General features: G+C 41.5%; 30 protein-coding genes. 9 read left to right on the top strand and 21 right to left on the bottom strand.

Annotated features, from left to right (window positions below; all coding sequences use genetic code 11):
* The first annotated feature begins 290 nt into the window (after positions 1 to 290).
* On the top strand, positions 291 to 3,476 hold the full coding sequence (locus VK664_RS29545) for a SusC/RagA family TonB-linked outer membrane protein (RefSeq protein ID WP_461402351.1): 3,186 nt from the start codon (positions 291 to 293) through the stop codon (positions 3,474 to 3,476).
* A gap of 19 nt (positions 3,477 to 3,495) precedes the next feature.
* Positions 3,496 to 5,139: a RagB/SusD family nutrient uptake outer membrane protein gene (locus tag VK664_RS29540; protein WP_461402349.1), complete on the top strand. Its 1,644-nt coding sequence runs from the start codon at positions 3,496 to 3,498 to the stop codon at positions 5,137 to 5,139.
* Between the two features lie 246 nt (positions 5,140 to 5,385).
* Here VK664_RS29540 and VK664_RS29535 read toward each other — a convergent pair whose 3' ends face one another.
* The 5 genes from VK664_RS29535 to VK664_RS29515 all read right to left on the bottom strand — a co-directional run bounded on the left by VK664_RS29535 (position 5,386) and on the right by VK664_RS29515 (position 8,964).
* Entirely contained in the window at positions 5,386 to 5,850 is a 465-nt protein-coding gene (locus tag VK664_RS29535) for an ORF6N domain-containing protein (RefSeq protein WP_461402348.1), read from the bottom strand.
* Complete coding sequence (locus VK664_RS29530) at positions 5,850 to 6,038, bottom strand: hypothetical protein (protein WP_461402347.1); 189 nt, start codon at positions 6,036 to 6,038, stop codon at positions 5,850 to 5,852. Before VK664_RS29530 ends, VK664_RS29535 begins: the two co-directional genes overlap by 1 nt.
* A gap of 148 nt (positions 6,039 to 6,186) precedes the next feature.
* On the bottom strand, positions 6,187 to 7,230 hold the full coding sequence (locus VK664_RS29525; protein WP_461402346.1) for an ABC transporter permease: 1,044 nt from the start codon (positions 7,228 to 7,230) through the stop codon (positions 6,187 to 6,189).
* Positions 7,227 to 8,354, bottom strand: a complete 1,128-nt coding sequence (locus VK664_RS29520) for a BT_3928 family protein (RefSeq protein WP_461402345.1) — start codon at positions 8,352 to 8,354, stop codon at positions 7,227 to 7,229. The genes VK664_RS29525 and VK664_RS29520 overlap by 4 nt, the downstream gene beginning before the upstream one ends.
* A 61-nt stretch (positions 8,355 to 8,415) precedes the next feature.
* Positions 8,416 to 8,964 (bottom strand): DUF1599 domain-containing protein, encoded by a 549-nt coding sequence (locus VK664_RS29515; protein WP_461402344.1) that lies wholly within the window; start codon positions 8,962 to 8,964, stop codon positions 8,416 to 8,418.
* A gap of 71 nt (positions 8,965 to 9,035) precedes the next feature.
* Here VK664_RS29515 and folP point away from each other — a divergent pair, with 71 nt between their 5' ends.
* Positions 9,036 to 9,875 carry a dihydropteroate synthase gene (gene folP, locus VK664_RS29510; RefSeq protein ID WP_461402343.1) on the top strand — a complete coding sequence of 280 codons (840 nt, stop codon included), beginning with the start codon at positions 9,036 to 9,038 and terminating at the stop codon, positions 9,873 to 9,875.
* A gap of 151 nt (positions 9,876 to 10,026) precedes the next feature.
* Here the strand turns inward: folP and VK664_RS29505 are convergent, their stop codons facing one another.
* Together VK664_RS29505 and VK664_RS29500 are read right to left on the bottom strand one after the other, a co-directional pair.
* Positions 10,027 to 10,986 (bottom strand): FKBP-type peptidyl-prolyl cis-trans isomerase, encoded by a 960-nt coding sequence (locus VK664_RS29505; protein WP_461402342.1) that lies wholly within the window; start codon positions 10,984 to 10,986, stop codon positions 10,027 to 10,029.
* Between the two features lie 6 nt (positions 10,987 to 10,992).
* Positions 10,993 to 12,081 (bottom strand): DHH family phosphoesterase, encoded by a 1,089-nt coding sequence (locus VK664_RS29500; protein WP_461402340.1) that lies wholly within the window; start codon positions 12,079 to 12,081, stop codon positions 10,993 to 10,995.
* Positions 12,082 to 12,175: 94 nt separating this feature from the next.
* On the opposite strand from VK664_RS29500, the gene VK664_RS29495 reads away from it, so the two are divergent.
* Entirely contained in the window at positions 12,176 to 12,592 is a 417-nt protein-coding gene (locus tag VK664_RS29495; protein WP_461402339.1) for a nucleoside-diphosphate kinase, read from the top strand.
* Between the two features lie 175 nt (positions 12,593 to 12,767).
* On the opposite strand, the gene VK664_RS29490 is transcribed toward VK664_RS29495, so the two are convergent.
* The gene (locus tag VK664_RS29490; RefSeq protein ID WP_461402338.1) at positions 12,768 to 13,691 is read right to left on the bottom strand and encodes a TraB/GumN family protein; all 924 of its coding nucleotides are present in this window, start codon (positions 13,689 to 13,691) and stop codon (positions 12,768 to 12,770) included.
* 136 nt (positions 13,692 to 13,827) lie between these two features.
* Here VK664_RS29490 and VK664_RS29485 point away from each other — a divergent pair, with 136 nt between their 5' ends.
* Genes VK664_RS29485 through VK664_RS29475 form a run of 3 tightly spaced genes read left to right on the top strand, consistent with a single transcriptional unit; the run spans position 13,828 to position 19,687 of the window.
* Complete coding sequence (locus tag VK664_RS29485; protein WP_461402337.1) at positions 13,828 to 15,777, top strand: DUF3857 domain-containing protein; 1,950 nt, start codon at positions 13,828 to 13,830, stop codon at positions 15,775 to 15,777.
* Positions 15,778 to 15,814: 37 nt separating this feature from the next.
* A complete protein-coding gene (locus tag VK664_RS29480; RefSeq protein ID WP_461402336.1) occupies positions 15,815 to 17,728 on the top strand; it encodes a DUF3857 domain-containing protein in 1,914 nt (637 codons plus the stop codon).
* A 9-nt stretch (positions 17,729 to 17,737) separates the two neighbouring features.
* The gene (locus VK664_RS29475; RefSeq protein ID WP_461402335.1) at positions 17,738 to 19,687 is read left to right on the top strand and encodes a DUF3857 domain-containing protein; all 1,950 of its coding nucleotides are present in this window, start codon (positions 17,738 to 17,740) and stop codon (positions 19,685 to 19,687) included.
* On the opposite strand, the gene VK664_RS29470 is transcribed toward VK664_RS29475, so the two are convergent.
* The 3 genes from VK664_RS29470 to VK664_RS29460 form a co-directional block, all read right to left on the bottom strand.
* Entirely contained in the window at positions 19,647 to 21,563 is a 1,917-nt protein-coding gene (locus tag VK664_RS29470; RefSeq protein WP_461402334.1) for a menaquinone biosynthesis decarboxylase, read from the bottom strand. The genes VK664_RS29475 and VK664_RS29470 overlap by 41 nt on opposite strands.
* 171 nt (positions 21,564 to 21,734) lie before the next feature.
* A complete protein-coding gene (locus VK664_RS29465) occupies positions 21,735 to 22,592 on the bottom strand; it encodes a DUF6089 family protein (protein WP_461402333.1) in 858 nt (285 codons plus the stop codon).
* A gap of 343 nt (positions 22,593 to 22,935) precedes the next feature.
* Entirely contained in the window at positions 22,936 to 24,525 is a 1,590-nt protein-coding gene (locus VK664_RS29460) for a glycoside hydrolase (RefSeq protein ID WP_461402332.1), read from the bottom strand.
* Between the two features lie 204 nt (positions 24,526 to 24,729).
* Between VK664_RS29460 and VK664_RS29455 the strand changes: the two genes are divergently transcribed.
* Positions 24,730 to 25,956, top strand: coding sequence for a multidrug effflux MFS transporter (locus tag VK664_RS29455; RefSeq protein WP_461402331.1), 1,227 nt, complete (start codon positions 24,730 to 24,732; stop codon positions 25,954 to 25,956).
* A gap of 97 nt (positions 25,957 to 26,053) precedes the next feature.
* Here the strand turns inward: VK664_RS29455 and VK664_RS29450 are convergent, their stop codons facing one another.
* The 5 genes from VK664_RS29450 to VK664_RS29430 all read right to left on the bottom strand — a co-directional run bounded on the left by VK664_RS29450 (position 26,054) and on the right by VK664_RS29430 (position 35,932).
* Positions 26,054 to 28,426, bottom strand: coding sequence for an ABC transporter permease (locus tag VK664_RS29450; RefSeq protein WP_461402330.1), 2,373 nt, complete (start codon positions 28,424 to 28,426; stop codon positions 26,054 to 26,056).
* A gap of 136 nt (positions 28,427 to 28,562) precedes the next feature.
* Positions 28,563 to 28,868 (bottom strand): polyhydroxyalkanoic acid system family protein, encoded by a 306-nt coding sequence (locus VK664_RS29445; RefSeq protein ID WP_461402329.1) that lies wholly within the window; start codon positions 28,866 to 28,868, stop codon positions 28,563 to 28,565.
* Positions 28,869 to 29,066: 198 nt separating this feature from the next.
* A complete protein-coding gene (locus VK664_RS29440) occupies positions 29,067 to 31,448 on the bottom strand; it encodes an ABC transporter permease (protein ID WP_461402327.1) in 2,382 nt (793 codons plus the stop codon).
* Positions 31,449 to 31,761: 313 nt separating this feature from the next.
* Positions 31,762 to 35,199, bottom strand: coding sequence for a hybrid sensor histidine kinase/response regulator (locus VK664_RS29435; RefSeq protein ID WP_461402326.1), 3,438 nt, complete (start codon positions 35,197 to 35,199; stop codon positions 31,762 to 31,764).
* Positions 35,129 to 35,932: a ligand-binding sensor domain-containing protein gene (locus tag VK664_RS29430; protein ID WP_461402325.1), complete on the bottom strand. Its 804-nt coding sequence runs from the start codon at positions 35,930 to 35,932 to the stop codon at positions 35,129 to 35,131. The genes VK664_RS29435 and VK664_RS29430 overlap by 71 nt, the downstream gene beginning before the upstream one ends.
* A gap of 210 nt (positions 35,933 to 36,142) precedes the next feature.
* Here VK664_RS29430 and VK664_RS29425 point away from each other — a divergent pair, with 210 nt between their 5' ends.
* Positions 36,143 to 37,222 carry a saccharopine dehydrogenase family protein gene (locus VK664_RS29425; protein WP_461402324.1) on the top strand — a complete coding sequence of 360 codons (1,080 nt, stop codon included), beginning with the start codon at positions 36,143 to 36,145 and terminating at the stop codon, positions 37,220 to 37,222.
* 72 nt (positions 37,223 to 37,294) lie between these two features.
* Here the strand turns inward: VK664_RS29425 and VK664_RS29420 are convergent, their stop codons facing one another.
* The 5 genes from VK664_RS29420 to nuoL all read right to left on the bottom strand — a co-directional run.
* Positions 37,295 to 37,477, bottom strand: coding sequence for a hypothetical protein (locus tag VK664_RS29420; RefSeq protein ID WP_461402323.1), 183 nt, complete (start codon positions 37,475 to 37,477; stop codon positions 37,295 to 37,297).
* Between the two features lie 118 nt (positions 37,478 to 37,595).
* Positions 37,596 to 38,036: a PAS domain-containing protein gene (locus VK664_RS29415; RefSeq protein ID WP_461402322.1), complete on the bottom strand. Its 441-nt coding sequence runs from the start codon at positions 38,034 to 38,036 to the stop codon at positions 37,596 to 37,598.
* Between the two features lie 339 nt (positions 38,037 to 38,375).
* Entirely contained in the window at positions 38,376 to 39,818 is a 1,443-nt protein-coding gene (locus tag VK664_RS29410) for an NADH-quinone oxidoreductase subunit N (RefSeq protein ID WP_461402321.1), read from the bottom strand.
* Between the two features lie 46 nt (positions 39,819 to 39,864).
* Positions 39,865 to 41,331 (bottom strand): complex I subunit 4 family protein, encoded by a 1,467-nt coding sequence (locus VK664_RS29405; RefSeq protein WP_461402320.1) that lies wholly within the window; start codon positions 41,329 to 41,331, stop codon positions 39,865 to 39,867.
* On the bottom strand, positions 41,328 to 43,143 hold a 1,816-nt coding region (gene nuoL, locus VK664_RS29400; RefSeq protein WP_461402319.1), incomplete at its 5' end, for an NADH-quinone oxidoreductase subunit L. The genes nuoL and VK664_RS29405, both read right to left, overlap by 4 nt.

Here is a 43,143-nt window from a genome sequence, read left to right as displayed (position 1 = left end):
ACCCTAACAAAGCTGATCAGGGCAAAAAAGCCGATCGGAGACAACAGCATAGAGCGGCATGAGCAAAGGTATTAACCACGGGACACAGCCGCAAAAAGGCACAATCCCGCTCCCAACGGTGCGAAGAAGCGACCAAAAACTCTTGCATAATCATCCCATCAAGAATAATCAGAATCAATTATCATATAACTAATGTAAATATGTGTATTATTTTCGTTGTAATCTTTAAAATATATCGTCGAACTTAGAAATAATTCACATATTTTTAAACTACAACTAAACTAACGCACATGAGAAAAGCATTCCTTCCCTTACTTCTATTTCTATGCCTATCCACGATCGCTCTTGCCCAGGCGGGCAAAATCAGCGGATCTGTAAAGGATTCCAAAACCGGCGTTCCCCTGGTTGGCGTAACAGTAAAAGTCTCAGGCGGAAAAGCCACCATGACCTCAACAGACGGTTCATTCAGCATCGACAGCAAAACTCCGGAGGTTACCATTGAGTTTTCTTCTATTGGCTACACTTCAAAAACCCAGAAAGCAAAAGTTGGCGAACCGGTCGCAGCAGATCTTGATTACGACTCCAAGTCGCTCAGCGAGGTAGTAGTTACCGGTGTAGGGGTAGCGACAAGCAAGAAAAAACTGGCCATTTCTGTAGAATCGGTCACCGCAGACAAATTGCCGGCCGCTCCAACAGCTTCTGTTGACCAGGCCCTGATCGGTAAAATTCCAGGCGCACAAATCAGTACTACAAATGGATCTCCGGGTGCAAAAACAAATATCCTGCTTAGAGGGATAAACACTATAAACCGCGGCACCTCCCCTATGATCATGCTCGACGGCCTCGAAGTCAGGGCCACAGATATCAATGGACTTGATCTGAATTCGGTCGAACGAATTGAGGTGGTTCAGGGTGCAGCTGCGGCCACCATTTATGGAGCCCAGGGCGCAAACGGAGTTATCCAGCTGTTCTCCAAAAAAGGAAAAATGGGCAAAATAAACATTGATGTTTCTTCCAGCGTTTCCAGCAATACCATTATAAACTCAGGAAATGTAAGCAAATCCAATCGTCATCCATTCACAACAAATGCAGCGGGAGAAGTAATCGGAAGTTCAGGCAACCTGATTACGCTTGATCCTGCTTTAAGTTTATACAGGGAAAATGTGCAGGTAAACCTGGTAGATGTCAATACTTTTTCAAACAAGCCTTATGACAAAAATCTGCAGTACTACGATCATTACGATTTGTTTCTTAAAGAAGCTTATACCACCAATAACGCCATTGCGATTTCAGGAGCACGCGAAAAAATCGATTTCAGCTTCTCCGTTTCAGACAACAGACAGACCAGCAATTTTGAAAATAATGGCAAGTATTCCCGCTCAAACCTGATGAACAATATCGGGATTGAGTTGGCAAAGGGACTAAAGTTCCGCAGCATCACTCAACTGGTATATACCAAGAATACATTGAATGATGCAACGGGAAGAAGTGTATTTTATGCGTTGAACAACTCCAGGCCATTTGCTGATTATAATTACAAGATGCCGGATGGCAGTTATGGATATTATTTTGGAGATGCCACAGGCGTTAACGGATATAACCCAAATTACCGGAACGCTTATTCCAGCAATCTTGATAACAAGATTGACATTGTTCAAAGCTTCAACCTGAATTACAAACCTGTTAAGTTTGTTGACCTTGATGTTAAATACGGCCTTAATTACCAGACCCAGGATATTACCTATGATGTGTTGCCACAGGATGTAAACGCTAACTCAGTATTTCAACGACGTTTCTGGTCAGGCAATTATTACAGCAGCACTAATCCCGGGCAGACAGGGTCGATTGATAATTACAGAAACCGCACCACCTTTCAAAACTTTCTTAGTACTGCAACCTTCGTTACAGATTTTGAAAATGATTTCAACATGAATATCCCGATCAAAACCACAACACAGGTTGCTTTTGATTATCGCGAAAATGTTTTCAAACAATACATCACTTATGGTGGAGATGCTCCACAGTATACTCCATATACCGCCAGCCAGATGGTGAACTACCGGATACAATCCGGCTATACCGAACCTTTTGTTACTTATGGCTATCTGCTTAATCAACGTTTTGAATACGGTGATATCGGTGGTATATCAGGAGGCTTCCGTAGTGACTACTCGTCTGCATTTGGTGGTGGGTCCAAACCTTTCACATTTCCAAGAGGAGATGCTTATCTCAGGCTTTCTTCCATCAATTTCTGGAAAGACGGAAAGCTTGGTAATGCAATCCCTGAATTCAAACTACGCGCTGCTTATGGTGAAGCAGGTATTCAACCAAAACCATTCGATAGATATGTTGTATTGAGTACCGCAAACTTTGGTAATGGTATTGCATTTTCTTATCCAACAAATAGTCCCAACCCCGACCTCGAGGTGGAAGTATCTAAAGAACTGGAAGTCGGAACAGATTTCAGTATAAAAGCTTTTAAAGGAAACTGGCTCAGCTCTATCAATATTTCGGCTACTTACTGGGATAGAAAAACAGCAAACGCAATCTACAATGTGGATGCCGCACCAAGCACCGGAACAGGCACGGTAAGAGATAACGCATTCGGTCTTGCTTCTTCAGGTTTCCAGGCTTCATTAAATGCTGTAATGTTTACAGGCAAAGATCTTAACTGGGGCTTTACAACAAACTTCAGCAAACAAAGTTCTAAGATCACTTCAGTGTTAGGAGGTACTCCGATCGTGGTGCTTTCAAATGCCGGAAGCAGCAACTACATTTTAAGGGCCGGCGAAAAAATCGGGCAATTATATGGTTATCTCCTGATTAACCAGGTTGATCAGCTTGATGTTAATGGAGAACCTTTTATACCTAAAACCCAGCAGGGAAATTATGTTGTAGCCAGCAATGGTTATGTCGTTGATAAAGCCACCAAGCAACCTTATGTTTCAACCGGCAAATATAGTTTCGGAGATCCAAACCCGAAGTTCAACATATCATTCATCAATGACCTTTCATTTAAAAGTTATCTGAGCTTTTCAATGCAATGGGATTGGGTATATGGATCTCATCTTTATAATCAAACAAAAGGATGGATGTATCGTGATGGCATTCACAGTGATTATGCAATTCCTGTTGAGATCGATGGTAAGACCGAAGCTTATACCGCATTCTACCGCGGGGTTTATGCTCAAAGAGAAGCAAACGGTACAAAAAATTATTTCTATGAGGACGCTTCTTTCATAAGATTAAGAAATATTTCAGTGGCTTTTGACTTCGCAAAATTCTTCAAAGTACCCGGTTTTCAAAGACTTCAATTGGTGCTATCCGGAAGAAACCTGGTCACTGTTACTGATTATACGGGCTTTGATCCTGAAATCAGTTCAGGTACAAGCAACTCTGCTTTTGATCGTGGTGTTGACCACAATACGATTCCAAACCTGAAGACCTACCAGGTGGGACTGAACATTGGATTATAAAATCAAAACTTGTAGCAAAATGAAAAAGATAAGACTAATCATATATTCAACTTTACTTCTTGGCAGCATGATGACTTCCTGCAAGAAGCAACTAGAAGTAAGAAACCCTAACCAGCCAACACCGGAAAGTGCAACTACTGAATTGGGTGTGATATCACTGGCGCAGGGAAGCATATACCGTAATGGCTTCGTTAGCCTCAAATATTCAGATGGTATTTATGGTTTCTTCTGGTCCGGTGCCATTGGTTTTCATGAAATGATGGGTGATGCAATTCAAGCGGAAGCAGCCAACGGTTTCATAAACCAGATCGGTGCTCCGGACAAGGTGACACTTGATAACGGATCTGTAATTCTAAACCCCAATGCACCAAATACCCAACTTGCATTATTAAGACTGATAAATACAAATGCAAACCAGGGAGCAAATACCTTGTTTTATGAATGGGCTTATATGTATGCATTGATAAACGGGGCAAACTCTGTTATGGATATTTCGGCGGAAGCGGAATTTCCTTCTGATGCTGAAACGAAAAAAGCGACCTTAAAAGCATGGTCGCTTTATTGGAAAGGTTTTGCTTATGCCCGTTTGGGATCGATATATTATGCAGGCCTGATAAACGATGTAGCAGGCGAAACCAATAACAAATATGTAACGAAGGAAGCACTAATAGCGGAATCAAACAAAAATCTTGATGCCGCCGCCGCAGTGCTGTCTACTTTGCCAAATGTTGCTGCCTACACTGACATGATGAGTAAAATCATCCCTTCATTCAACCAGGTTGGTAAAGGCGGAGTTCCTACTCCTGATATGTGGAAACGCAACATCAATACATTGAAGGCAAGGAATATTCTTGTAAATACCCCGGCTGCTGCTATGGCACCAGCGCAATGGGCAAGCATACTCGCACTTACAACAGATGGAATCAGGACCGCCGATAAAGTGTTTACCGGCCGTTCAAACGCAACGGGTGATTTTCTTTCTGCAGCAAGCGGTACTGTGGCTTCAAAAGTTCAGGCTACATCTGCGGGTGGTAATACTTATAAATTGAGTGAACGTTTTGTACAGGAATTCAAAACCGGTGATAAAAGATTTGCCAATAACATCAAGCTTACAACAACCTGGATCGGAAACTCTGATCGTGGTCATGTGTTCAATACAAGATATACCCTTGTAAATGGCGGTGCAGGTTTAGCGGGTGTGATCGTATACGCAAACACTGCCCCCGGTGGTGAAGAACTTTTCATGGCTGGTAACTATGAAGAAAACGAATTAATGAAAGCCGAGGCATTGATCAACACAAGCAAAATCAATGAAGGTCTTGCCATTATTGACGCAGTACGTACCTACCAGGGAGCTGGCCTGGCTGCTATAAGCGGTACAGGTTTATCATTGACCCAGGCAAAAGAAGAATTGCGTCGTGAAAGAAGAGTTGCCTTTCCATTCATCGGGCTATCATTTTATGATGCGAGAAGATTTGGAATCATCAATCCGATTGCACAAGGCGGTGGCAGAAAAGGTGCAGTAGTTATCTCAGGCTCTGGTGCCATTAACTCCAATGCAACCATTGAATACAATTATCTTGATTACTGGGATGTACCGGACAATGAGGTTGTTTATAACCCACCTGGTGAAGGAAGTGCCCCGATAAAAAATCCGAAATAATTAAATCTGATTAGAAGTAGATAATAGCCTATTGGGGCCCAACATCAAATAAACCGGGAATTTCATTATCATCATAGCAAGAGAAGATTCGGAAAACGAATTATTCTCTTGCTTTTTTTAAAAGAAGAAAACGGATGAATTCCCTAACAACAAAGTTATATTTGATTTACTTTCTAATTCTTACAAGACTTTATTTTGTGACTCACCGAATGTATCACCGGCTAAAAAGATGTTCACAAAAGCCAACTACGCATCTTCATCTTTCCTGCGGAACCCTATTCGTGTTCTATTTTGTTGCTCAGGTGAGGTAAGTAGTTGCTTAAGGTAATCAAAGATAATCCGGATATCACCCTTATGCTGTAATGTCTGTTGCTCCAGTTGTTCAAGCTTTAATAATACATCTTTGTAACTGAGCAAAGCTTCCCGCATCTGATTAAAAACCCGAATGATTTGTATGTTCACTTCTATTGCTTTGTCGCTATTTAATACACTGGCTAACATAACAGCCCCATGCTCGGTAAAAGCATAAGGCAGGTTAGGTGAGTATTTCAAAGTGCTTAGGTGGTCGCAAATTGCGACCACCTCATCTTTTTCATCTTGCGTTAACTGGAACATAAAATCCTTTGGAAAACGCTTATTATTACGTTTTACCTGTTCATTTAATCGCTTGGTAGTTACATTATATAAACCAGCGAGGTCCTTATCGATCATCACTTTCTTTCCCCTGATCCAGCCTTAAAACGATCACTGATCTCAATTTCGACAATATGACTAGACAGTAATTTGTCAACATTATCTTTTGATTCATTTAATGGAATCTGCAATAGAGTATTTTGAAGTTCTGTAAGAGATACCTTTTTCATTCCTTCTTGCCACCCTTGCATAATAATCTTTGCCATCTTTGTCAACTTTAATGGTTTAAGTAGCAGGAACTTTTCCTTACATCATCTCTGCTTCAAGCGTTCAATCTTAATTAATAAATATTTAGATATCGGGTTTCTGAATCACAAGAGAAAAACTTAAAACGAATGCGGATTAAGTATAAATTTATAACCGAATCCTTGGATCCGCCAGACCATAAAGGAAATCTGCGAGGATACCAATAAGGATAAAAAGAAACGAGGTGATCAGCACAGAACCCATCACTACCGGGAAATCAAGTTTCTCCAATGCATCTACGGTTATCTTTCCAATACCCTTCCAGCCGAAGATATACTCTACAAAAAAAGCACCGGCCAGCAATTCTGCAAACCATCCGGTAATTGCGGTAATGACAGGATTGAGTGCATTTCTCAAAGCATGCTTCCAGACAATAACGGTAGGGCTCAATCCCTTCGCATAGGCCGTTCTTATATAATCCTGGTTAAGCACATCAAGCATAGAACTTCTTGTAAGCTGTGTGATAATTGCCAGTGGACGGATGCCGAGTGTCAGCGCCGGGAGTATGAGGTTTCGGAGCTCAGGTGTACGGCCTGTAAATGGATCTGTTTCAAATAAACTGCCAGTCATACGCAGGCCAGTATAATCACTAAGCACAAATCCAAAAAGATAGGCGATTACTATACCCATAAAAAAAGATGGTGCAGAGATACCAAGTATACTGGTGAAGATGGCTGAAGTATCCAGCCCGGTATCTTTTTTTACAGCCGCTAGTACACCAAGCGGAATACCTATAATTATAGCAATGATAATAGCTGCCAGCGCCAGCAACATCGTTCCGGGCAATGCCTCCATCAATACATCCCAAACAGCCCGTTTAGATTGATAGGATCTTCCGAGGTACGGCACTTTAATAGCGAACGTATTTTCACCTCCAATAAAAACTCCTTTTAAATCTTTTGATGCGATGTCTTTCCTGGAGTGAATGCTTATTGGCGAAATATCACGCAGATAAAATCCAAACTGTTTCATCAGCGGCTGATCCAGGTACAACTCTTTACGGATATTCTGGATAGTTAATGAGTCTCCGCTTTGACCCATGGTCAGTCTTGCCGGGTCACCAAAACCCTGGAACAGAAGAAACACCAGCATGATCACGCCAAACATGACGAGTAATCCATAGAACAATTTCCTGGTAAGATAACTGATCAAGGTACCGGTAGTTGCTGTATTTGAAGTAGGGCCCTGTCGAGGTCTGCATAGCTCCACTTATCAATAATCACCCCTTTCTTTACAAGATAAAGAGTTGGATTTGCCCTTGCAGCTGTTTTAATTGCCGTAGCATCACATAATAAGGGTGTGAATACGGTGAATGCCTGTGGCGGATCGATGGTAAGGGTTTCTATAGCGATGTTTGTAACGAGGAAACCTTCTATTTTTTTCCTGGATGCTACTGCTGCAACAGATTCCAGTACACCAGTCCAGCTACCTTTCTTATAACCATTTTGTACAAATAATAACAGGCTATAACCGTCCTTGTCAAGGATAGCCTGGGTTGTATCATTACCATAAACAGTCTGAAGTGTGAAATCCTTTATTGCAGTTTCCGCATTTCCTTTTCGGATCAGCTTATCATAACGTTTTACAAATTTATAACGGGCCTCATCAAAGTCCTCAGGGAACTTATCTGCTGTAAACTCCATATCCTTACCATCTACCTTGTATACAAAAGTGATGACCGTACTGTCTGGAATAGCACCAGGAGGAACCTTCATCTTTTCTGTTATGTTGTTTCCTTTTTTATAAGGCAAACAATCAACAACCGGCAGATGCATAAGCACATACCACTGAAAAGCAAAAGAAAATATGCCGGCAAAAAATAAAACAACTACAGAATTGCGGCTATTCAATAACGGTACTACCCTGGCTCTGAATGCGAATATGAAACTGATTAAAAGCAATAGCAATAGATCTTTCAAAAATGATTGCATCGCAGACAAGGGTATACAATCGCCAAAACAACCACATTCTTTTATCTTGCCGGAGAACACGGCATAACCGGTCAAAAAAGTGAAAAAGACAATAAGCAAAAGCAGCATCCAGCTGAATAATTTCATTTTCCAGCCAAGTAAGACTGCTACCCCGGCTATGATTTCAAAAGCAATCATAATGATGGAGAAAGCGAGTGTCATCGAATTTAGTCCGTGCCATCTCCAGACCTCGAAAAACTCATCCATCTTATAGCTTAATCCAAGCGGATCATTTGCTTTTACAAGCCCGGAAAAAATAAAGAGCACACCTACTATAACTCTGAAAATATTTAAAAGGGTCTTCATTCGTTCATTTTTAATTTTATTTGGCCTGATACGATGCAAATTGCAACGCAAGGAAGCAAGATCATCTTGTGAATAAATCCGGCGCTGAAAGTATAAGCGCAAAAACAGCATAATTTATTATGTCGACAAAATTTGAGTCAATGCCTTCGCTGATGATGGTTTTTCCATCATTGGCCAGGATCTGGCGAACCCGCAACAATTTCATCAGGATGAGGTCAACAAAACTCTGGAGGCTCATGTTTCGCCAAGCCTCCCCATAGTCGTGATTTTTATCCTCCATTATTTTTCTTGCAATGGCCGCATGCTCATCATATAACTTTGTAGCAGTTGCCAACGGCAGATCTTCCACCTTATCGGGAAGTGAAAGTTGGATTAAACCAATTATGCCATAGTTTACCATGGCCATGAACTCACCATGGATATCTTCATTGATTTTTTGCACGCCTTTCTCCTGGATCGTTCTAATCCGCAGTGCTTTGATATAGAGTTGATCAGTGATCGAGATCTGGCGCAATACCCGCCAGGAGGTACCATAATCTTTGGTTTTTTTTATGAAAATATCGCGGCAGTGATCTATGACTTCGTCGTATTGTGAATTTGTGTTGCTCATTTATTTTATATCCGGGTAATCGAATTAAATTAGTCAATTTTAAGGGCCAAATGTAAAGATTCAAGCGCAATATGTTTACACTGAATTGTAAGGGGAAGTTATTCCGGTTCGACCGGCCTGTAATTATGGGAATTCTTAATACCACTCCTGATTCATTTTATGAGGGTAGCCGGTTTATCGGTGAAAATGGAATTCTGCAACAGGCCGAAAAAATGAAGACGGAAGGCGCTATTATTTTGGATATCGGTGGTCAGAGTACACGTCCCGGAAGTGAACGTATCGGGGCAGCCGAAGAAATAACCAGGGTAATCAGTGCAATAGAATCGATTCATTATAATTTTCCTGACCTGATCATATCCATTGATACTTATTATGCAAGTGTTGCAAAAGCTGCTGTCGAAGCTGGTGCTTCAGTAGTAAACGATATCAGTGGCGGCATGTTTGACAAAGAAATGGTAAGCACGGTTGCGACGTTAAAAGTGCCGTTTGTATGTACCCATGCACCGGGAGCAGCTGAATCCATGCATGAGAACCACGGTTACCTTAACGTTACATTAGACGTGCTCGACTTTCTTATCAGGCAGACCAATGTTTGCCGCCTGGCCGGGATCAATGATGTTATCATCGATCCTGGTATTGGCTTCGGGAAAAACACAGAACAAAATTTTGAGATTGTCCAAAACCTTGAAAAATTTGCCGTGATTAACAAGCCCCTGCTGCTTGGATTATCAAGGAAAGGTTCCATTTACCGAACTCTTGGTACAACGGCTGAACATGCGGTTAACGGTACGACAATATTAAATACTGTTGGCTTATTAAAAGGCGCAGCTATACTAAGAGTGCATGATGTAAAAGAAGCTTTTGAGGCAATTGTGCTTACTGAAAAACTAAAAGAACCGGCAAAAAATTGAGTATAATATAGAATGGAGTGTAATAAAACAAAGAACATCATTACCGGATAAAATGAAATTCAAAAGATCAGGCAAGGCTGTTAAAACAAAAGCCGGAACAACAATGTTCCGGCCTTTTGTATTTTAAGAATTTAGCTTTTAGAGAATACTATTAACGGCCCGGAGGTCTGCCATTTTCTGGTTGTTTAGGAAGATCCTTCACATCTAACACCTCGATATAAAATACGAGGTTATCATGTGGTTTGAGCGGTCCGCCCGGTCTTGGGTTAGCTCCATATCCAAGTGGAGAAGGTACATAAAGCATACCCTTGCCGCCTTTCCTGAATTTCTGAATTCCTTCAAGCATTCCGACTACAGCTCCCTGTGAACCTGAAAGAAATTCAAATGGATCCATTGGATGTGGCTGGAACTGTTTTGTACTGTCGATATTCGAATCAAAATAATCTCCGTTCAATACCTGGCCGGTATACTTAACACTTACAACTTTACCCGAATCAGCCATTGGACCATCGCCCTGAGACAGGATCTCCACATATGTTCCCTGCCCGGTTTTTACTGCGTTGATCTTTTTGTTTGCGAGATAGGCCTCGATCGTTGAAATGTCTTTTGCAAGCTGTACGACTTCTTTTTTCTTCAACACTTCCTGGTATGCCTGTTCTGAAGTTTCGCGGTCCTTATTGGTCGCTTCTTCGCTCATCACATCTATAACTTTGATACCAATAACAATCTTGTCTGATTTAGTCATGAAAGGTGGCAACTGGCCACCCTGGCGCAGCAGGCTATCACCTTCAAGTATGATTTGCGCACTGTCACCTTTTCTAAGCATCATAAACACTTCTGAAGGATTATAGCTTGGTGGCAAACTGTCTACAGGAAGATAAACCGGGATTGCATCATAAGATGTCGCAAGCAGGGAATCTTTTGTACCCTTACGAACGTTCTGAACAACATGTATTTTCAAAAACTGTCCTTTTTGAGCAGTAATACCTTTGCCGTCGGAAATGATCTTGTATAAGACTCCGCTTTTTGTTTTCTTAAACCCTCCGCCCGAACACGCTGCTAATAATAGCACTGCCAGACTGCATAAAATAATAGACGCTGTTTTTTTCATTATGTTTTATTGTAGTTGTGATGCATTTTCCTTCATTGCTTCTTTGAAGCGCAGAACTGTTTTTTCAAGGGTATCGCTGCTTCGGCCACCGGAGGCATTAAAATGCCCGCCTCCTTCGAAGTATTTACGGGCAAAGGTATTAACATCAAAATCACCTTTACTCCTAAAACTCCACTTTCGCTCTTCGTCGCGGTCAATAACCAATGCCGCCATTTTTATGCCCATTATACTCAATGGATAATTTACTAACCCTTCAGAATCGCCTGTTTTGATCTCATATCTTAACAGGTCCTTTTTCGGGATAGAAATTATGGCAGTATTGTATTCATAGAAAACTTCCATTCGGTTTAACAGTACATGCCCGATAAAACGAAGCCTGTTTTCATGGTAACTATCATAAATATTTTCATGAACCTTAGTGTGTTCGAGCCCTTTGTCTTTCAGATCAGCTACCATGCGGTGTACGGAAGCTGCGGCTGCCGGAAAGCGGAAAGAACCTGTATCGGCCATTACTCCGGCATATAGACATTCCGCCATATCCTGTGTAATCCGCTGCCCGTTTCCCGACTCAACAATAAAATCATAAACCATTTCACAGGTCGAGCTTTTGGCGGTACTACTGATCCCATAAGCAAATTTGTCTACCTCTGGTTGCTGGTGATGATCGATTAAAATACGGGTTCCTTGAAAATGTTCTATACGGGAGGCCAGGTTTTTTGTCCTGGAAAGAGTGTTGAAATCAAGACAGAAGAGCCAGTCTGCGTCAGCGATAATTTGTTCAGATCTTTCCTTATTCAACTCAAAATCAACGACTTTACTGCATTCGGGCATCCAGTTCAACCATTTCGCCCAGTTTGTGGGAGAAATGACGGTTACTTCGTGCCGGAAAGAAACCAGGAAATGATAAAGTCCCAAAGCTGAGCCCATTGCATCCGCATCTGGCTTCTGGTGCATGGTGATCACGATCTTTCGTGGTTCCGACAGTAACGGATATAATTCCCTGATTGGTTTCATCCAGTCATAATTGTTTTCATTTGTTGGATGGAACGCCCGGTGATCCTTTCTGATGGTCAACTGCCTACATGGGCGTTTCATATAAAAACGGGGGCAAAGGTGCATAATTCTGCTTCATCGGCCAATTATAGTTATTAAGTTTTTCTACCTTTGCGACCAAAAATTATCACAATTTATGAGTAATCGCACGTTTACGATGATCAAGCCAGACGCTATGAAGAACGGTCATGCAGGGGCTATTTTAGATAAAATTATCAAAGGAGGGTTCAGAATTGTAGCGCTGAAGCAAACAAAACTTACCAGCGAAAAAGCGGGCCAGTTCTATGAAGTGCACAAGGAGCGCCCTTTTTACGGGGAGTTGGTTGATTTTATGAGCAGTGGATTGATCATTGCCGCTATCCTGGAGAAAGAAAATGCCGTTTCAGATTTCCGCAAACTGATCGGTGCAACCAATCCAGCACAGGCTGAAGAAGGAACGATCCGTAAATTATATGCTACATCGCTGGGTGAAAATGCAGTTCATGGTAGTGACAGCGACGAAAATGCAAGGATAGAGGGAAGTTTTTTCTTCTCCGGACTTGAGCAGTTTTAATTTCCTGGAAAAAAAACTGATTAGACAAACTTCATAAGTTTCCGAAATCATAATTCCGTCCCGTCAGCATTGCAGGGCATTGTCTGGCAGGACGGAATTTTTATTAATTAAGACAAACAGACCTGATAAGTTCTTCTTTAATTAAGACAAACAGCCCTTATAAGTTATCTTTTATCTACAGATTTTTGAGTGGCTTTACCGAATAGCCGGCTTTCTTAAGCAGGTTGATAACGCCCTGGTCTCCTGGTAAATGACCCGCCCCTACTGCAAAAAGTGTCGTCCCCCCCTCTTTCATAATTCCCGGTATCTGGTCTACCCATCTCCTGTTACGATCATATAACATCAGATCCATATACTCATTCATTCCCACATCGCTTTGCTGCATAAGCTTATCCAGCTGGGTAAGATCCTGCATCAGGTAAACCTTCACCATCTGTTCGGTGATACCTTTATAATGATCTACACTGTCAATATAAGATACGAGATCTTTAGCCTGCTTTTGATAGGGAATACTATCAAAAATACTCGCCTGGAATTCGGTTGTTTCTAATCCCCTGATATTTTTTTTCAGCGGCTTTACTTCCTGCATAATCATGCCTTCCATCCCGTTGGTTTCCTTACAACTCATCAGTTGTTCGCCGATCAGGCTGGAAACGAAATAAGGTTTGAAACGATTCATCATTGAAAATGGCAGCTTGGATTTACTTTTTTCGAAATAACTTTTAACCCTTTCGTATTCTTCTTCGGTAAGCAAATCAGAGATTTTTGCGCCATCATTCATGCGCAGATATTTCACAGCACCCATCACTTCCTGCATATCATCCATATCTATTTCAAAATAGACCTGGTTACAATCTTTAATAACCTGTTTCATGTTAGGACTTAGCTTTGCGTCATTTGCACACAGTATATGCATGGTCCCAAAAAGGTAGGAAGGGCCGTCTAATCCCTTACCCGTAATCTCCCAGAGAAGTGTATTATTACTGGTACTTCTCACCATTGGTTTCCGGGCAGCGGGCTTTGTTGTAGACGTAGCAGACTGTGCAAAACCCAAAGTTGAAGCACCCAGGCAAAGCACCATTATTATACCTCTCTTCATGTACTGAATCACCATGTTTATTACATGTTTATTATTATTATCTAATATTTTAATAGAATAATTTTTCTTTTCGAAAAAAAAGATACTATAATTGTTCCCTCAACCCATTACTAAACCCTTAAGCCCTACCTTACCGATGAAATTAGTGCCCTTGCTTGCCACACTGGTATTGTATGCCAGCGTCAGCTATTCTCAGAAAAATAAAGATATTCCGGCTTTCGGCAAAATCGATAAGATGGAAACCGACCTAAAGGAATGTGAATTTGACAAAAACGCCGAAGCAGTTGTTTTGTTCGATGTTGGCAAGTTTACAACAAATTTTACTGGTGGTACGATTTTCTCTGAATTAGAGTGTCATGTCCGTATCAAAATATTAACAGATAAAGGACTTGAAAATGCAGATATAAAAATTCCTTATTATAGCTACAAGGGTGCGCAATCAATCCGGAACTTTTCTGCACAGACATACAACACAGACGCATCAGGGAATACGGTAATTTCGAAGGTTGAAAAAACAGCGATCTACGATAAAAAAATCAGTGCAAGAACCTCGCAGCAAATTTTCACTTTTCCGAACGTTAAGGCCGGCAGTATCATTGAATACAAATATGCTCTTCGCGGAAGGTGGCCCAAAAACTGGTTTTTTCAGAGAGATGTACCGGTGATGCATAGTCGTTACACTATTGAGGCCCCGGTAGAACTGGATGTTATTTCACAACAGTTTGGCATGTACGAGGTAGCGACGGAGCATACCATACGTGGAAACAGTAACGTTCATACTTATTCAGTAAGAAATCTTCCTGCATTCAGAGACGAACCATATATCACAGTAGACAACGATTATTTACAACGACTTGAAACTTCCATCATAGGAGTTACTGTGAATGGTATACGGCTAGACTTGCTGAAAACCTGGCCGAAGGTGATAAAAGAACTAATGGAGGATGAAGATTTTGGTGTTCAACTGAAAAGAAATATACCGAGAACAGCAGATCTTGACCTTGCTTTAAAACCGCTGACAACCGACTATGCGAAGATGCTCACGATTCACTCCTATGTGCGAAGAAACATGGAATATAATGGCACTACAAGTATCTGGGCGCTCGATGGTGTAAAGGCAGCATGGAAAGATAAAAAAGGAACCAGTGGTGAGATAAACCTGATCCTGGTAAATTTATTGAAGGAAGCAGGGCTAAATGCTCACCCGGTACTGGTAAGCACAAGAGAAAACGGCCGGGTTTCCACGAGTCTTCCAGGCGTTGACCAATTTGATAAAGTATTGGCCCATGTACGGATCGGCAGCAAGGTGTATGTATTGGACGGTACAGAAAAATTTACTGCTACCCGCCTGATACCCCTAAATGTTATGTATAGTGAAGGACTTGTGATAGAGAAAATTGACACCAACGAATGGGGTTGGGAAGTTTTGTGGGATAATGGGAATAAATTTAACACAGTTACCATATTTAAAGCAGCACTTACTGAAAAGGGAATTATAGAAGGCCAGGCTACCGTAACCAGTTTTGATTATTCAAGGGTGGAAAGAATGCCTATGCTGAAGCAGGGCAAGGATCAATTTGTGAAACATTATTTTGAAGCCAGGAATCCTGAATTCAAAATCGAAAACGTGGTTATCAATAATGAAGACAATGACTCCCTGCCACTTGTCCAGGAACTTAAATTTTCCCATCCTGTAAATGAATCAGGGAATTACCGCTATTTTTCTGCAAATATCTTCTCGGGCCTTGAGAAAAATCCTTTTATCAGCGAAGAGCGCTTTTCGGATGTATTCTTTGGTGCCAACCAGAGCTACTCTATTGTCGGAAACTTCGAAATTCCAAAAGGTTATGTTTTTGAGGAAATGCCGAAAAATATTCGGATGATCATGCCCGATACATCCATTACCATGTCAAGGTTTACGGCAGTAAAAGAAAATACCCTTACAACCAGGGTTACCCTCGAATTCAAAAAGCCTGTTTTTACACCCGAAGAATATCCGTATTTCATGGAGTTTTACAAAAAGCTTTTCGCAATACTTAATGAACAATATGTAATTAAAAAAATGGAAGGCGTAGTAAATAATTAACCATTTAAACCGTTTAGTATTTTATAACCCCCTGTTGATGAGAAAATTGATCGCTTCCCTCCTTGCGTGCCTGTTCGCGCTGTCTGTTTATGCCCAGGAATTTCCGGAGGCAACCGTTATCAAACCGGAGGAAATCCGGATGAAAGAATGTCCTTTCGATAAGGAGGCAGATGCCGTTGTGCTGATGCATGTAGCATATGCCGATCATGATGAGCAGTACCACTTAATCACAAACCACCGGGTAAGATTAAAAATTTTGAAAGAAAAAGGAATTAGCCATGCTGATATCCGCATCCCTTATTATTTGAAAGACAATTTTGAATCTGTCGAAGATGTCAAGGGCCGTATCTACAATGAAACCGACAACGGTACTCTGCAATTCCAGGAACTGGAAAAAAAATCCGTTTATAAAAAAACTATCAATAAATATTGGGGCGAGGTTGTTTTTACTTTTCCCGCCGTGAAGGTGGGAAGTATAATAGAATACACCTATAAAAGTACCATGGCAAGCTATGGTGGTCTTGAAGACTGGCAGTTTCAAAAGTCCATACCAGTTGTGGAAAGCCGGTATTCCGTTGTTATACTGCCGGAGTATGAGTTTGCATACAGGGTACAAAAAAGGGATGATTTGCCCGTCGAGATCAACCAGGAAAAAGGTACAGGCAAAATTTCCTTCGCCATGAAAAATATACCCGGTTTGCGGAATGAGCCTTATATGGATGCGCGGAAAGATTATCTCCAGATGGTTATATTCCAGTTGTCAGGTCAGAATGTTGGATATAAAAAAAAGTATATGACCACCTGGGAAGAAGTGATCAGGGAACTGAATTCAAATCCCAGCTTCGGCAACCAGGTCGGTAAATCGCTTGGTGGGTCAGATGAATTTCTAAAAGCAGTTAAGTTGGATCCTTCTCTCACCAGCAGGCTTACAAAAGTTTATAATTATGTGAGATCTAATATGGGCTGGAATGGAATTTACAGCAGGTATGCAAGTGATGGAATCAAACAAGCCTGGTCAAAAAAAACAGGTACCAGCGGTGAAATTAACCTGGCACTTGTGACATTGCTACGTGATGCGGGGATCGAATCATATCCTCTGCTGGTAAGTGAACGCGATCATGGAAAAGTAAATGCAGATTACCCTTTTATCGACCAATTTAATACGGTATATGCCTATGCAATAGCTGACGGAAAGAAGTTTTACCTGGATGGTACCGATAGATTTACTCCTTCTCATATTATACCTCATAGTATTCTGAACACTACAGCCCTGGTTGTTAACCGTAAAGCCGGGGGGCTGATTCAAATTAAGGATGAGCAATTTGAATACAGGGACTATGTTAATGTTACAGGGGCTCTTTCACTGGACGGCAAACTCAATGGAAACGTTTTTATCAGCAGTACCGATTATGCGCGTTCACAACGACTTTATTCCTATAAAAATAACAGCAAAAGTTATCTGAAAAGTTTCACCGGTGAAACAGGAAATATTGACATTGACAGTTTCAGCTTGGCAAACGAAGAAACCGACACGCTGCCCCTTCAACAAAAATTCAGTTTTTCATCTGCGGTAAATAGCACCGGGGATTACAGTTTTATTTCTACCACATTGTTTTCTGAACTGGATGGAAACCCGTTTTTAAGTAAAGTGCGTTTCAGCAATGTAAACTTTGGTTACAGGCAAACATTTTTCCTGAACAGTTATATCGGGATTCCTGATGGCGTTGTCATAGATGCATTGCCAAAATCAGTCAGGCTGGTTAATGAAGATAAGAGTATTGTTTTTTCAAGGACAGTTTTGTTCGATGATAAGGCGAGAAAACTGGTTTCAAGGGTCTCCGTGGAAATGAAAAAGAGTTTATATGGTACCGAAGAATACGGAGCGCTTCACGAATTTTATAAAAAAATGTACGAGTATCTTGGAGAACAGATAGTCATTAAAAAAAGCTAATCCCTTATCATGTCAAAAATTTTTATCACCGTTGCTATCGCTTTGTCTACGCTGGTATTCACAGCAAAATCTGGCTTTGGACAGGCAAACGATTTGGCGTCCGATAAAATACCAGATAGCCTGATGAAGGATGCTGTTGTAGTTACCCGCTACGAGAAAGAATTGTTTGAAGTTACAGATATCGGAAGAGCCAGTCATAAAGTTCACAGAATAGTAACGGTGTTAAATGAGCGCGGAAGCAGTGAACTTATATTTCAGCATTTTAGTGACAAGTTTGATAAACTTGTCGATTTTGATCTGAAAGTTTATGATGCTAACGGAAAATTTGTCATTAAATATAAGAAAAAAGATCTGTCTATGTTTAATTTCGGAGAAGGTCTTATAGATGACGGCATACATCATTATCTTGTCGTATCAGCTCCCTCATACCCTATTACAATTGAAACTGTTTATGAAGAAAGCTTTAAAGACCTGCTTCAATATCCGGGCTACTATTTTTCCCGCCCTTTCAAATCAGTAATAAATTCAACCTTTACGGCTATAGTTCCAAAAGAGAATGGGTTGAGGTATAAACCTCAAAATACAAACCTTCAGCCTGTGAAAACAGACGATGGCAAAAATATCACATATACCTGGTCGGCCAATAACCTTGTAGCTTTAAAATATGAGGATGGGGCTGTTGGTTCGCGTAAATCTTATCCAGCTATTCTACTAGCTCCAAATAAATTTAAAAAAGATCAGTATGAGGGTGATTTAAGTACCTGGAAAAGTTTTGGATTATGGTATGCTTCTGTTCTTGCCGGTACTGATGTTCTTAATGAACGCCAGACAGCATTTTACAAAACTCTTGTAAAGGATGCAACCAGTGACAGGGAAAAGATCAGGATAGTGTATCAATATATGCAGAATAATTTCCGCTACGTCAGTATTCAACTTGGCATCGGCGGAAACAAACCCTTGCCCGCTTCATTTACTGACGACAAAAAATACGGAGATTGTAAAGGTCTGAGTAATTATGTACATGCAGTCCTGAAAACGCTTGGAATTAAAAGTCACATGGTACTGATAAACAGGCAAGCTAATGATGAAAGTGAGGATCCTGATTTTTCAATAAACAGGTTTAACCACGCAATACTTTATGTTCCGGAAGGAAAAGATGGTATCTGGCTGGAATGCACCAGTAAAACATTACCATTCGGAATGCTCGACAACAGCACCCAGAATAAAAGCGCACTGGTGATTATGGATAATGGAGGTGTACTTATGGCAACTCCTAGCAGCCGGGCTGATGAGAATCTGTTCACTGTCAAAACAACCATTCAACTCGATGAGTCCGGAAGTGGTAATTGCTTCTCTAACATCCAGGCAACGGGGCTGTTTAAAGAAATCCTGCTGGAATATGTATCTGATAGAAAACGAGACGAACAGAAAGCTTTCCTGGTTCGCTATTATGGCTACAAACAACCAGACGATTTGATTATCACAAGGATTGCTGACCCTTATATTTACAAAACAAATATCGAGCTCGATATCGAAAAGGTTTCGGAATTCAGTGCCGGGTCAAAAATGTTCCTTGCAACACATATCTATAAATATTGGAACGAAAGAATGCCCGATAGCGAAAAGCGCCAGCGGGATTATTATTTCGAAGTGCCATTTATAAAAGCAGATACAACGATTTACAAACTCCCGGAAGGTTTTATTGTCGACCAGTTGCCTGCTGCCAAAAACTTTACTACTGAAGTAGCTCAATATAACTCATTCTATTCTTACAATGAGAGCGAGAAAGCTATTTACAGTATCACAAATCTTGAGTTAAAAAAACATAAAATTTCACCTGCTCAATACCATGCAACAAAAGAATTCTTTGACAAAGTATTAAAAGAAGAAAGCCAGCGAATTGTAATAAAAAAAGATCCTAACCAACCACAGCCTCCTGCCCGTAAAGCTGGCTTTTAAAACGGAGCGATGGTGAAGCAATGAATTTGCCTAAACCAAGTTTATCCCATTTTTCATCGACGGAGCTGATCGTTTTGTCATCGCTAACAATAATATTTGGCCAGTCGCGCTCAAACTGATCGAACTCTTTCGTTTTACGCGTTCCATCAAGACCGAGGCAGGCAGTCATTTTCCCATCTTCCTGGGTATATCCAACAACGTGATCACGTTTGGGATCGAGATTATTACAAAAACGCCAGAGCGCGGTTGTAAGATCATTGGCGTCGACTGTATGCTCCACATATAACACCATCTTGATCCAACGCATTTCTTCAAGTGAGGAAACCTGGTGGTGCAGTTCCCTGATATGGCCTGCCCTGTTTTTTTCTACAGAGATGATCAGGCATGGAATATCAATCAAAGGCAAAGAAACATTCACATCTTTAATTTCAGTATAATCAAGCAATGAAGACTTGATTTTATTGACATCGGCGATGCCGGTTTCGTGTCTCATGGTCCCTTCAATTTCCTCTTCATATTTCCGGGTACCATCAATCCCCATCTTACCCCCAAACCCAAGCTTTGAACAACTATGGTCGAGCACGTCCATCGGACCATTGTTATAGGTAATATCATTAACCACATCCAGGTTCTTAAATACTTCTACAGCCAATGACTGGTAATCCTGGATTTTTACATGTTGATCAGCAAGCACCAGGATCTTATTAAACATCATCTGCCCGGCACCCCACATCGCATTCATTACTTTTTGCCCCTGCCCGGCAAATGATTTATCAATCTGCGCAATCACCAGGTTATGAAATACTCCTTCCACCGGCATATCCATATCAATGATTTCCGGAACCATAGTCATTTTGATGGGCGCAAGGAAGATTCGCTCAGTCGCTTTACCCAGCCAGGCATCTTCCTGTGGCGGTATACCAACAATTGTTGCCGTGTAAACTGCATTTCTTTTATGTGTAATGGCAGTTATATGAAATCCTGGATACCAGTCAGGCAATGAGTAATAGCCTGTATGATCTCCAAATGGCCCTTCCCAGACCAATTCATCACCCGGATCTACATATCCTTCAATGATGAAATCCGCGTCTGCAGGCACTTCTACATCTTCCTGCGTGATGCATTTCACGAGTTCAACCTTTTTCTTACGAAGAAAACCAGCGAGCATATATTCATCTACATTTTCGGGCAATGGTGCTGTTGCCGAATATGCATAAACAGGATCCCCTCCGAGAGCAACTGCCACTGGCATTCTTTTACCCAGCTTTTTATATTCATTAAAATGTTTTGCACTAACCTTATGTTTATGCCAGTGCATGCCGGTTAATGTTGGCCCAAACACCTGCATCCGGTACATTCCCACATTCCTGGAATGAGTATTTGGATCTTTGGTATGGATGATAGGGAGTGTAACGAAAGGCCCGCCGTCTTTGGGCCAGCAAGTGATCACTGGTAGCTTCGTGATATCAGGCGAAGTCATAATAACTTCCTGGCACTCTCCCCTGCCCTTTTTAACCTTTGGCATCCACGATGCAAACTTGCTAAGTTGTGGAAGCATTTTTAATTTGTCGAGAATGCTTTCTTTTGGGGAAGCAAGCATTTTAAAGAGGCTTTCTATTTCTTTGGCAACATCATCGAGGTGATTAACGCCAAGTGCGAGACACATTCTTCTTTCACTCCCATAAGCATTCATCAGAACCGGGAATTCGTAACCGGTATTTTCAAACAACAATGCCTTACCGCCACCTGGAAGTTTACTGACACGGTCAGTGATCTCAGAAATCTCCAGCACGGGATCAACATATGTTTTTATTCTAACGAGTTCTCCCGCCTGTTCCAGGGTGTCAATAAAATGCTGCTGATTTTTAAAAGCCATTTTTTTATCCGTTAATCCGCAAAGTTCATCAATAAACCGTTACGATTCACTGTTAAAGTCGTTTGGAGTTCACAGAACGAAAAAATAAATCTTCAAAATAACCCAAACAAATCCGAACCTTTTTGAAAAAGGAAGATCTGGCATTAACCAGGGGAATTGATTTAACAAAACTCAGAGGTTGGTGGGGCAACCGGTATTGCCGTATTTCGAGCGGCCACCAGAGAACGGACTGGTAATACTTCCGATTCCTATAGAAATACCAAGGCCGGTAAAATAATACCAATCCTTGTATTTTGCTCCGCCGCGAACTGAACCATCTGCGGGATAGTTCAGATCACCACCTTTTAATTCACCACCCCGATAGGCCATTTCCACAGCCCTCGGTCCTCTTGCCTGGCCCAACAAAGATTGGTCAACATAAGTAGAACTCACATCATCCAGGTAGTCGGTAAAAAGTTTTCTAAGTCCCATCTCATACGACAAAACCACGTTATCACTCACTCTTAATTTCAGACCAGCTCCGAAAGGAATGGCAAATTGTGTGAGGTTATATGGTTTACGGTCAGGATACAGGCTAAGGCCCTGGCCTTCGGTACCCAGCGGTTGCAAATTGAATTTGTTACCGAGTGTATCATAAGTGTATGGGTTGAAATGATAAATAGCAACTCCCGCAAAAACATAGGGGGAAAACTTCCTTTCCGAAAGATCCAATAGCGTATATTCTATCATCAGATTTCCCTCGAGAATTCCTGACTGAAAATTCAGATTCCTCGCTTTAAGCAGGCCTTCGTTTTTTTTATCGTTGCCTTCGATCCTGCCATAATTAATACCGGCCCGGGCAGAGAAATGATTTGTAATATCATATTTCAAACCCAGGCCGAAAGTACCATGAGACTGATCCAATGTTAACCGCTTGGTTTGAAGATCGCCGGAATAATTAGCGAATCCCCCAAAAGCGGTTATATGAAGCCGTTGTTGAGAAAATGAAAAAATGGGAATGAATAAAAAACAAATTACCAGCGCTCTCATCACAGATGCAATTTACGGATTCAAAAAAAATAGGACAGGATCTGTGGTTTTCTTCAATGGATTGAGGCCAATAACAATTTAATACGCGTGGACTGGCAAGATCTGCGCCAATTATCCATTAAAGGAAATACAATTTTCGAATTTATGCAAGATCCCTACCGGTATGCCTGTATTAAAACGTTTAAACTACAGTTTTAAAACAGGTTCTACAAGGGATATTTACACATACGCGGGTTTTCAGCCATTGGTAAATAAATTTCTTAAATACTTATAATCTGGAATGTTAAAAAGCGAAATGGCTGGTTTAATCGCTCAGTTGATGCATAAATCATTTCCAGTCGTTCTATTTATCAATTACGACCGTATTAATTGACCTGGGTTGTAAGTTGATTTCACTTAGGTCAGAAATCAATCCTGGTTTCATATTAATGTCCTGATCCGATGTTGTAGTATAGATTGTTTTTGACCAGCGTTTGTTTTCTCCCTTCAGATCACAATTGACCGTTCTTGATTCGTTCGTGTAGTTGATCAAAACAATCACAGTTTTTCCCTTACCATCTGAGAAAGCAGAACACATCAGGTCCCTGGAACTTTGTTCATCTGTGAGCTGATCATCCCGGTCAAGCATCAATCTTTTCATCCCGGGACGGATAAACCTGCTATAATGCCCCATCGCCCAAAGGTTTTTTGTCACTCTAAAAGAACCCCTGCTGTTGCTATCATTTGTATGCAAAGCTATAAGATAGTATCGGGTATCAAAATCAGCACTACCCGGTTCGTATACGTTCCACAACTGCCAGGCTGCAGCATTCGCTACTGCCAGATCAGTGTGGATCATCTTTGCAAGAAACAAGGCACAATCCATAGCCGGGATTTTTCCTTGTTTATTTTCCTTATATCCTGTGCCCAGCATACTATATTCAGATTGCCAGAACTTTGTCTTGTACGCAGCAATTGTATCTCTCAGATGCCTGCGAATGCTAACACGGTTACTATCTCCTGAATCGGTGAAATAACTGTGACCCACTAGCGCCGGATAAACCGTAGGGAGCTTGCTGATATTATAGGCTGATGAACCGATAAAAAATTGAATCTGTCTCCCCGCCTGACCACCCTCTGTGTAAAGATGTTTAAGTGTTGCTGCCTCCGGGAGAAGAATCTGCGTTTTGAGTTTGTCTTTACGCATTGTACTATCGAGCCTTGACGCAATCTTATAGATGTCGCGGTTATGCCAGGGTGTTCCTTCCTGGTTCATTTCCCCGAATTTATTTGACCAATCCCACTGCGGCTCATTTACAGGGCTGATAAACCGGAAATGAATTCCGGTGCTGTCAAAATGTTTCAGCACCCGGCTAAGGAACTCAGCATAGGCATCATATTTATCTTCACGGAGATTACAGGTATAATCTTTTTCGGTTTTGAATCCTAAACCGTTGCGGTTAAAATAAACCGGGGGCGTATTGCTGAAAGCTATCAAATTTTCGACTTTATAGTCATGGGCCTTTCTCAGGAACCATTGATAACCGGCTTGTTTTGACCAATCATAATTTCCGTTCGCATCCATAAAACATTCAACACGTTTTACGGCGGTTTTGATTCCACTGCTGTCGCCCTGTTCAGCGGTACCTCCACCTATATTAAACCGCCAGGCAGACAGTCCAATTCCAACAGGCTTACCGTTTTTGTCGAATTCCTTGCTGAAGAGCAATTTCGCGATCGAGTCTTTGCTTTGCTGTTCCCAATATTTTCCGATTCCTTCTGAGAACCAGCATCCGGAACCTCCGAAATTGTCGATTGTCTGAGCCGCTTTCCCGGAATAGATTTGAAACCTTACTGTTTTAGCCTGCGCAATTAAATGGGCAGTCAGGAAATGAAATCCAATCGATAAAAGCAACAGTTTTGTTTTTCTATCAATCATCGCTCTATACTTCATCCCTTCAATGTTTTTTTTAAGTTGATATAAAAAGCCTTAAATGCGTGTTTCAAATTTTGATTCCCGGCTATTAAGATATGATAGATTAATTTTGAGTGCTACAATTATGTTTTACACCTGCATAAGTTACCAGTCGAACTCAATAGTAGTCCGGATAAAACTTTAAAAAGCAATCTCAAAAAATATTATTTAGAAAAATTTTCAATGAATATTCCTACTACTGAAAACAGCAATAAAACTATTTTGATCCTGGTATTAGGTGCCCTGACTGCTTTAGGTCCTTTTTCAATCGACATGTATCTTCCCGGTTTTCCTGAGATTGCAAAGGATCTTGAAACTGATACTTCCCGGGTTGCCCTGTCATTGTCATCCTATTTTATCGGAATTTCGGCTGGTCAGCTTTTATATGGACCATTGATGGACAGGTTTGGCCGTAAGCCGCCATTATACCTGGGTTTGGCGCTTTACCTGGTCGCCTCCATAGCATGCGCCCTGTGTGAAACGATAGATTCTTTAATTGCATGGCGTTTTGTACAGGCAATAGGAAGTTGTGCTGCGACGGTTGGCGCGGCTGTAATGGTCAGGGATCTTTTCCCAATAAGTGAAAGTTCGAGGATATTTTCACTGCTGATCCTGGTACTCGGCACTTCACCAATGATAGCACCAACGCTGGGAGGTTATGTTACCTCAGCTTTTGGATGGCAAACTGTATTCATTATACTTGCCGTTCTTGCTGTGTTGCTTTTGATTGCCGTGAGATACCTGCTGCCGGTTGCGTATAAGGCAGATCCATCTTTATCGTTGAAACCCGGTCCGATACTTCGAAATTTCAGACTCGTTCTTAGTAACAAGCAGTTCATTACCTATGCCTTAACCGGGGCATCTGCATTTTCGGGCCTTTTTGTTTATGTATCCGGCTCACCGCAGGTATTCATGGAAATCTTTCATATGGAGGCGAAAATTTACGGGTGGATATTTGCCGGCCTTTCGGTTGGATTTATTGGTGCCAGCCAGGTGAGTTCAAAACTACTCAAATATTTTACCAGCGAACAAATCGTTTATACTTCACTGTTATGCCAGGCTATCACCTCGGTAGCGTTCCTGGTTTTATCATTGAATGGCCTCACCGGCCTGGTCTCAACAATCGGTTTTATTTTTATTTACCTGTGTTGCCTGGGGCTGATAGCGCCTAATACAAGTGCACTTGCACTGGCTCCTTTCAATACCAATGCAGGCAGTGCTTCGTCGTTGCTGGGAGTCTCCCAGATGACCCTTGGCGCTTTGGCTTCTACCGGTGTAAGTCTTTTTCATGCAAGTGATACCACCCCGATGATTCTTGTAATGTCAGTGGCTTCAGTAACTGCGAGCATTATTCTAATCTTCGGAAAACGAGTGATCCGGAGCCTGGCCAATACTAAATTAACCCTGTGACCGAATCCAGGCGGGATTTGCCTTTCTTCCGGAAACCGAATTATATCGATTACAGACTATACACTGAAAAGGAAACTGCGCGATTTTTTCCAAGGTGTTATTCGGTCCGCAGCGACTTGACAGGGTTAGCAGTAGCTGCCCGTATTGCCTGGTAACTTACGGTCAGTAAGGCAATGAATACCGAGAGCAGACACGATATCGCAAATACCCACCATTGAATCGGCACCCGGTAAGTATAATCCTGCAGCCATTTATACATCGCCCACCATGAAATTGGTGCGGCTATCACAAAAGAGATAATAACCAGCCTGATAAAATCTTTTGACAGAAGCGCGGTTATACCGGTAACTGATGCTCCTAATACTTTGCGGACACCAATTTCCTTCACCCTGTTTTCTGCCATATAAGTAGCCAGACCAAAAAGTCCCAGGCAGGAGATGAAAATTGTCAGGCCCGCAAATAATCCTGCCAATGTTCCCTGTCTTTGTTCGTTCTCAAACTTCCTTCCATATTCTTCATCAACGAACTTATAATCGAAAGGGTATTCGATATTATATTTCTTAAATATCGCTTCTGCTCTTTTTAAATTCTGAGCTGTTTGATTCTGAGGATTCAATTTGATATGAACAGTATTGAACCAGTCACTTTTCGCACCTGAAATCAGTAATGGCCTTATAGGCTCATATGGAGAAGTGAGGATAAAATCTTTTATTACTCCTACTATATGCCATTCAACGCCATTGTCCTTAACGATTTTCCCAATAGGATCCTTAAACTTCATAACTTTTAATGAAGCTTCATTTATTATCATCCCGGTTGAATCTGTCGGAAACTGTTTAAGATCGAAATCACGGCCATGAACAAATTTTAACCCGACAGTTGTTGCTAACCCTTCATCGGCCACGAATCTTGAAAAATCCGTTTTATCATTGGGATCCTTTCCTTCCCATTCCTGCCCCCAGCCATCACTCCATTGCTGGGTAATTGGCGAATTGGTTTTAACGACAGAAGTTGCAATCCCGTTTGAGATCATTTCATTTTTGATAAGCTGATAGTTCTTTGGAATATCGCCCGTCATAAAATGATAAATCAGGTTGTTTTTCTGATAACCTGTGTCACGGTCCTGTGCATAATCAATCTGTTGCTTCACAATCACGGTACAAATAATCAGTATGATTGCAAATGTGAATTGAAGCACAACGAGCACCTTGCGGGGAGTAACAAGGGCATGTGCCTTTTTAAAGGTTCCTTTCAGCACTTTAACAGGCTGGAAAGAAGAGAGGAAAAACGCAGGATAACTTCCGGCAAGCAAGCCGGTGAATAAGATAAAACCAATTGCTGCCAGCCAGGTATAAATGCTGCCAAAACTGATAAAGAGATTTTTGTCAGTTAATTTATTATATGCGGGCAAACTCAGTAAAACTATTCCAAGTGCAAGCACGGCTGCAAGAAATGATATCAATATAGATTCACCGATAAACTGTCCGATCAGGGAACCCTTTCTTGCCCCGACAACCTTTCTAATCCCAACCTCCTTCGCCCTTTTTTCACTACGCGCCGTACTGAGGTTCATAAAATTTATACAGGCAATCAGGAGTATAAATGCAGCTATAGTTGCAAAAAGTTTTACAAATGTTATTCTTCCACCATTGTCTTCGGCACCATTTGTAAAACTTGAATAGAGTCTCCATCTTTCTATAGGATAAAGGAACATCTCCCATTTATCTTTTTTTGCTTCCTCATCAAATTTCTGCTTCAGCACTTTTATTTTGGGTGCCGCAGATGATAAGCGGGCATTTTGCTTCAGCATCACATAGGTGCGGGTACTGTTGTTGCCCCAGTTTGAATCGTCTTCGTTCCTGGATATCATGTATGACCAGGGCAATAGATATTCAAAATTAAAGCGTGTGTTGTTTGGCAGGTCCTTCAGGATCCCGCTGACAACAAAATTGTCTTTGTTATCAAGTTTGATCAGTTTTCCCATCGCTTCTTCCCGCCCGAAAATCGCTTTTGCAAGTTTTTCGGTAAGAACAATGGAGTGCATATCGTTTAGTGCCGTTGCAGGATTGCCTTTAAGCATTGGAAAACTAAACATTTGCAGGAAGCCGGTGTCAACCATGTTGCCCTGTTTCATGATCCGTTTATCACCGATGCTGAAGAGAAACTCGTTTTCCCAGTTAACCCGCACTGAACGTTCTACTTCGGGCAATTCGCGCTCCAGGGTTCGTGCAAGGATCTTCGGGGTGGTGTTCCAGCAAAAGAGTTTACTGTCAAAATTCGCCCGGTTCCAGGCTTCATAGATCCTGTCCTTATTTTTGTGAAACTGATCATAACTAAGCTCGTTCTGTATCCACAAAACAATAAGAACCGCACTGGCCATTCCAACAGCCAGGCCAAAAATATTGATGAATGAGAATCCTTTGCTGCGCAACAGGTTCCTGAAAGCGACTTTAAAAAAGTTTTTTATCATGCTTGGGGAATATAATTGAGATAGACGCGGGTAAAATGAAAATGTTACATTTTTTCACAAATATCTTCAGTTTATATCAATCCAACTGGTAAAATCAATGGTCATTTGTGGCCTGGTGCTAAGACCAAATAAAATGCTATTTACTCAATAGACTACCGGCCTTATCCTTAATAACATTTCCGATGGTATCTTTAAAAAAGGAAAGCATAAACGGAAGATCGCCCTGGACATTGACATGGTCATCTGCTACAGTAATCCTGCCGGAAACATCAAAGCCTTTGGCATTGAAACTAAAATTCCCAATGTTTCCATTCCAGTCTTCTTTAACGCCTCTTATCTTATCTTTTTGTTCTTCCTGTAGATCTGCCAATAATCCTTTTATTCTTGTCAAAGCTTCTTCTTTCGGAAGTTCATGCGGTATACTAACATCTAGCTTGCTCATACTTTATTTATTCAAAAAACATTACTTATAATAAAACCAGTCATATCTTTCGGACTGTTTTATCATGACAAATTAATTTTGCCCTATAAACGATGGGGTTTGATATCATAACAAATTAAAAGAAAAACCGTCAAATAGCAATCGCTGAAATCGGGTTAATTAATATTCTGCACACAATTACCGGACATCGATGCCAAATCATTCCGTTCTCAGGCTCTCGACGGGGTTTGTAAGTGCCGCCTTCAGGGTATGGAAAATAACAGTAAGCAATGTGATTACCAGCACCATAATCGCAGACATAATAAAAGGGAAAACCGATAATCCCGTATTGTAAGGAAATATCTCGAGCCATTTGCTCATAAACAGATAAGCAACGGGGAAAGCAACAATACAGGAGATGCCCACCAGCACTATAAAATTTGTGGTGATCAGCGGAACTATCTCTCCAACCCCTGCACCGAGTATTTTCCTGATACTGATTTCTTTTTGTCTTTGTTGTGTTGTGAATGCAATCAGGCCCAGCAAGCCAAGGCAGGTAATCAAAACGGTAAGTATTGAAAAACTGGTAAAGATCTTCCCCCTTTTCTGGTCCGCGGCATACTGTGAATCAAAGTCCTGGTCAAGGAACGTGTACTCGAAAGGCAGGTCAGCAAAAATTTTCTTCCAGGTATTTTCAACACTTGTAATGGTTCGCGGAATATTTTGCGGATCCATTTTGACCTGAAAATTATTACTGGCATTCCTGTAATACATAATAAGAGGAGCAATAGGATTGTACAAAGATTTTTGATTAAAATCTTTGACGACACCCACAACTTCAAGATATCTCCCTGATGTATCTCCCGGAAATTTTACATGTTTTCCAATAGCTGATTTCCATCCAAATTCCTTTATCATCCTTTCATTTACAATAATGCTGCGCAGTGTATCAGGTAAGCCGGAAAAATTCCGGCCCTCATGCATTTTTATACCCAGTGTATTAAAATAGTTCTCATCTACCCCATACACATCAACGCCTTTATCAAGATATCCCGTCTCTGTTTGTACAGTAAACAGGTTAAAGCTGATACCACGGCCAGGTGTAGCTTCAGCTGTACTTGCTGATTTTACTCCGGGTAGATTTCTGACTTCATTTTTGAAGGAAGTTATTTTACTCCTGATATCGTTGTTAGCATTCGCGGATACGGTGAGCACCTGTTCTTTACTGAATCCAAGATCCCTGTTCCTCAGGTAATTCAGCTGACCATAAACGATCCAGGTGCAAATGATCATGATCATCGAAATCGTAAATTGCACCACAACCAACCCTCTTCTCAGGGTAACGTTACTGGAACTTTTTGAGAGGCTTCCCTTCAGGATGGTTACAGGATTAAATTTTGAAAGATAAAATGCAGGGTAACTTCCACCTACAAACCCTACAAATAATATAATCCCCAGCAGTATAAAAAATGTTCCCGGATCAAGTAAAGAACCAAATGTGATAAACTTGCCTGATAATGAATTAAAATATGGCAACAACAAAGCGATAAAACCTATACTCAATAACAGTGCAAATAATGCAGTGAGTGTCGACTCAACCAGGAATTGCGCGACCAACTGTGATTTTGTGGAGCCGGTAACTTTACGAATACCGATTTCTTTTGCTCTTCGTGCTGACCTTGCAGTAGTAAGATTCATGTAATTGATACAGGCGATGATCAGCATAAAAAATGCAACCGCCGAAAAGATGTAGATGTATGATATACTTCCAAGCTCTTCTGGTTCATTTCCCATATCAGAATGCAGGTGAATTGCTGTGATATTCTGGATGCCGTAATGAATTTTAATTTTATACTGAGCAAAAATGGCTGCCATGTATTTATCATACATCGGGGCAAGCTTTTTCTCAAACGAAGCAGCAGTGGTATTTTGATTTAATAAAACATAAGTATAAAAACTGAAGTTCCCCCAGTTACCCTGGAAATCATTAGGAAGTGTTCTGGTAGATATCAGTACATTAAAAATGAAATGAGAATTTTTTGGAACATTTTTTACGACACCAGTAACTTTAAACACTTCACCACTTGTATTTTCCAAAGACTGGCCCAGCGCCTTTTGTTTGCCGAAATACTTTTCAGCTACAGATTGCGTAATTACAATAGTCTTCGGTGCAACAAGCGCCGTTTTAGGATCACCTTCTATAAAATCATAAGTAAACATCCTGAACACATTGCTGTCAGTATAAAACACTTTGTCTTCATAAAAACGGAGACCTCCCTTTTTATACATCACTCTTCCCTGAGGCACAAAACGTACAGATTCTTCTACCTCCGGATAATCTTTCTTGAGTTGTGGTCCCAACGGATACTGTGTGATAGCCCACTTCAACATGTCCTTATCCGGCTCCTTGATATAGGAATTGATGCGATAGATCCGGTCAGCTTTTTTGTGATAACGGTCATAAGCCAATTCGTCTTTAATATAGAAAATTAGAAAAAGGCTAAAAGTGATCCCGATTGTCAGGCCAAGAATATTTAGAAGACTGTACCATTTATCTCTTTTGAAATTGCGTAAAGCAACAAGGAGCAGGTTCTTTATCATGGGCTGATTTTAAGAAAATATATTTGAAGAATTGAATGATAAACTTATCGTGGATTAACCGTAACGCACTGGTACACATGATTTAAGTCAATCACTATGCCATTATGTAAGTGTTTAGCGGATAGTACTTTCAAAAAGACTTGATTAATAAAGTGTCCGGAACCGGACACTTTATGTTCGATGCCGGACTCGTTTCAACCATTTAAGCATGTAGGATGACCAGAAGATTTATATTAAAGGCTTAATCAAATTTATACTGGACACTGATCATAAATAATGTGGCCGTTTTCCTGCCTGATTACCAGTTAAGTTTTTAAGCGATGCGGGTATTCATACCTGGTCGTTGATGTGAAGACCATTTTTTTAGCTTTTCAACTAATTCTTCCAGCCTGATTGGCTTACTGAGATAGTCGTTCATGCCGGCCAGCAGACATTTTTCCTGGTCACCCTCCATGGTGTTCGCGGTAAGTGCAATAATTACAGGTTGATCATAATCCAGGCCCCGGATTACCAGTGTCGCTTCCAGGCCATCCATTTCAGGCATTTGCATATCCATAAGAACCAGGTCGAATGATTCCTCCTTACATGCATTGACGGCTTCCTGTCCATTCTCAACCAATTTTACCTTGTAACCCAATTTGCCCAGGATATGTAAGATCACCTGCTGATTGATAAGGTTATCCTCAGCTACCATAATCCGGAGTGGGTAAACCCCCGAAAAGTCTGAGGTTAATATATTTTCAGTGCTGATAGATTGAGTATATGGAATATTCGGCTGCAATGCGCTGAGAATATGTTTACTCAATAAATGTTGCTTTACGGGCTTGGTTAAGACAGAGGTAAAAAGAGATGATTTCATCGCGTTGTTCTCATGGCCATTTGAACTCAGCAGTATAACAGGAAGTTTAGGGTATTTTTCCCTCAGGATCTTCCCGAGTTCTAAGCCATCCATCCCTGGCATTTCCATGTCTGAAAGAACCAGGTCGATTTCGGTTATCCTGGTCAAAATATCCAGGGCTTCCTTACCAGACTGAACCATGATCGGCAATAGGCTCCATTGTTCCAGCTGGCTCCTAAGTATCGTACGGTTGGTAAGGTTATCATCAACCACCAATACTTTTTTTCCTGCCTGTTTTGCCATATCATATTGAATATATGTCTGGATAACTGTTGCCGGCACACTGGTACTGATTGTGAATGAAAAGACCGAGCCTTTTCCAACTTCACTTTCAACTGAAAAATTACCACCCATAAGTTTTACGAGTTTTTCCGAAATCGCTAAACCAAGGCCGGTGCCCCCAAATTTGCGAGTGGTTGAAGAGTCCACCTGTGAAAAAGACTTGAATAGTCTTCCCATTTTGTCAGCAGGTATCCCAATTCCGGTATCACGAACTGAAATACGGATCATATGTTGATTACCGGGTCCCGAATGCTGCAACTGCAAGCCAATGAATATCTCGCCTTTAGGAGTAAACTTCATGGCGTTACTTACCAGGTTACTAACAACCTGCTTTAAACGCAGATCATCTCCCACTATCTGTAAAGGCACATCTTTCTCTATATGATATATCAATTCCAATCCGCTCTTCGCCGCTCTCATTCCAAATATGTTCAGAACATCTTCAATACAATTACGAAGGTTGAAGCTTTCCTGCTCGAGCTCCAGGTTACCAGATTCTATTTTGGAAAAGTCAAGGATGTCATTAATAACATTCAACAAACTTTCACCGCAGGTACTTATTGTTTCTGTATAAATCCGCTGTTGTTCAGTTAATTCGGTTTCGGCAAGTAGTGAGGACATCCCTATCACTCCATTCATCGGGGTCCTGATTTCATGACTCATGGTCGCCAGGAATATACTTTTTGCCCGGTTGGCTTCCTCGGCTTCCTGCCTTGCCTTATTTTCTTCCGCTGCAATATGAACCAACTGATCAGTCTGAATAGCCACTTGTTCCTGCAACGTTCTTCTTTGATTTTTTATGCTGCGAACCCTGAATTTAAAAAATGCAATAAAGGCACTAACCAGCGCTGATATTAAAATAATCCTGAACCACCATGTTGACCAGAAAGGTGGAGTTATCCGAATACTGATAGAGATTCCCTTTTTGTTCCACAAGCCGTCATTATTACTTGCCTTTACACGAAAAATGTAATTGCCCGGATCGAGATTAGTATAGGTTGCTTTTCTTTGTTTTCCAACCATGTTCCATTCTTTATCAAAGCCTTCCAGCTTATAAGCGTACTGATTTTTTTCCTGCAGGGTATAGTTTAAAGCTGCAAATTCAAAAGAAAATACAGACTCTTTATAAGATAAGGTCAGGCTCCTGCTTTCATTGATATCTACTTTAAGCGGCGAGTTTTTTTCACCGACTTTAACTGATTTGTTGAAGACCTGGAAATCTGTAATAAAAACCGGTGGAACATAAGTATTCGTTCTGATACTGTCCGGATGAAACACATTAAATCCTCCCGATCCACCGAAAAACATTTCACCACTTGCCGACTTGAAATATGCACCATGATTGAAAACCGGGCCCTGGAGACCATCATTGAATTCATAATTGCGGAAGGACTTAGAACCGGGATCAAAACAGGAAAGTCCATTGTTGGTACTCATCCAAAGCTTTCCCTTTCCATCCTCAAGAATACCCTGTATAACGTTATTAGGCAGTCCATCTGCCTGGAAATACCTGGTAAACTTTCCTGTAAGCGGATCAAGAAAATTCAAACCATTATTAGTGCCTATCCATAGACGACCTTTCGAATCTTCCATGATAGTATTAACGATATCATTGCTAAGACTGCGGGAATCTTCGGCATTGTGTTTATATATGATAAAACGGTTATTTCTCTTGTCAAATAAATTCAAACCTCCCCCCATTGTTCCAATCCAAAGATTCTCTTTTGAGTCGAGATACAGGCTGTTTACAGAAGGAGCACTGATACCATTTGGGTCTGCTGCATTGTGTTTATAGTGCGAGTAGGTATTGTTACGTTTATCATAATAATCAAGTCCCCCTTGCCAGGTACCGATCCACCAATTCCCGTACTTATCTTCTACCAGGTCACCAATCATATCAACGCAGGTGCCATGGTTTGCAATACTGTCAACCGGGTACCTCTTAAAACGACCCGTTTCCGGATCCAGGCCATTTAATCCACCCCGAAAGGTTCCCACAAGTATCTCATTGTTACTGGCTTGCTTTAAGGTGAGCACCACATCGCTTGCAAGACTGGAAGGCCCGGGCTGACTCCTGTAATTCTTAAAACTGTTTTTTTTGCGGTTAAACATTGTGATGCCTCCGCCGTCTGTGCCGATCCAGATATTACCGTTGACATCTTCAAGGAAAGTATTCACGGTATTATTACCAAGGCTGTTCTTATTATTTGGCTCTTTATGATATTTGGCAAACTTCGCCGGCTCCTTATCCAGGAAGTCAACTCCGCTATGAAATGTGGCCAGCCAGGTATTTCCTCTTTTATCAATGTAAATATCCCAGATAGAATTGCTGCTGATACCTAATGGATCGTTATCGTCCTGTGCATAATTATAAAATGCATTATTCTTTTTATCGAAAACGCTTATACCGCCATTCTCAGTTCCCAGCCAGATAAGGCCATTTGCATCTTCATTAATACAGCGGACAGTATTATTCGCAAGGCTTGACTTGTCTTTAGGATCATGAATAAAAACGGATGAACTTGTTTGTGGCTGAGTTAAAGAGATTAAGGCCTTTCGAATCTGTGCCAATCCAGATATTGTGTTCGCGGTCTTCAAAAATCGTAAGAATACTGTTTTCACTGATACTATGTTTATCGGCTGCATTGAATTGATAATGCCTGAAAATATTTTCTTTCCTGTTGAAAACATCAAGACCGCCGGACCTGGTGCCGATCCACAAATTACCATTGCTGTCTTCAAACAATTTATAAATATTGTCATCCGCAAGACTATTTTTATCTTTCGGGTTATGGAGATAGTGAGTGAATTTATTGTTCTTTTTATCCAGCAGGTCAAGTCCATTTGCTGAACCGGCCCAAATGTTGCCATCTCCGTCTTCCAGGATAGATTGAATCGTATTATGACTAATGCTTCCGGGGTCATTGGGGTTATGGCGATAACGTATAAATTCATCGCTTTTCGGCAAGTATTTGTTCAGCCCACCGGCTACTGTTCCAATCCATATATTTCCTTCCAGGTCTTCCTTCATGCTCCAGATAAAATTGGCGCTGATACTTGATGAGTCTTCGGGATCGGACCTGTATACTGTAAACTTGTAACCGTCGTATTTGTTTAATCCATCACGGGTACCAATCCAGATAAAACCATTTTTATCCTGTAAGATGCAGGTAGCGTTATTAATGGAAAGTCCTTGCGTTGTGGAAAGATTTTTAAATTTCAGATTGGGTCTCTGGGCAAGACCAGCTATATATAAAAAGACGGCGACAATCAATAAAACGATATTCCTGAATGGCAGCTTCATGGGTTGAGTTCGTCTGGTCAAAATCGTTAATGGCGGTCTCCGGTTAATATAAATCCGGACCTTTACCTGAGACCTATAACGTGCAATCTGACTTTTAACGCTGAACGATTTTTTTCATTGTTAAATCTAAGTAGAATACTTGTTGACAATAAATACAAACACTTAAACAAGCCGTCTCTTTTAACTAATTTCGTTTCATAACCAGTTACCATGGCCAACCAGTTTTTGTTATATGGAGCAAATGGTTATACCGGACAATTAATTGCCCGGCATGCAAATGAATACCATCTTCAGCCCGTCCTGGCTGGCAGAAATAAAGAAGCTATCCAAAAGCTATCATCTGAACTCCATTTTCCTTATCTCATCATTGATCTTGATAACCGGGAGGCGCTCGAACAGTCACTGGGTAATTTTGATGTTGTGTTGAACGCAGCAGGACCATTTGATCAAACTGCGCATCCCATGGCAGATGCGTGTATAAGAACGAAAACTCATTACCTGGACATCAATGGTGATATCAGTGTATTTGAATCACTGAAGTTACTTAATGGTCTGGCTTTGGCCGCAGGCATTATGATCATGCCAGGTGCAGGTTTCGATGTTGTACCGACTGATTGTTTAGCGCTTTTTCTGAAGCACCAGATGCCAGATGCAACGGACCTGAAAATGGCCTTCGCAACTGCAGGAGGCGGATTATCGCGAGGCACGGCAACCACTATGATCAACAACCTGGGTGAAGGTGGTAAAAGAAGAATTGACGGAAAAATTGTGAAAGTGCCTTTAGGAGAACATGGCCTCTGGATAACATTCGGTAATGTTCCCACATACGGAAAAGTGAAACGATTTGTTATAAGTATACCCTGGGGCGATGTATCAACTGCATACTTCACGACAGGCATTGAAAATATCGAAATCTACACTGGTATGTCTGTCAATGCGTATCGGCTGTTGAAACTGCAACGGGCTTTCAACTGGTTGCTCAGAACACAGTTTATCCGGAATTTATTAAAGAAGAAAGTTAACAACAGGGCTCCGGGTCCTACAGATGAAAAGAGGAGCCGCGGCAAAAGTTTTATCTGGGGTGAAGTCAGTAATGCTTCTGGCGAAAAGCTGAAAGAGTCCATGGTTACCACCGATGGCTATTCGCTCACGGCACATAGCACCCTGATCATAGTCCAAAAAATTCTTGCGGGAGATTTTAAGCCCGGTTATCAAACGCCGGCAAGCGCATACAGTAGCGAACTGATTTTTGAAGTTCCAGGCACCCGTTGGCTCAATACCCAGGAATAAACCGGTGGCTCAATATTTAGGAATAAACTTTACGATTGAAGTGCCCGTATAAATAAGAAAAAAGATTATCTTTTAGAAAACAACCAATAGGTCAACATTTAAACCCCAACTCCTGATCGTGGTTGCGCTGGCCTTCGTGGCATGTAACGAGCCTTCCACTGATAACAATATTGGTGCTGCAAATGAAAAAGACAGCATCAGCTTCAACATTTCAACAGCGAGGTCTGCCGTCGAAGCTGTGAACAACAAATTCATGGAAAGCATTAAAAAAGGTGATTCTGTGGGCGCCGCTTCTGTTTATGCACAGGATGCACTGATAATGCCTGCAAATAGTGAAGCGATCTCAGGCAAAGATGCCTCTTCGTTTTGGGGATCATTCAAGCAATCTGCAGGCATATTCGTTCGCATCAACAATACGGGTTTCTGTATTAAACACGAATATTGCATCACCAGCATATTCAATCAGGGTCCGGTATTTCGCCTCACTTCTTTCCAGGTTTTTATTTTCCTGGTGAAGATTTTCAATTAAATGATTGATATTCCCCACTAAGTAATAAGAAAAAGGAACAGCTAAGACCAAAGAAAGCAAGACAATAAAAATGAACTGTTTCAGTGCGGTTTGGTAAACCAATGCGTTTTCTTTGTGGATCTCATTTCCTACCCTGACCTGCAAATTTATTAATTCGCTGAGCTTGTCGACAACAGGATTTATGGCGGCGTATAATTTTGAATTGATAAGATTATCGAGACCACGCGCATCTTGTTTATTCAATATCGTCTTCAATTGCTCAACTGTCTCATTTAATTCAGTCATCAATGTTGCTGCCTGTTTAGACAACACAAGCTCCTTAGCAGTTAGAAAGGTTGTTATATAAGCTTTCCAATTTCATTTATATTTTTTTCTGCTGCATCTATCCGATGCAATGATTCTTTAAATGCAAGGCGGTCGGCCTATGACTGCTCGGCAACAGCAAAAATATTTACCAGGAATTCATAACGGATAATTGTTAATTGCTCCATTGGTATTACGCGATCAGTGGTGAGTGGTGAGTGAAATACAAGAAGTATAATATATCACTGGCGACTCATCACTGATAATCTCCATCACTCAAACTCGCCACTTACCACTCACCACTCACCACTTTTCTTAGTGCTACCTGATAAGAAGATACTCGTGGATTCCATCTACGATATTGCCCGGGAATATCCCTAACAGGCAAAGAAGCACCATCAGCAATCCAAGTGTGATATATGTAGCGGTATAAAAAAAAGGATGTAAAGTTCTTTCCTTGATTTCTGAAGAAGGAGATGTTTCGAACAGGATACTTATCACACGAAGATAATAATACAGACCGATCACACTGGTCAGTACCAACACAATAACAGGTGGCCATAAATCCTGCCGTATACCGGCGGTTATAACAAAAAATTTGGCAGGAAAACCTGCAGTAAGTGGAATTCCTGCCAGGGAAAACAATGCGATGGCCAAAACTGCCGCCATCAATGGATCTCTTCTGAATAAACCGCGGTACAATTCCAGATCTTCAGCATCCTGTCTGCGGGTGGATAGTATAGTAACGACTCCAAAGGCTGACAATAACGTAATACTATAAGAGAGCAGGTAGAAAGCACCTGCCTCTACCCCAGCGCCTTCACCTGTTAAAAAAGCAACCAGCAGATAACCAAAATGCGCAATGGAGGAATAAGCAAGCAGCCGTTTAATATTCTGTTGCCTTAGCGCCAAAATATTGCCAGCGATCATAGATGCGATCGCCAGGACGGAAAAGACAGTACTCGCCTGGATATAATGCCTGAGGTCTATGGCCAGGGCAAAGCGGACCAGGACAGCAAATACACCTATTTTCGAGACAGTAGCTATAAATGAGGTGACAGGAGTCGGCGCTCCCTGGTACACATCGGCGGCCCAAAGATGAAATGGCACCAGCGCCAGTTTAAAGCCTATCGCAACAATCATAAAACCTGCCCCCATGATGACCAGTACAGAAGTCGTTGAAGATCCGCTTATCTTTTGTGCAATAGCCGTAAACTCCATTGACCCGGTATCCATGTAGATCAATGCCATACCGAACAACAAAAAAGCAGATGAAACAGCCGCCAATACGAGGTATTTCATGCCCGCTTCCACCGCATTGTTCCTGGTTCTGAGATATGCGATCAGCGCATAAAGACTGACGCTCAACAATTCCAGGCCAATAAACAACGAAATAAAATGGCGGCTTATCGTTAAAATCGCAGCACCAAGAGTGCCAAGAAATAACAGGATATAATACTCTTTCGGGTTCTCTTCCCTTTCCTCAAAATATATATAAGAAAACAGGCCAATAACGAGCACACAAAAAATAATCATACCGGTAAACAAAAGTGCAAACCCATCTATCTGGAACAAGGGAAGAATAGAAACAGGCAGGATGGACCTTACGTTGGCCAGGGCTGCAATTACAAGGCACAATAATAAAAATCCAGCAACCTGTATAACAGTATGGCTCAGCCGAAATGCAATAAGCAGGATGATGATCATTGAAGAACCTGCCAGCAACGTGTACGGAAGAAGTGCGTCGAATTGTATTTCGCTCATCAAACTGATTTTAGTTATTATCGGACCTCTAATTGCCTGACTGTTATTATCGGACCACTAATTGCCTGACTGTAGTTTTTACCATATCTATCACTGGCTGTGGATATAATCCCAATGCAACAATACCGATAGTCATAGCTGCCAGGATAAGAAGCTCTCTCCCACTAAAATCCTTCAATGGCAGGTCGGCGGTCATGTTCCCCAGGAAAACCTTGCGCACCATCCTTAATGAATACAAAGCTGACAAGACCAACCCGAAGCTGGCTATTACTGCCAGGGTTGCCTTGGTTGAAAATGTACCCAGCAGGATCAAAAATTCCGCAATAAAATTTCCTAACATAGGCAATCCAAGAGAAGCCATGGTAAATAAAAGTGCCGCACCGCCCATGAAAGGCATAGCCGTCCATAATCCTCCCATCTTTTCAATGTCACGGGTATGAAGCCGCTCTTTCAGCATTCCGGCCAATACAAACAAAGCCCCGGTACTTATGCCATGGGTTAGTATCTGCATAACCGCACCCTGCATACCGATTTCATTAAACGAGAAAATGCCAAGGAGTACAAAACCCATATGACTAACCGAAGTATAGGCTATCAGGCGCTTGAAGTCGGTCTGTGCAAATGCCAGCAAAGCCCCGTAAATTATCCCGATCACTCCCGCAAATATCATCCACCACGAGATGGCAGCGGAAGCTTCCGGAAACAAGGGCAACACGAACCTGATAATTCCATATGCCCCGGTTTTTAATAACAGCCCGGCTAATAACAAGCTACCTGCGGTGGGAGCCTCACTGTGAGCGTCAGGCAACCAATTGTGAAAAGGAACCACCGGTAATTTTATTGCAAAAGCAAACAGGAATCCGAACAGGATCCACCTGGCAGCAGAGGGCTCGAGAGAAGTGCCCAATAAATCGAAATAATCAAAAGTGTAAGTTCCGCTTTGCTGCCCATGGATAAAATACAGGGCCAGGATAGCAAGAAGCATCAGCAGGCCCCCGGCCTGGGTAAAAATGAAAAATTTAAAAGCAGCATAGCGACGATTGGAATCTCCCCAGATTGAGATCAGGAAATACATAGGCACCAGCATCACTTCCCAGAAGAAATAAAACAGGAACAGATCCATGGCAATAAAAACACCACTTATACCAGCGAGTGTCCATAAAAGATTAAAATAAAAGAATCCTGTCCTTTCCCTGATTTCCGTCCAGGAACAAAGGACCGCCAATATACCCAGGAAGAAAGTGAGCAGTAACAATACGAGGCTCAAGCCATCCATGGACAGGTGAAAACCGATACCAAATGAAGGTATCCAGCTGGTCTTGAAATCTATAAGCCAGGTGGCACCTGCTGCAACGGGATCACGGAACTGAAACCACCAGTAACAGGTTAAGAAAAAATCTGCAAAAACCGATATAAGGGCTATCCATTTTGAAAGATCAGCATTCCATTTTGCCACGAGCCAGCTCAGGACACCACCTATCAGTAAGACCAATATCATCCCTGTGAGCATCATAAGATTAATTGTAGGGTTATTATGAACAGGATGCCAATGATAAAACCTCCGATATACAGACGCAGCGATCCATTCTGCGAAATCGACAATAGCCGGTTAAGTTTCAAATTCGCTTGTGCCAGGCCGTTATACAACCTGTCAAATACATCAGCTTTATTAACCTTTGTGATAAACACAAAGGGTTTTACAAATATGGTATCATACAACCGGTCAAATCCCCATCCATTGTACAGGAAGTTGCGGATCCCGGCATTTTCGGTTGATTGCAACCACTGCCCGGTAACAGTATTTTTCAGGTGATATATTGAATACCCGGCGTAAATACCCAAGAGAGTAACAACAGTAGCTACCAGTTGAAATACAGCTTCGGGCGGAAGACCTTCTTTTAATACCGGGGCAGGCAATACATTTTGGATAAAATCAGAAAACAGTGAAAGGTGAACAAGATTATGTGGCCATTCAATAAATCCGGCTATTAAAGATAAAACTGCAAGTATTACCAGCGGTATAGTCATCCCTTTTCCGGGTTGTGCATGTACCGGGGTTTTCATCTCACCAAAAAAAACAACCAGTATAAGACGTGTACAATAAAAAGCAGTAATGAATGCTCCTGCAAGGGCAATCACCCATAAGAAAGGATTGCCTTTAATGCTACCCCAGGCATACCAGAGAATAGGGTCCTTACTAAAAAATCCGGCAGTAACAAAAGGCAGGGCAGCAAGAGCAGCAGCACCCGCGAGGAATGTATAATAAACTATGGGCAGCTTGTTTTTGAGCCCGCCCATTTTAAAAATGTTTTGCTCATGATGCAAAGACTCGATCACTGTACCGGCAGCAAGGAACAAAAGTGCTTTAAAAAAAGCATGTGTAAAAAAATGAAAGATCGCTGCACTCCATGCTCCGAGACCAAGTGCGAGGAACATATATCCGATCTGGCTTATCGTGGAATAGGCAAGTATTCTTTTGATGTCCGTTTGAACCATGGCACTGCAACCGGCAACAAACAGCGTTGCGGCGCCAATGATCGCGGTAACAGTCATGGCAAGCGGAGAAAGCATGAACAGTGTATGCATTCTCGCTATGAGATAAACACCAGCTGTAACCATTGTTGCCGCATGAATCAATGCACTGACCGGAGAAGGACCTGCCATTGCATCGGGCAACCAGGTTTGCAGTGGTAGCTGTGCTGATTTACCCATTCCTCCCGCAAGCAATAAAAGGCAAATAAGTGTTATGTTGGACGATCCGGTTGTAAAATGAGCGGGAGCCTGTTGAAGAATGCCAGGAATACTGAGCGTTCCCAACTCTTTAAAGAGCAGGAACAAACCAATGAGCATAGCTGTATCGCCGATTCTTGTAACTAAAAATGCTTTATTTGCCGCCTGGCAATTGGCCGGGGATTCATACCAGAATCCAATCAGCAGGTAACTGCACATACCAACCCCCTCCCAGCCCAGGTACATAAGAACAAGGTTGTCTGCCATCACCAATAACAGCATGGCACCCACGAATAAGTTCATGCAGGCGAAAAACCGCGCATAGTCACGGTCCTTTTTCATATAAGCAGTAGAGTAAATATGGATCAGTGCGCCTACAAAAGTGATAATAAAAATAAATGTGAGTGATAATACATCTACACCCAGACTTATGGCAACTGAAAGCGTGCCCGCAGAGAACCATTGCCATAACAATAATGTGTCAACACCTGTAGGTGGCGGAGTCTGAAGAAATTGTATACCGTAAATCACTGTCAGCACAGCGGCCAAACTCACAGTGCCTGCGCCTATCGAAGCAATTACGTTTTTAGGCAAT

It is taken from the genome of Flavitalea sp., from assembly GCF_035489435.1.
GTDB lineage: Bacteria > Bacteroidota > Bacteroidia > Chitinophagales > Chitinophagaceae > DATHKG01.
The sequence above is the reverse complement of the archived record's forward strand: the minus strand, read 5'-3'. Positions and strand labels throughout refer to the sequence as shown.

Coding starts and splice junctions, on each gene's coding strand:
- VK664_RS29545 (WP_461402351.1), top strand. CDS start 291: ATGAGAAAAGCATTCCTTCCCTTACTTCTATTTCTATGCCTATCCACG.
- VK664_RS29540 (WP_461402349.1), top strand. CDS start 3,496: ATGAAAAAGATAAGACTAATCATATATTCAACTTTACTTCTTGGCAGC.
- VK664_RS29535 (WP_461402348.1), bottom strand. CDS start 5,850: ATGATCGATAAGGACCTCGCTGGTTTATATAATGTAACTACCAAGCGA.
- VK664_RS29530 (WP_461402347.1), bottom strand. CDS start 6,038: ATGGCAAAGATTATTATGCAAGGGTGGCAAGAAGGAATGAAAAAGGTA.
- VK664_RS29520 (WP_461402345.1), bottom strand. CDS start 8,354: ATGAAGACCCTTTTAAATATTTTCAGAGTTATAGTAGGTGTGCTCTTT.
- VK664_RS29515 (WP_461402344.1), bottom strand. CDS start 8,964: ATGAGCAACACAAATTCACAATACGACGAAGTCATAGATCACTGCCGC.
- folP (WP_461402343.1), top strand. CDS start 9,036: ATGTTTACACTGAATTGTAAGGGGAAGTTATTCCGGTTCGACCGGCCT.
- VK664_RS29505 (WP_461402342.1), bottom strand. CDS start 10,986: ATGAAAAAAACAGCGTCTATTATTTTATGCAGTCTGGCAGTGCTATTA.
- VK664_RS29500 (WP_461402340.1), bottom strand. CDS start 12,081: ATGAAACGCCCATGTAGGCAGTTGACCATCAGAAAGGATCACCGGGCG.
- VK664_RS29495 (WP_461402339.1), top strand. CDS start 12,176: ATGAGTAATCGCACGTTTACGATGATCAAGCCAGACGCTATGAAGAAC.
- VK664_RS29490 (WP_461402338.1), bottom strand. CDS start 13,691: ATGAAGAGAGGTATAATAATGGTGCTTTGCCTGGGTGCTTCAACTTTG.
- VK664_RS29485 (WP_461402337.1), top strand. CDS start 13,828: ATGAAATTAGTGCCCTTGCTTGCCACACTGGTATTGTATGCCAGCGTC.
- VK664_RS29480 (WP_461402336.1), top strand. CDS start 15,815: ATGAGAAAATTGATCGCTTCCCTCCTTGCGTGCCTGTTCGCGCTGTCT.
- VK664_RS29475 (WP_461402335.1), top strand. CDS start 17,738: ATGTCAAAAATTTTTATCACCGTTGCTATCGCTTTGTCTACGCTGGTA.
- VK664_RS29470 (WP_461402334.1), bottom strand. CDS start 21,563: ATGGCTTTTAAAAATCAGCAGCATTTTATTGACACCCTGGAACAGGCG.
- VK664_RS29465 (WP_461402333.1), bottom strand. CDS start 22,592: ATGAGAGCGCTGGTAATTTGTTTTTTATTCATTCCCATTTTTTCATTT.
- VK664_RS29460 (WP_461402332.1), bottom strand. CDS start 24,525: ATGAAGTATAGAGCGATGATTGATAGAAAAACAAAACTGTTGCTTTTA.
- VK664_RS29455 (WP_461402331.1), top strand. CDS start 24,730: ATGAATATTCCTACTACTGAAAACAGCAATAAAACTATTTTGATCCTG.
- VK664_RS29450 (WP_461402330.1), bottom strand. CDS start 28,426: ATGATAAAAAACTTTTTTAAAGTCGCTTTCAGGAACCTGTTGCGCAGC.
- VK664_RS29445 (WP_461402329.1), bottom strand. CDS start 28,868: ATGAGCAAGCTAGATGTTAGTATACCGCATGAACTTCCGAAAGAAGAA.
- VK664_RS29440 (WP_461402327.1), bottom strand. CDS start 31,448: ATGATAAAGAACCTGCTCCTTGTTGCTTTACGCAATTTCAAAAGAGAT.
- VK664_RS29430 (WP_461402325.1), bottom strand. CDS start 35,932: ATGAAGCTGCCATTCAGGAATATCGTTTTATTGATTGTCGCCGTCTTT.
- VK664_RS29425 (WP_461402324.1), top strand. CDS start 36,143: ATGGCCAACCAGTTTTTGTTATATGGAGCAAATGGTTATACCGGACAA.
- VK664_RS29420 (WP_461402323.1), bottom strand. CDS start 37,477: ATGAATTTGTTGTTCACAGCTTCGACGGCAGACCTCGCTGTTGAAATG.
- VK664_RS29415 (WP_461402322.1), bottom strand. CDS start 38,036: ATGACTGAATTAAATGAGACAGTTGAGCAATTGAAGACGATATTGAAT.
- VK664_RS29410 (WP_461402321.1), bottom strand. CDS start 39,818: ATGAGCGAAATACAATTCGACGCACTTCTTCCGTACACGTTGCTGGCA.
- VK664_RS29405 (WP_461402320.1), bottom strand. CDS start 41,331: ATGATGCTCACAGGGATGATATTGGTCTTACTGATAGGTGGTGTCCTG.